General features: G+C 70.1%; 46 protein-coding genes, 1 pseudogene and 1 riboswitch. Of the genes and pseudogenes, 17 read left to right on the forward strand and 30 right to left on the reverse strand.

Going from position 1 to position 45,169, the window contains the following annotated elements:
* Positions 1-30 precede the first annotated feature (30 nt).
* From rdgB to ACFVYR_RS21930, 4 genes are all read right to left on the reverse strand, one after another.
* On the reverse strand, positions 31-636 hold the full coding sequence (gene rdgB, locus ACFVYR_RS21915) for an RdgB/HAM1 family non-canonical purine NTP pyrophosphatase (RefSeq protein WP_384263848.1): 606 nt from the start codon (positions 634-636) through the stop codon (positions 31-33).
* 34 nt (positions 637-670) lie between these two features.
* Positions 671-1,066 carry a hypothetical protein gene (locus tag ACFVYR_RS21920; RefSeq protein ID WP_384263845.1) on the reverse strand — a complete coding sequence of 132 codons (396 nt, stop codon included), beginning with the start codon at positions 1,064-1,066 and terminating at the stop codon, positions 671-673.
* A 126-nt stretch (positions 1,067-1,192) separates the two neighbouring features.
* Complete coding sequence (gene rph / locus ACFVYR_RS21925; protein WP_384263843.1) at positions 1,193-1,933, reverse strand: ribonuclease PH; 741 nt, start codon at positions 1,931-1,933, stop codon at positions 1,193-1,195.
* A gap of 98 nt (positions 1,934-2,031) precedes the next feature.
* Entirely contained in the window at positions 2,032-2,322 is a 291-nt protein-coding gene (locus tag ACFVYR_RS21930) for a glucose PTS transporter subunit EIIB (RefSeq protein ID WP_384263850.1), read from the reverse strand.
* A 208-nt stretch (positions 2,323-2,530) separates the two neighbouring features.
* Here ACFVYR_RS21930 and ACFVYR_RS21935 point away from each other — a divergent pair, with 208 nt between their 5' ends.
* Complete coding sequence (locus ACFVYR_RS21935; RefSeq protein ID WP_384263841.1) at positions 2,531-3,856, forward strand: PTS transporter subunit EIIC; 1,326 nt, start codon at positions 2,531-2,533, stop codon at positions 3,854-3,856.
* A gap of 254 nt (positions 3,857-4,110) precedes the next feature.
* Entirely contained in the window at positions 4,111-5,388 is a 1,278-nt protein-coding gene (locus ACFVYR_RS21940; protein WP_384263839.1) for a PTS transporter subunit EIIC, read from the forward strand.
* Between the two features lie 92 nt (positions 5,389-5,480).
* On the opposite strand, the gene ACFVYR_RS21945 is transcribed toward ACFVYR_RS21940, so the two are convergent.
* Positions 5,481-6,233, reverse strand: a complete 753-nt coding sequence (locus ACFVYR_RS21945) for an MBL fold metallo-hydrolase (protein WP_384263836.1) — start codon at positions 6,231-6,233, stop codon at positions 5,481-5,483.
* Positions 6,234-6,433: 200 nt separating this feature from the next.
* Here ACFVYR_RS21945 and ACFVYR_RS21950 point away from each other — a divergent pair, with 200 nt between their 5' ends.
* Positions 6,434-6,898 (forward strand): type II toxin-antitoxin system PemK/MazF family toxin, encoded by a 465-nt coding sequence (locus ACFVYR_RS21950; protein WP_384263834.1) that lies wholly within the window; start codon positions 6,434-6,436, stop codon positions 6,896-6,898.
* Positions 6,899-7,040: 142 nt separating this feature from the next.
* Here the strand turns inward: ACFVYR_RS21950 and ACFVYR_RS21955 are convergent, their stop codons facing one another.
* The 10 genes from ACFVYR_RS21955 to clpS form a co-directional block, all read right to left on the reverse strand.
* Positions 7,041-7,994, reverse strand: a complete 954-nt coding sequence (locus ACFVYR_RS21955; RefSeq protein ID WP_384263775.1) for a PLP-dependent cysteine synthase family protein — start codon at positions 7,992-7,994, stop codon at positions 7,041-7,043.
* 12 nt (positions 7,995-8,006) lie between these two features.
* A complete protein-coding gene (locus ACFVYR_RS21960) occupies positions 8,007-8,285 on the reverse strand; it encodes a MoaD/ThiS family protein (RefSeq protein WP_384263778.1) in 279 nt (92 codons plus the stop codon).
* Between the two features lie 157 nt (positions 8,286-8,442).
* Positions 8,443-8,544 carry a putative leader peptide gene (locus tag ACFVYR_RS21965; protein WP_384263781.1) on the reverse strand — a complete coding sequence of 34 codons (102 nt, stop codon included), beginning with the start codon at positions 8,542-8,544 and terminating at the stop codon, positions 8,443-8,445.
* Between the two features lie 66 nt (positions 8,545-8,610).
* Positions 8,611-9,438, reverse strand: a complete 828-nt coding sequence (locus ACFVYR_RS21970; protein ID WP_384263784.1) for an ABC transporter ATP-binding protein — start codon at positions 9,436-9,438, stop codon at positions 8,611-8,613.
* Positions 9,435-10,448, reverse strand: coding sequence for a FecCD family ABC transporter permease (locus tag ACFVYR_RS21975; RefSeq protein ID WP_384263806.1), 1,014 nt, complete (start codon positions 10,446-10,448; stop codon positions 9,435-9,437). Before ACFVYR_RS21975 ends, ACFVYR_RS21970 begins: the two co-directional genes overlap by 4 nt.
* A gap of 158 nt (positions 10,449-10,606) precedes the next feature.
* Complete coding sequence (locus ACFVYR_RS21980; RefSeq protein WP_384263787.1) at positions 10,607-11,590, reverse strand: ABC transporter substrate-binding protein; 984 nt, start codon at positions 11,588-11,590, stop codon at positions 10,607-10,609.
* A 44-nt stretch (positions 11,591-11,634) separates the two neighbouring features.
* Positions 11,635-11,787: riboswitch (cobalamin riboswitch) on the reverse strand.
* The gene (locus ACFVYR_RS21985; RefSeq protein ID WP_384263790.1) at positions 11,760-12,182 is read right to left on the reverse strand and encodes a Mov34/MPN/PAD-1 family protein; all 423 of its coding nucleotides are present in this window, start codon (positions 12,180-12,182) and stop codon (positions 11,760-11,762) included. (Overlaps the previous riboswitch by 28 nt.)
* Before the next feature lie 87 nt (positions 12,183-12,269).
* Entirely contained in the window at positions 12,270-13,772 is a 1,503-nt protein-coding gene (locus ACFVYR_RS21990) for an amino acid permease (protein WP_384263793.1), read from the reverse strand.
* Between the two features lie 372 nt (positions 13,773-14,144).
* The gene (locus tag ACFVYR_RS21995) at positions 14,145-14,747 is read right to left on the reverse strand and encodes a DUF2017 domain-containing protein (RefSeq protein WP_384263796.1); all 603 of its coding nucleotides are present in this window, start codon (positions 14,745-14,747) and stop codon (positions 14,145-14,147) included.
* Between the two features lie 43 nt (positions 14,748-14,790).
* Complete coding sequence (gene clpS, locus ACFVYR_RS22000) at positions 14,791-15,105, reverse strand: ATP-dependent Clp protease adapter ClpS (protein ID WP_384263799.1); 315 nt, start codon at positions 15,103-15,105, stop codon at positions 14,791-14,793.
* A 91-nt stretch (positions 15,106-15,196) separates the two neighbouring features.
* On the opposite strand from clpS, the gene ACFVYR_RS22005 reads away from it, so the two are divergent.
* A complete protein-coding gene (locus ACFVYR_RS22005; protein ID WP_384263801.1) occupies positions 15,197-16,525 on the forward strand; it encodes a nicotinate phosphoribosyltransferase in 1,329 nt (442 codons plus the stop codon).
* A gap of 138 nt (positions 16,526-16,663) precedes the next feature.
* Positions 16,664-17,248 (forward strand): isochorismatase family protein, encoded by a 585-nt coding sequence (locus ACFVYR_RS22010; protein ID WP_384263804.1) that lies wholly within the window; start codon positions 16,664-16,666, stop codon positions 17,246-17,248.
* A 270-nt stretch (positions 17,249-17,518) separates the two neighbouring features.
* Here the strand turns inward: ACFVYR_RS22010 and ACFVYR_RS22015 are convergent, their stop codons facing one another.
* Entirely contained in the window at positions 17,519-17,863 is a 345-nt protein-coding gene (locus tag ACFVYR_RS22015) for a hypothetical protein (protein ID WP_384262732.1), read from the reverse strand.
* Positions 17,864-18,010: 147 nt separating this feature from the next.
* The gene (locus tag ACFVYR_RS22020; RefSeq protein WP_384262789.1) at positions 18,011-20,374 is read right to left on the reverse strand and encodes an immune inhibitor A domain-containing protein; all 2,364 of its coding nucleotides are present in this window, start codon (positions 20,372-20,374) and stop codon (positions 18,011-18,013) included.
* Between the two features lie 542 nt (positions 20,375-20,916).
* Here ACFVYR_RS22020 and ACFVYR_RS22025 point away from each other — a divergent pair.
* Entirely contained in the window at positions 20,917-21,201 is a 285-nt protein-coding gene (locus ACFVYR_RS22025) for a hypothetical protein (protein WP_384262734.1), read from the forward strand.
* A gap of 76 nt (positions 21,202-21,277) precedes the next feature.
* On the opposite strand, the gene ACFVYR_RS22030 is transcribed toward ACFVYR_RS22025, so the two are convergent.
* Both ACFVYR_RS22030 and ACFVYR_RS22035 read right to left on the reverse strand, forming a co-directional pair.
* On the reverse strand, positions 21,278-21,982 hold the full coding sequence (locus ACFVYR_RS22030; RefSeq protein WP_384262736.1) for an RDD family protein: 705 nt from the start codon (positions 21,980-21,982) through the stop codon (positions 21,278-21,280).
* Positions 21,983-22,083: 101 nt separating this feature from the next.
* Positions 22,084-23,592, reverse strand: coding sequence for an RDD family protein (locus ACFVYR_RS22035; protein WP_384262739.1), 1,509 nt, complete (start codon positions 23,590-23,592; stop codon positions 22,084-22,086).
* 268 nt (positions 23,593-23,860) lie between these two features.
* Between ACFVYR_RS22035 and ACFVYR_RS22040 the strand changes: the two genes are divergently transcribed.
* A complete protein-coding gene (locus ACFVYR_RS22040; protein ID WP_384262741.1) occupies positions 23,861-24,346 on the forward strand; it encodes an SsgA family sporulation/cell division regulator in 486 nt (161 codons plus the stop codon).
* An 83-nt stretch (positions 24,347-24,429) separates the two neighbouring features.
* On the opposite strand, the gene ACFVYR_RS22045 is transcribed toward ACFVYR_RS22040, so the two are convergent.
* Positions 24,430-25,800 (reverse strand): FAD-binding oxidoreductase, encoded by a 1,371-nt coding sequence (locus ACFVYR_RS22045; RefSeq protein ID WP_384262743.1) that lies wholly within the window; start codon positions 25,798-25,800, stop codon positions 24,430-24,432.
* Between the two features lie 98 nt (positions 25,801-25,898).
* On the opposite strand from ACFVYR_RS22045, the gene ACFVYR_RS22050 reads away from it, so the two are divergent.
* Positions 25,899-27,329, forward strand: coding sequence for a tetratricopeptide repeat protein (locus ACFVYR_RS22050; RefSeq protein ID WP_389612360.1), 1,431 nt, complete (start codon positions 25,899-25,901; stop codon positions 27,327-27,329).
* An 8-nt stretch (positions 27,330-27,337) separates the two neighbouring features.
* Here ACFVYR_RS22050 and nthA read toward each other — a convergent pair whose 3' ends face one another.
* From nthA to hppD, 4 genes are all read right to left on the reverse strand, one after another.
* Positions 27,338-27,925, reverse strand: a complete 588-nt coding sequence (gene nthA, locus ACFVYR_RS22055) for a nitrile hydratase subunit alpha (RefSeq protein ID WP_384262747.1) — start codon at positions 27,923-27,925, stop codon at positions 27,338-27,340.
* On the reverse strand, positions 27,922-28,206 hold the full coding sequence (locus tag ACFVYR_RS22060) for an SH3-like domain-containing protein (RefSeq protein WP_384262750.1): 285 nt from the start codon (positions 28,204-28,206) through the stop codon (positions 27,922-27,924). The genes nthA and ACFVYR_RS22060 overlap by 4 nt, the downstream gene beginning before the upstream one ends.
* Positions 28,199-28,480, reverse strand: a complete 282-nt coding sequence (locus tag ACFVYR_RS22065) for a hypothetical protein (RefSeq protein ID WP_384262752.1) — start codon at positions 28,478-28,480, stop codon at positions 28,199-28,201. The genes ACFVYR_RS22060 and ACFVYR_RS22065 overlap by 8 nt, the downstream gene beginning before the upstream one ends.
* A 74-nt stretch (positions 28,481-28,554) precedes the next feature.
* Positions 28,555-29,703 (reverse strand): 4-hydroxyphenylpyruvate dioxygenase, encoded by a 1,149-nt coding sequence (gene hppD, locus ACFVYR_RS22070; protein WP_384262755.1) that lies wholly within the window; start codon positions 29,701-29,703, stop codon positions 28,555-28,557.
* Between the two features lie 121 nt (positions 29,704-29,824).
* Here hppD and ACFVYR_RS22075 point away from each other — a divergent pair, with 121 nt between their 5' ends.
* The 6 genes from ACFVYR_RS22075 to ACFVYR_RS22100 all read left to right on the forward strand — a co-directional run bounded on the left by ACFVYR_RS22075 (position 29,825) and on the right by ACFVYR_RS22100 (position 34,813).
* Positions 29,825-30,295: an Lrp/AsnC family transcriptional regulator gene (locus tag ACFVYR_RS22075; RefSeq protein WP_384262757.1), complete on the forward strand. Its 471-nt coding sequence runs from the start codon at positions 29,825-29,827 to the stop codon at positions 30,293-30,295.
* 50 nt (positions 30,296-30,345) lie between these two features.
* Positions 30,346-30,993, forward strand: coding sequence for an ABC transporter permease (locus tag ACFVYR_RS22080; RefSeq protein WP_384262792.1), 648 nt, complete (start codon positions 30,346-30,348; stop codon positions 30,991-30,993).
* On the forward strand, positions 30,986-32,251 hold the full coding sequence (locus ACFVYR_RS22085; RefSeq protein WP_384262759.1) for a betaine/proline/choline family ABC transporter ATP-binding protein: 1,266 nt from the start codon (positions 30,986-30,988) through the stop codon (positions 32,249-32,251). Before ACFVYR_RS22080 ends, ACFVYR_RS22085 begins: the two co-directional genes overlap by 8 nt.
* Positions 32,252-32,256: 5 nt before the next feature.
* Positions 32,257-33,153 carry an ABC transporter permease gene (locus ACFVYR_RS22090; RefSeq protein ID WP_384262795.1) on the forward strand — a complete coding sequence of 299 codons (897 nt, stop codon included), beginning with the start codon at positions 32,257-32,259 and terminating at the stop codon, positions 33,151-33,153.
* Complete coding sequence (locus ACFVYR_RS22095; RefSeq protein ID WP_384262762.1) at positions 33,150-34,127, forward strand: glycine betaine ABC transporter substrate-binding protein; 978 nt, start codon at positions 33,150-33,152, stop codon at positions 34,125-34,127. The genes ACFVYR_RS22090 and ACFVYR_RS22095 overlap by 4 nt, the downstream gene beginning before the upstream one ends.
* Before the next feature lie 74 nt (positions 34,128-34,201).
* The gene (locus ACFVYR_RS22100; protein WP_384262764.1) at positions 34,202-34,813 is read left to right on the forward strand and encodes an ArsR/SmtB family transcription factor; all 612 of its coding nucleotides are present in this window, start codon (positions 34,202-34,204) and stop codon (positions 34,811-34,813) included.
* A 149-nt stretch (positions 34,814-34,962) separates the two neighbouring features.
* Here the strand turns inward: ACFVYR_RS22100 and ACFVYR_RS22105 are convergent, their stop codons facing one another.
* The 6 genes from ACFVYR_RS22105 to ACFVYR_RS22130 all read right to left on the reverse strand — a co-directional run bounded on the left by ACFVYR_RS22105 (position 34,963) and on the right by ACFVYR_RS22130 (position 41,589).
* Positions 34,963-35,769, reverse strand: coding sequence for a S16 family serine protease (locus ACFVYR_RS22105; protein ID WP_384262767.1), 807 nt, complete (start codon positions 35,767-35,769; stop codon positions 34,963-34,965).
* A 110-nt stretch (positions 35,770-35,879) separates the two neighbouring features.
* Complete coding sequence (locus tag ACFVYR_RS22110; protein WP_384262769.1) at positions 35,880-36,521, reverse strand: IclR family transcriptional regulator; 642 nt, start codon at positions 36,519-36,521, stop codon at positions 35,880-35,882.
* 308 nt (positions 36,522-36,829) lie between these two features.
* The gene (locus tag ACFVYR_RS22115; protein WP_384262772.1) at positions 36,830-38,629 is read right to left on the reverse strand and encodes a DEAD/DEAH box helicase; all 1,800 of its coding nucleotides are present in this window, start codon (positions 38,627-38,629) and stop codon (positions 36,830-36,832) included.
* Between the two features lie 211 nt (positions 38,630-38,840).
* The gene (locus tag ACFVYR_RS22120; protein ID WP_384262775.1) at positions 38,841-40,391 is read right to left on the reverse strand and encodes an MFS transporter; all 1,551 of its coding nucleotides are present in this window, start codon (positions 40,389-40,391) and stop codon (positions 38,841-38,843) included.
* Positions 40,392-40,462: 71 nt separating this feature from the next.
* Positions 40,463-40,744 carry a DUF397 domain-containing protein gene (locus tag ACFVYR_RS22125; RefSeq protein WP_384262778.1) on the reverse strand — a complete coding sequence of 94 codons (282 nt, stop codon included), beginning with the start codon at positions 40,742-40,744 and terminating at the stop codon, positions 40,463-40,465.
* Entirely contained in the window at positions 40,741-41,589 is an 849-nt protein-coding gene (locus tag ACFVYR_RS22130; RefSeq protein WP_384262781.1) for a helix-turn-helix domain-containing protein, read from the reverse strand. Before ACFVYR_RS22130 ends, ACFVYR_RS22125 begins: the two co-directional genes overlap by 4 nt.
* 158 nt (positions 41,590-41,747) lie before the next feature.
* Here ACFVYR_RS22130 and ACFVYR_RS22135 point away from each other — a divergent pair.
* The 3 genes and pseudogenes from ACFVYR_RS22135 (at position 41,748) to ACFVYR_RS22145 (ending at position 44,253) form a co-directional block, all read left to right on the forward strand.
* A pseudogene (locus tag ACFVYR_RS22135) lies at positions 41,748-42,193 on the forward strand (ATP-binding protein).
* 69 nt (positions 42,194-42,262) lie between these two features.
* Positions 42,263-43,015 carry a VOC family protein gene (locus ACFVYR_RS22140; protein WP_384262784.1) on the forward strand — a complete coding sequence of 251 codons (753 nt, stop codon included), beginning with the start codon at positions 42,263-42,265 and terminating at the stop codon, positions 43,013-43,015.
* A 947-nt stretch (positions 43,016-43,962) separates the two neighbouring features.
* Positions 43,963-44,253 (forward strand): hypothetical protein, encoded by a 291-nt coding sequence (locus ACFVYR_RS22145; RefSeq protein WP_384262787.1) that lies wholly within the window; start codon positions 43,963-43,965, stop codon positions 44,251-44,253.
* The last annotated feature ends 916 nt before the right edge of the window (positions 44,254-45,169 follow it).

Raw genomic sequence — 45,169 nt, forward strand, 5'->3', positions numbered from 1 at the left:
GTCCGAGACCGGCCCCACGGCCCGTTCGCCTCAGCCCAACAACTCCCGCACCACCGGCACCAGCCCCCGGAACGCCTCCCCGCGATGGCTGATCGCGTTCTTCTCCGCGGGGGTCAGCTCCGCGCACGTGCGGCTCTCGCCGTCCGGCTGGAGGATCGGGTCGTAGCCGAAGCCGCCCGTGCCGGAGGGGGTGTGGCGCAGTACGCCTCGCAGGCGGCCTTCGACCACGCGTTCCGTACCGTCGGGGAGGGCCAGTGCCGCCGCGCAGGCGAAGTGGGCGGTGCGGTGTTCGGGCGCCTCGATGTCGCCGAGCTGGGCCAGGAGCAGGTCGAGGTTGGCGCGGTCGTCGCCGTGGCGGCCGGCCCAGCGGGCGGAGAAGATGCCGGGGGCGCCGCCGAGTACGTCGACGCAGAGGCCGGAGTCGTCGGCGACGGCGGGCAGGCCGGTGGCCTGGGCGAGGGCGTGCGCCTTGAGGAGGGCGTTCTCGGCGAAGGTGACGCCGGTTTCCCTGACGTCGGGGATCTGGGGGTAGGCGCCCGCGCCGACGAGTTCGTGGGCGAGGCCCGCGTCGGCGAGGATGGCCTTCAGTTCCGTGATCTTGCCGGTGTTACGGGTGGCGAGGATGAGGCGGGTCATGGCCCCAGTATCCCGGGGGCCCGACCCGCGTCCGTCACGGCGTGCAGACCTTCGTCAGTTCGCCCGCCGCGTCGGTGACCGGGCCGACGTCCGGTGTGGCGTCGCCGTTCCTGATGGACTTGCGGACGTTGTCGACGGCCTCGTCGAGGTGGTCGACGGCCTTGTTCACGTCCGTGTCGTCGGTCTTCTCGCCGATCTTGTCCAGGTTCTTGCCGATGTCGTCGAGGGCGCGGTCGGCCTCGGCGGGGTTGTCGCCCGCGTTCTCGACGGCCTGCTGGAGGTCGGTGACGCTGTCGGCGATGGTGTCCGCGGTCTGGACGCAGTCCAAGGCCTTCGAGACGGCGTCGCAGCCGACGAGGCCGGCGCCGGCCGGGATGACGATCAGTGCCGTGGCGACGGCGGTGGCGATACGACGGTGGCGCGCGGCCATGGTTCGGTCCCTCCCCGGGGTACGACGGGCGCGCGGCTCTGCCCGCGCGCCCGTACTCGTAAGAACGCCCGGAGAGGGGTGGTTGGTTGCCTGGCCGGCCGCCGTTCCTCGCGGAGCGCCGGCGCGTCAGCGCGTCGCTTCCAGTGCCTCGCGCTGGAAGGCGGTGAGGTCCTCGCAGCCGCCGACGGCGAGGTCGAGGAGCGCGTTCAGTTCCTTGCGGGCGAAGGGCTCGGCCTCGGCGGTGCCCTGGACCTCGACGAAGCGGCCGTCGCCGGTGCAGACGACGTTCATGTCGGTGTCGGCCCTGACGTCTTCCTCGTAGCAGAGGTCGAGGAGCGGTACGCCGCCGACGATGCCGACGGAGACGGCGCTGACGGTGTCGGTGAGGGGCTTGCGGCCGGCCTTGATGATCTTCTTGCCCTGGGCCCAGGTGACGGCGTCGGCGAGGGCGACGTAGGCGCCGGTGATGGCGGCGGTGCGGGTGCCGCCGTCGGCCTGGAGGACGTCGCAGTCCAGGACGATGGTGTTCTCGCCGAGCGCCTTGTAGTCGATGACGGCGCGGAGGCTGCGGCCGATGAGGCGGCTGATCTCGTGGGTGCGGCCGCCGATCTTGCCGCGGACGGACTCGCGGTCGCCGCGGGTGTTGGTGGAGCGGGGCAGCATCGAGTACTCGGCGGTGACCCAGCCCTCGCCGCTGCCCTTGCGCCAGCGCGGGACGCCTTCGGTGACGGATGCGGTGCAGAAGACCTTGGTGTCGCCGAAGGAGATGAGGACGGAGCCCTCGGCGTGCTTGCTCCAGCCGCGTTCGATGGTGATCGGGCGGAGTTGTTCGGGGGTGCGGCCGTCGATGCGGGGCGTTGAGGACATGCGTCGAGCCTATCCGGACATGGGTGAGGGGCCCTTCCCGAGCGTGGGAGGGCCCCTCGTCCGTGGGTCCTCGGCGAGTCCCCGGTGAGTTCAGGAACTCACATCATGTCTTCGATGTCCGCGGCGATCGGGTCGGCGTCGGTGCCGATGACGACCTGGATCGCGGTGCCCATCTTCACGACGCCGTGGGCGCCCGCGGCCTTCAGGGCTGCGTCGTCGACCAGGCCGGGGTCCTTGACCTCGGTGCGCAGGCGGGTGATGCAGCCCTCGACCTCTTCGATGTTGTCGATGCCGCCGAGCCCGGCGACGATCTTCTCAGCCTTGCTGGCCATGGTGTTCTCCCTGTTGTTCTCACGGCTGGGGGTCCCGGGCTCGCCCCGGAGGTGCAGCCAAAGGACGCGGCGTTCGACCCGCCGTCGGTCCGCTTTGCCACGGTAACGCACGGTTGGACCATCTTCGCGGGCGGTGACGTCCGTCGTGCCCAATGATGACGATCAAGGTGCCGTCCCGCGTCGGGCGGCACTCCCACCGTTCCGCAACTGGTCTACACCAGTTTTCAACGACCGCCAAACCTGGCTTGTTCCGGGAAGGACGCCGATGAGTTCGCAAGCCGCGGCGGTGCCGCAGAAGAAGCCGCAGAAGAAGTGGTGGAACGGCCTCTTCCAGGGCCTTCAGAAGATGGGCCGCAGCCTCCAGCTGCCCATCGCGGTCCTCCCCGCCGCCGGCATCCTGAACCGCCTCGGCCAGCCCGACGTCTTCGGCGACGACGGCCTCGGCTGGACCAACGTCGCCAAGGTCTTCGCGGCCGCGGGCGGTTCGTTGCTCGACTCCTCGCTCGGCCTTCCGCTGCTGTTCTGCATCGGCGTCGCGATCGGCATGGCGAAGAAGGCGGACGGCTCCACGGCGCTCGCGGCGGTCGCGGGCTTCCTCGTCTACTACGCGGTGCTCCGCGCCTTCCCCGAGGGCTGCCCGCTGGACACCACGTTCGGCGCCGCGGGCATGTGGAGCGGGGTGTGCGTGGCCGAGGACGGGACGGTCGCGCAGGCCGCGTACCAGAATCCGGGGGTGTTCGGCGGCATCGTGATGGGGCTGCTCTCCGCCTGGTTCTGGCAGCGCTACCACCGCGTGAAGCTGGTCGACTGGCTCGGCTTCTTCAACGGCCGCCGCCTGGTGCCGATCATCATGGCCTTCGTCGGGCTGGTCTTCGCGGGCCTGTGCGTATGGATCTGGCCGCCCATCGGCGACGCGCTGACCAGCTTCTCCAAGTGGCTCGTCGACCTCGGCTGGCTGGGCTCGGGCATCTTCGGTGTCGCCAACCGCGCGCTGCTCACGGTCGGCCTGCACCAGTTCTTGAACACGTTCGTCTGGTTCCAGTTCGGCGACTACACGAAGCCGGACGGCACGATGGTGCACGGTGACATCAACCGGTTCCTCGCGGGGGACCCGACGGCGGGCCAGTTCACCTCGGGCTTCTTCCCCATCATGATGTTCGCGCTGCCCGCGGCGGCCCTCGCGATCACGCACTGCGCGCGCCCGGAGCGGCGCAAGGTGGTGGGCGGCCTGATGCTCTCGGTCGGCCTGACGTCGTTCGTCACGGGGATCACCGAGCCGATCGAGTACTCGTTCCTCTTCATCGCGCCGGTGCTGTACGCGATCCACGCGGTGCTCACGGGCGTGTCGATGGCGGTGACGTGGGCGCTGGGCGTGAAGGACGGTTTCAGCTTCTCGGCGGGGCTGATCGACTACGTCATCAACTGGAGTCTCGCGACCAAGCCATGGCTGATCATTCCGATCGGTCTCTGCTTCGCCCTCGTCTACTACGCGCTGTTCCGCTTCGTCATCACGAAGTTCGATCTGCACACTCCGGGACGTGAACCGGAGGAGGAGGCGGAGGCCCTGGACCGGGAGCAGACGAAGGCCTAACTCCCGCCGCCCGGCCGCCTTCTCGCCGTCCAACCAGGCCCTCGGACCTCAGGTCCGAGGGCCTTTGGCCTGTCATATCCAGATATGACCCAGCCAACAGGAATCACGGGTTCCTTACGTCACCTTCACCGTGCTACAACAGGTCTACACCACTATTGGTGTAGACCACGCGGCCTTCTCGCCGCGTCCCCCTGAGACGCCGCCGTCTTCCACTTAACTGTCCCCTGGCGGCGCCTTGCCCACTGGAGGAAGTTGTGCCTACGGCCAGTGCCGCCCCCGCGGCCGACAAGAAAAAGGGCGCCGGCGTGATGGCTGTCATGCAGCGCATCGGCCGCAGCCTGATGCTGCCGGTCGCTGTGCTGCCCGCCGCAGCCCTCCTGGTCCGTTTCGGCCAGGACGACATGCTCGGCAAGGAGTCGTTCCCGACCTTCATCAACAAGCTCGCGAGCTACATGGCGGCGGGCGGTGGCGCGCTGCTCGACAACATGGCGCTGCTGTTCTGCGTCGGCATCGCGATCGGCTTCGCGAAGAAGTCGGACGGCTCCACGGCCCTCGCGGCCGTCACCGGCTACCTGGTCTTCCAGAAGGTGCTCGGCACCTTCACGGACAAGAACCTGCCGAAGGTCGCCTCCGTCGTCGACGGCAAGATCGTCATGAACGAGGCGCCGGTCAACGCCGGTGTGCTCGGCGGCGTGGTCATGGGCATCATCGTCGCCCTGCTGTACCAGAAGTTCTACCGGACCAAGCTGCCCGACTGGGCCGGCTTCTTCGGCGGGCGCCGTCTCGTCCCGATCCTCTCCGCCTTCGCGGGTCTGGTCGCGGGCATCGTCTTCGGTCTGATCTGGCCGGTCCTCGGCACCGCCATCCACAACTTCAGTGAGTGGCTCGTCGGTTCGGGCGCCGTCGGCGCGGGCGTCTTCGGTGTCGCCAACCGTGCGCTGATCCCCGTCGGCATGCACCACCTCCTGAACTCCTTCCCGTGGTTCCAGGCGGGCACGCACACCGACGGCGGCGTGGACTACCACGGCGACATCGCGCGCTTCCTGCACCATGACCCGTCCGCGGGCCAGTTCATGACCGGCTTCTTCCCGATCATGATGTTCGCCCTCCCGGCCGCCTGCCTCGCGATCGTGCACTGCGCCCGTCCCGAGCGCCGCAAGGTCGTCGGCGGCATGATGTTCTCCCTCGCTGCCACCGCGTTCGTGACCGGTGTGACCGAGCCGATCGAGTTCACCTTCATGTTCATCGCGCCGGTCCTGTACGCGATCCACGCGGTGCTCACCGGTGTCTCCATGGCGCTGACCTGGGCGCTCGGCATGAAGGACGGCTTCGGCTTCTCGGCCGGCGCGGTCGACTTCCTGCTGAACCTCGGCATCGCGAAGAACCCGTGGGGCCTGGCCCTGGTCGGCCTCTGCTTCGCGGCGGTCTACTACGTGGTCTTCCGCTTCGCGATCACCAAGTTCAACCTGCCGACGCCGGGCCGCGAGTCCGACGAGGAGCTGGCCGAACTGCAGAAGGCGGAGGGCAAGTAGCCTCCCCGCCAGACCCGTGACAGAGCCCCCGCCGTAGTCAACGGCGGGGGCTCTGTTACGAGTCGGACCGGATCGGGTCGGATCTGATCGGGTCAGATCTCGTACGTCGCGCCGGGCGCCGCGAGGCCGGCCGGACCCTCGTACACGGCGCGTGCGTCCGCGAGGTTCACCTGCGGGTCCGTCCACGGCGGGATGTGCGTGAGCAGCAACCTTCCTGCATCGGCACGCCGCGCGGACTCCCCCGCCTCGCGGCCGTTCAGATGCAGGTCGGGGATGTTCTCCTTGCCGTGGGTGAAGGCGGCCTCGCACAGGAAGAAGTCGGTGCCCTCGGCGAGCTTGTCCAGCGCCTCGCAGGGCCCGGTGTCACCGGAGTACGTGAGGGACTTCCCGGCGTGCTCGACCCGGATGGCGTACGCCTCGACGGGGTGGCACATCTTCTCGGTGCGCACGGCGAACGGGCCGATGTCGAACGAGCCCGGCTTGACCGTGTGGAAGTCGAAGACCTCGCTCATCGAGGAGGCGGAGGGCGTGTCGGCGTACGCGGTGGTCAGGCGCTGCTCGGTGCCTTCGGGGCCGAAGACCGGGATGGGGGCGCAGCGGCCGCCCTCGTGCCGGTAGTAGCGCGCGACGAAGTACGCGCACATGTCGATGCAGTGATCGGCGTGCAGGTGGCTGAGGAAGACCGCGTCCAGGTCGTACAGACCGATGTGGCGCTGCAGCTCGCCGAGGGCGCCGTTGCCCATGTCGAGCAGCAACCGGAAGCCGTCGGCCTCGACGAGGTAGCTCGAGCAGGCCGAGTCCGCGGACGGAAACGACCCCGAGCAGCCGACGACGGTGAGCTTCATGAAGCTGGAACCTCCGCGCTGGCAGGAGAGTCTGGGGGGTGGTGTGCGGTCCGTCGAGCGTAAGGCGCAAAAGGGCTGGTCGTTCCTCCGTCACCGGCTGTTGTGGGGGAACTCACCTGCACTGTCACCGGTTCGGGGGTCTCCTGGGGCGCTCGGGGCGCGGTGGGCGGCGGGGCGCGCGCGCCGGTACCGTCGACCCCATGGACACGTCCTGGTGGCTGGCGCTGGGCGCCGTGGTGGTGCTCGCGCTCGTCGTCACGCTGGTGGACGGCTGGGGGCGCGGCCCCCGTGCGTCCAGCTCCCGGCCGCCCGGCAGGACACGGCCGCCACGAGACCCCCGGCGCCGGTTGCCCGCGCCGCGACCTGCGGAGATCTGGTGGGCGCAGGTGCCGTACGAGGACGGCCCCGGCGGCAAGGACCGCCCGTGCCTGGTCCTGTCGGTGCGGGGCGGGAACGCCCGGGTCGCGAAGATCACCAGCAAGTACCACGACGAGCGAGCGGGCGTGATCACGCTCCCGCCGGGTGCGGTGGGCGACGCTCAGGGCCGCCCGAGCTTCCTGGAGACGGACGAGCTGCGGGACGTACCGCTGGGCGAGTTCCGGCGCAGGGCCGGGGTGGTGGATCCGGTGCTGTGGGATCGGGTGAAGTACTTGGCCGGTGGCTAACCGGAACGCCGCTGCGGGGACTGGATGCCCAGTCCCCGCAGCGGCGTGAGCCCCGTGGATTTCAAGCCCGTCCGGCGCTTGAGGACGAACTCGGCGAAGCCGGTGACTCAACCGAGCCCCGTGCCCCCGCCCTCCGGGGCGGCTAAGCCCACAGCTGGCCCTGCAACGTCTCGATCGCCTCTTCCGTCGTGGCCGCGGTGTAGACGCCCGTCGACAGGTACTTCCACCCGCCGTCGGCGACGACGAAGACGATGTCGGCGGACTCCCCCGCCTTGACCGCCTTCTTGCCGACCCCGATCGCCGCGTGCAGCGCGGCCCCCGTGGAGACGCCCGCGAAGATCCCCTCCTCCTGGAGGAGTTCACGCGTGCGCGTCACCGCGTCGGCGGAGCCCACCGAGAAGCGGGTGGTCAGGACGGAGGCGTCGTACAGCTCGGGGACGAAGCCCTCGTCGAGGTTGCGCAGGCCGTAGACGAGGTCGTCGTAGCGCGGCTCGGCGGCGACGATCTTGATGTCGGGCTTCTGCTCGCGCAGGTAGCGGCCGACGCCCATGAGCGTGCCGGTGGTGCCGAGTCCGGCCACGAAGTGGGTGACGGAGGGCAGGTCGGCGAGGATCTCGGGACCGGTGGTCGCGTAGTGCGCGCCCGCGTTGTCGGGGTTGCCGTACTGGTAGAGCATCACCCAGTCCGGGTGCTCCGCGGACAGCTCCTTGGCGACGCGGACGGCGGTGTTGGAGCCGCCGGCCGCCGGGGAGGAGATGATCTCGGCGCCCCACATGGCGAGCAGGTCGCGCCGCTCCTGGGAGGTGTTCTCCGGCATGACGCACACGATGCGGTAGCCCTTGAGCTTGGCCGCCATGGCGAGCGAGATGCCGGTGTTGCCGGAGGTCGGCTCCAGGATCGTGCAACCGGGCGTCAACCGGCCGTCCTTCTCGGCCTGTTCGACCATGTGGAGGGCGGGCCGGTCCTTGACGGAACCGGTGGGATTGCGGTCCTCCAGCTTGGCCCAGATGCGGACGTCGTCCGCGGGGGAGAGCCGCGGCAGACGGACGAGCGGCGTGTTGCCGACCGCGGCGAGCGGGGAGTCGTAGCGAGGCATCCGGGATCGGGCCTAGACCATGCCGCCGGCGACGGCCGGCAGGATCGTGACGTTGTCGCCGTCGGCGAGCTTCGTGGAGATGCCGTCCAGGAAGCGGACGTCCTCGTCGTTCAGGTACACGTTCACGAAGCGGCGCAGCTTGTCGCCGTCGACGATGCGCTCGGCGATGCCGTTGTGGCGCGAGTCGAGGTCGGTGAGGAGCTCGGCGAGGGTGCCCCCGTTGCCCTCGACGGCCTTGGCTCCGTCGGTGTAGGTGCGGAGGATGGTCGGGATGCGGACCTCGATGGCCATGCTGGGGGCTCCTGTCGGGGATCGGTGAGTGCGTCGGGAAGTCGAGCGGTGCGGGTCGTGGGCGCGCGGCGGGCGTGCTGCCGTGCGGTGGTGCGCGTACGGGGTGCGGCGCCGGGACCCGCGGGCCAGGAGACCCACAGCCGTGCGGCAGCGCGGTTCAGCGGGAACAGATCGCGCTGGCGAGGCGGCACAGGTCGACGTGCAGCCGCGCAACGAGCAGTGCGCCCGGCGTCTTTTCGCTCACGTCGTGGGAAACCATGCGGTCATCGTATCGATTCCCGGTCCGGATCCCGGAATGTGATCTCATCTGCTGGACCCAAAGCGTTCAGGATGCGGGCGGCGGCAGATAGACGACGGTCGGGGCGCCGGTCAGCGGATGGACGCCGACCTCGGCCGTCACGCCGTACACGGTGGCGAGCAGCTCGGCGGTGAGGACCTCCTCGGGCGTCCCGGAGGCGACCACGCGGCCCCCGTCGAGGACGTAGAGGCGGTCGCAGTAGTACGCGGCGAGGTTCAGGTCGTGCAGGGCGAGCAGGTTGGTCGTGCCGAGGCCGCGTACGAAGGAGAGGATGCCGAGCTGGTAGCGGATGTCCAGGTGGTTCGTGGGTTCGTCGAGGACGACGAGGGTGGGCTGTTGCACCAGGGCGCGGGCGACGAGGGCGCGCTGGCGTTCGCCGCCGGAGAGGGAGGGGAAGGCGCGGTCGGCCAGTTCCCCGACGCCGACCCTGGCGAGCGCCGCCGTGACCAGCTCGTCGTCGGCCGCCGTGTCCGCCTCCCAGAACCGTTTGTGCGGGGAGCGGCCCATCGCGACGACCTGCCGGACGCTGAGCTCGAAGGCGGCCTGGCCGTCCTGCGGGACCGTGGCGAGGCGCCGGGCGCGCGCCTTCGCGGTCATGGTGTGCAGGTCGTCGCCGTCGAGGAGGGCGCGGCCCCCGGTGGGACGCAGGGTGCCGTACACGCAGCGCAGCAGTGTCGTCTTGCCGCTGCCGTTGGGGCCGACGACGCCGACGGTCTCGCCGGGGGCGGCGGTGAGGTCGACGGCGTCGACGAGGAGGCGCCCGCCGATCTCGTAGGAGAGGCCTTCCGTGCGCAGCTCGCCGGTGGGGCGGGGGCCACCCGGTTCCACGCTCGTGCCGGGGTTCCGCGCGTTCATGCCGGGACTCCTTCGGTACGTCGCCGCAGCAGCCAGAGGAAGAAGGGGCCGCCGGTCAGCGCGGTGAGCACGCCGACGGGGATGTCCTGCGGCGCGGCGACGGTGCGCGCGGCGAGGTCGGCGGCGACCAGGAAGACCGCGCCCATCAGCGCCACGACCGGCAACAGCGCGCGGTGGGCGGCGCCGACCAGCATGCGGGCGGCGTGCGGCACCATCAGGCCGACGAACCCGATGGCCCCGCTGTAGGCGACCAGGACACCGGTCAGCAGGGAGGCGAGGACGAAGACGGTGACACGGAAGCGGGTCGCGTCCAGGCCGAGGACGGTGGCGCCCTCCTCGCCCGCGAGGAGCAGATCGAGGGGGCGGGCCATGGCGACGAGGAGGGCCGTGCCGAGGATGAGGACGGAGCAGGGCAGGGCGAGCATGTCCCAGCGGGCGCTGCCGAGGCCGCCGAGCGTCCAGTAGAGGACTTCCTTGACGTGGTCCGCGCTGTCGGCGGTGACCAGGATGAGGCTGGTCAGCGCGGTCAGGATGTACGAGACGGCGACGCCCGCGAGGATCAGCCGGCCAGTGGCGAAGCCGCCGCCCCCGCTTCTGGCCAGGGCGTAGACGAGGACGAGCGAGAGCAGGGCACCCGCGAAGGCGGCGGCCGGGATGGTGACGGTGGTCGACAGGGCGGCGCCGAGGCCGAAGACGCCGCCGAGCACGATGGCGCAGACGGCGCCCACCGAGGCGCCGGAGGAGACGCCCAGCAGGAACGGGTCCGCGAGGGGGTTGCGGACGAGGGCCTGGAGGACGGCGCCGATGACTGCGAGGCCGCCTCCGACGGTGGCTCCGAGGATGACTCTCGGGAGTCTTACGTCGAGGACGATGGTTCTGAACGGGGAGGGTTCCGCTCTGCCGGTGAGGATCTCCATGACGTGGGCCGGGGGGATCCGCACGGAGCCGAGTGCGAGACCGGCGAGGGCGGTGGCCGCCAGGGTTGCGGTGAGGACGGTCAGTATCGTCAGGTGCCGCCCCCGTGAGCTCGGCCCATCGCCCTTCGGGCTCGTCCTCAAACGCCGGACGGGCTGGATGATCCGCCCCGCGGGCTGGGTGGTCCGCCCCACGCGCTGGATGATCCGCCCCACGGGCTGGGTGATCCGACCCACGCGCTGAATGGTCCGGCTCACAGCTGCGCCGCCAGCTTCCTCACCGCCTCCGGTGCTCGTACGCCCGTGACCACGTCCGACAGGCGCAGGACCGCGAAGCTCTCGTTCTTGATGGCGGGGACGTCCTGGAGGGCCGGGTCGTCGAGGAGGCGCTTCTTCTTCTGGGTGACGGTCATGGCGCCGTAGTCGAGGGTCAGGATCGTTTCGGGCTTGCGCTCGACGACCTTCTCCCAGGACGCGTCGGTGAAGGACTTGTCGACGTCGGCGAAGACGTTGTGGCCGCCCGCCCGCTCGATGATGTCGTTGCCGATGCCCCGGCCGCCCGCCGTGAACGCGGTCTTGTCGCCGCTGTCGTAGACGAAGACGGAGCGGGGCTTCTCACCCTTGGACCGGGACCGTGACTTCTCCGCGGTGGCGGCCAGTTCACGGCGGGCGGCGCTCACCCATTTCTCGGCCCGCGCCCGCACCCCGAACGTGGCGCCGACCTCGCGGACCTCGCGGTAGACGTCGTCCATGGAGACGGGGTGCCCGGCGCAGCCCTCGATGTTGAGGCGGCTGTCGATGCCGGACTTGGCGAGGGCCGAGCGGCTGCGTCCGTCACCGGCGAGGAAGGCGCTCGCGTAACCGCCGTACACGTAGTCGGGGTTGGCGGAGAGCAGCTTCTCGTAGGAGGGGTACTCCTTGGCGAGCACCGGGATCGACTCGTACGCCTTCTTGTACTTCGGCAGGACCTCGTCGTCGAGGTAGGCGGTACCGGCCAGCCGGTCCTTCAGGCCGAGTTCCAGCATCACTTCGGTGGCGTGCTGGTTCATGGTGACGGCGCGCTTCGGGGGTGCGTCGTACGTCGTCCGCACGCCGCAGTTGGTGACGGTGTACGGGAATCCGGCGGCCTTGGCGGCGGGCCCGGAGTCGTCGTCCGCCGCCGAGGTGGAGCAGGCGGCGAGCGGGGCGAGCAGGGCGGCCGTGACGAGGGCGCGCAGGGGCCGGTGGGACCGGGGCATGACGGGACTGCCTCCTCCAGGGGATTTCCGCGTCCCCTGCGTTGCGTGGGAGGAAGGCGGCAGGTCAGTTCCTGACTCCCCCGCCCCGACTATGGGGTGGGGTCACAGTGGCGGGACCGTGCCGGGTTCGCACCGGCTTCCTGGCTCCTGCCGCCCTCGTTGGTAAAGATCAGTATGCCTGTACGACCTTTACCTCTTCTTCGGTGACCTCGCCGTCCACGATGCGGTACGAGCGGAACTGGAAGGGGCCCGCGCCGTCGGTGTCCGCCGTGGAGACCAGGACGTAGTGGGCGCCGGGCTCGTTGGCGTAGGTGATGTCGGTGCGCGAGGGGTAGGCCTCGGTGGCCGTGTGCGAGTGGTAGACGATCACCGGCTCCTCGTCGCGGTCGTCCATCTCGCGGTAGAGCTTCAGCAGGTCACCCGAGTCGAACTCGTAGAACGTGGGCGAGCGCGCGGCGTTCAGCATGGGGATGAACCGCTCGGGGCGGCCGGTGCCCGCCGGGCCCGCGACGACGCCGCAGGCCTCGTCGGGGTGGTCCTGGCGCGCGTGCGCGACGATCTGGTCGTGGAGGGCCTGGGTGAGGGTCAGCATGGGAGTCAGGATAAGCAGAGGGCCCGCGCCGTACCGAAGTGTGGTACGGGCGGGCCCGAATGCTGGACAACGCTCTGGGAAGCGGTGTCAGTCCTTCCCGACCGGCGTGCTGTCGGCGGTGACCGAGCCGTCGACGGCGGTCTTGCGCTTGTTGAAGGCGGCCGCCTGCGGGTTGCGGCTCTTGAGCACCAGGTACGACACCGTCAGGATCGCGGCCCAGACCGGGGCGGCGTACAGCGAGACACGGTTGTCCTTGTCGATGCCCATCATCACGATGACCATGCCGATGAAGAGCAGCGCGAACCAGCTGGTGTACGGGGCACCGGGCGCCCGGAAGGTGGACTGCGGCAGCTCGCCGCGGTCGGCCTTGCGGCGGTAGCGGATCTGGCAGGCGAGGATCATGATCCAGGCCCACATGCCGGAGATGGTCGCGAAGGAGACGACGTAGGTGAACGCCTTGCCGGGCCACTGGTAGTTGATCCAGACGCCGACCAGCATGCACGCGGCGGAGGCCGTGGTGCCGATCAGCGGCAGGCCGTTCTTCGTGAGCTTGGTGAAGAACTTCGGGCCCTGGCCGTTGAGCGCCAGGTCGCGCAGCATGCGGCCGGTGGAGTACATGCCGGAGTTGCAGGAGGAGAGCGCGGCGGTGAGGACCACGAAGTTCACGATGGCGGCGCCGACGCCGAGGCCCATTTTCTCGAAGGCGGCGACGAACGGCGAGACATCGGGCTTGAACGTCGTCCACGGGACGACCGACAGGATCATGATGAGCGCGCCGACGTAGAAGACGGCGATGCGCCACGGCACGGTGTTGATGGCCTTGGGCAGGACGGTCTTCGGGTCCTTGGACTCGCCCGCGGTGACGCCGACGAGCTCGACGGCGAGGAAGGCGAACATCACGATCTGGAGCGTCATCAGCGTGGAGCCGATGCCGTTGGGGAAGAAGCCGCCCTCGTCCCACAGGTGGGTCACGGAGGCGGTGTCACCGGCGTCGGAGAAGCCGATGGTGAGGATGCCGACGCAGATCAGGATCATGCCGATGATGGCGGTGACCTTGACCATCGAGAACCAGAACTCCAGCTCGCCGAAGAGCTTCACGGAGATGAGGTTCGCGCCGTACAGGATGACGGTGAAGACGAGCGCGTACGCCCATTGCGGGAAGGAGTCGTGGGTCCAGTACTGCATGTACTGGGCGGCCGCGGTGACTTCCGTGATGCCGGTGACGACCCAGAAGAGCCAGTACGTCCAGCCGGTCACGAAGCCGAAGAACGGGCCCATGAACTCGCGTGCGTACTCCGAGAAGGAGCCGGACACGGGCCGGTACATGAGGAGCTCGCCGAGCGCCCGCATGATGAAGAAGATGACGAGGCCCGCGATGGCGTACGCCAGGATGAGGCTGGGCCCCGCCTTGTGAATGGCCTTGCCCGCGCCGAGGAACAGGCCGGTGCCGATGGCACCGCCGATCGCGATCATCTGGATCTGCCGGGCCCCGAGCCCGCGCTGATACCCCTCGCCCTCGCCGGACGAACCCTGCACGACCCCACTGCCGCCGTGCTCGTCGTGGTGCTCTTCGACCTGCACTGAGGTCATGGTGACGCCTTTCTCCATGCTGATCCGCGCCCGCTCATCTGCGTTGTGGCTGCGGATCAGGTCCTGATCCCCCCGGATATGGATGGAGTGCTACCGGCGGTCTGCCGGCTCGAGCGCCCTCGGCGACATGGGTGGCGTCACCGAGTGGTCGTGAAGATTTATCACGGGGGCAACAGTGAGGGAATGAGCCACCTGTGGCGTACACCACAAGAAGAAGCGGACAAACCGCCCTTGGCACCCTAAATGCGGGCACCGACTTGACGCGATCGTTATGCGGATTTGAGCGTCCGCTGAGCGAACGGTCCGTCCGGTGAACGGAACCTGTCCTCTACAACAAATTTCGCTGCCGTATGCACCGAATTCTGCCCGGAATCAGTCCAGCAACGTCCCGACCAGCGTTTCCTGCAGTCCGCCCAGCCAGAGGTAGGCCATCACCATCGGCTTGCGGGGGTCGGTGTCCGGGAGGCTGTAGAGCAGATCGGCGTCGTCCTCGTCGGTGACCTCCAGGCGGGTGCCGATCGCGAGCCGGAGGTCGTTGAGGGCGCCCAGCCACTGCCGGGACTCCTCGACCGACAGTTTCAGGACAGCTCCGCCGTCGCCGGAGGCGTTCACCGAGTCCAGCGAACGGATCACGGCCAGGGCGTCGTCGCGCTTCCTGGCACGCAGGTCGTTCTCCGTGAAACGGCGGAACTCCGCCGAGTACGCCCGCGTCTCCTCGGCGTCACCCGGACCGCCCTCGCTCGCCGGACCGCCATACGCGTCGGGCAGCAGGCGCCGCATCACCGGATCGGCGGGCGGCTCGCTCGGCCCCTCGGCGAAGAGCTCCGCGAGCGGGTCGTCGGAGACCTCGCCACCCGGACCGGGACCGATCAGCTCCAGGAGCTGCACGGCGAGGGAACGGATGATCGAGATCTCGACCTCGTCGAGCGCGACGGCGGCGCCGCCGCCCGGAGTCGGTTCGAATTGTCCTGGCATCAGATGCGTCGCTGCTTCCGGTCCGTACGCTGCTGGCGGGCCACTACTTGCGGTCCTGCTGAAGGGTGGCCCACAGGCCGTAGCCGTGCATGGCCTGCACGTCGCGCTCCATCTCCTCACGGGTGCCGCTGGAGACGACCGCACGCCCCTTCTGGTGCACGTCCATCATCAGCTTCGTGGCCTTGTCCTTCGAGTAGCCGAAGTACGTCTGGAACACGTACGTCACGTAACTCATCAGATTGACCGGGTCGTTGTGCACGAGCGTGATCCAGGGCACGTCCGGTTCGGGGACGGCGAGCGCCTCTTCGTCCGAATCCGGGCGGGTGATTTCTGCGGGAGCCGTACTCACCCGACCCATGCTGCCACCCCGCGGGGCGCCTCGCACAAATGGCCTGCCGCGCGCCTCGTGAAATCGTCAGAGTGACGAGATTGGGGGTAGCATCCTTCGTATGAACACAGCGGACCTGGGCCTGCCGGTGGATGTTCCCTCGACAGCGCTCTTCACGGACCAGTACGAGCTGACGATGGTGCAGGCCGCACTGAAAGCGGGCACCGGCGACCGGCGTTCGGTCTTCGAGGTCTTCACCCGCAGACTGCCCGAGGGCCGACGCTACGGCGTGGTGGCCGGAACGGGCCGGGTCCTGGACGCCGTGGAGAACTTCCGCTTCGACGCCGGTGTCCTCGGCTTCCTGCGCGAGCGCGACATCGTCGACGAGGCCACGCTCGCCTGGCTCGCCGACTACCGCTTCAGCGGCGACATCTGGGGCTACCCCGAGGGCGAGGTGTACTTCCCGGGCTCCCCGATCCTGCGGGTCGAGGGTTCCTTCGCCGAGTGCGTGCTCCTGGAGACCGTGATCCTCTCCATCCTCAACCACGACTCGGCCATCGCCGCCGCCGCCTCCCGGATGTCCTCGGCCGCTGGGGACCGCCCGCTGATCGAGATGGGCGCCCGCCGCACCCACGAGCTGGGCGCCGTCGCCGCCTCCCGCGCCGCCTACGTCGGCGGCTTCGCCACCACCTCGGACCTGGCCGCCGGGTTCCGCTACGGCATCCCGACCGTCGGCACCAGCGCCCACGCCTTCACCCTCCTGCACGACAACGAACGCGACGCGTTCCGCGCCCAGGTCGACTCGCTCGGCCGCGGCACGACGCTGCTCGTCGACACGTACGACGTGACGGAGGCGGTCCGGATGGCCGTCGAGGTCGCCGGGCCCGAGCTGGGCGCCGTCCGCATCGACTCCGGTGACCTGCTGCTCGTCGCCCACCGGGTGCGGCAGCAGCTGGACGAGCTCGGCGCCACGGAGACGAAGATCGTCGTGACCTCCGACCTCGACGAGTACGCCATCGCCTCGCTCGCCGCGGCGCCCGTCGACGCGTACGGCGTGGGCACGCAGCTCGTCACCGGCTCCGGGCACCCCACCGCCTCCATGGTCTACAAGCTGGTGGCCCGCGCGCACTCGGCGGACCCCAAGGCCCCCCTGGAGCCGGTGGCAAAGAAGTCGCTCGGCGCCAAATCCTCGATGGGCGGCCGCAAGTGGGCGGCGCGCAGGACCGACGCGTACGGGGTCGCCGAGGCCGAGGTCATCGGCACCGGGCCCGTGCCGACGGCGCTGGCCGACCGGCAGCTCCTGGTCGAGCTGGTCAAGGGCGGCGAGGTGGTGGCCCGCGAGCCGCTGGACGCGGTCCGCGACCGGCACGCCGCCGCGCGCGGCGGGCTGCCGCTCTCTGCGACGCAGCTGTCGCGGGGCGAGGCGGTCATTCCGACGGAGTACGTCTGACGTCCGCGTCCGTGTGGCCGTGGGCCTCGGGGGCGCCGCGCAGGCGCCCCCTCCCGCAACGCACGTGAAGTCTCTACGCTCGGTTCATCCGGCCGAGTCCCCCACCGATCCCGCCCTGCCGAGCGAAGGACACGCCTCATGCGCCGCGCACTGATCGTCGTAGACGTGCAGAACGACTTCTGCGAAGGCGGCAGCCTCGCGGTCGCCGGTGGCGCGGACGTGGCCGCCGCCATCACCGAGCTGATCGGCCAGGCCCCCGCGGGCTACCGCCACGTCGTGGCCACCCGCGATCACCACATCGACCCCGGCGACCACTTCTCCGACCACCCCGACTACGTCGACTCCTGGCCGCCGCACTGTGTGGCCGGCACGGAGGGCATCGGCTTCCACCCGAACTTCGCCCCCGCGGTCGCCTCGGGCGCGATCGACGGAGTCTTCTCGAAGGGGGCCTACTCGGCGGCGTACAGCGGCTTCGAGGGCGTCGACGAGAACGGGGTCTCCTTGGCGGAGTGGCTGCGGAGCCGGGAGATCACGGAGGTGGACGTGGTCGGCATCGCCACGGATCACTGCGTGCGGGCCACGGCGGTGGACGCGGCGCGGGAGGGGTTCAGGACGACGGTCCTTCTCGACCTGACGGCCGGGGTCTCCGCGGCGACCACGGAGGCGGCGATGGCCGAGCTCCGCTCGGCCGGGGTGGAACTGACGGGAAAGCCTGTCGTCTGACGACTGCCCGGCGGGGGCTGGGCGCGCAGTTCCCCGCGCCCCTTGACGGCACCTCCGGCCCGGCGGCGAGGAGACCCACCCCAGGACCACCTGCCGTCTGCCGGCAACGAGGCCCACCCAGGGGCGCGGGGAACTGCGCGCCCAGCCACGGCACGCCCGCACCCGCAGAACCCGCCAAGCAAACCCGTCTTTCGGCCGACCCCCCCGGCGGGGGCCGCTCGCGCAGTTCCCCGCGCCCCTTGACGGCACCTCCGGCTGGGCGGCGACCCCTTAGAACGCGACCCCCGAACCGCTGGCGCGAGACACGCCGCGAGGCTGTCTGCGCAAGGCTCTGATCGGGTGCCACAGCTCGTTCAGGGCATCCGGCGCCCCGCGCCATATGAGGCCGTCCGGATGGTGCAGGACCGCCGTGACCTCGTCCGGCGTCGGCGGCTCCGCGTTGCCCCGCAGGTACACCGCCCGCAGGCCCAGATTCCGCAGCCGGGTCAGCGCCCTCGCGCGGTTCACGGCGTGCACGATCATCCTGACCGTGCCGTCGCCCGGCGACGGGCTCGGCAGGGTCAGCGCCACCACCACACTGCCGTTCGGCAGCTTGCAGAAACCTCCTGCGGACATGCTGGGTCACACCCCCGTTGAGGATCGGACGAGGCCCCGGTCCGGGCCCCGCGTCAATAAGAAATCCACAGGACGCACCTAAACACGATCGGCCGCCGCCCGCTAGAGGGCGACGGCCGATCATGGTTTGACCTGCGAAAACGCTAACTACTTCGTGGAGGGGCCGACCTGGACCGTGATCGTCGAGCCATCCTTCGGCTGCTTTACGATCTTGATCCGAGTGTTGGTGTCAGTGACCTTCACACTTCCCGTGGGGTTCTCCTTGGACCAGTAGACGCCCTTGTGGTCGTCGAAGACCGGGACGCCCTTCTGGGACTTGATCTTCAGCGCGACGTCCGCGTTGTGGAGCGTGAACGCGTCGGTCGCGTACTTGCTGAAGGGCGCGTCGAACGGCTGGATCTTGTTGCGCAGAACCGTGCCGTCCTTCCACTTCAGCGGCGTGGCGTGGGCGTCGACCGGAAGGATCAGGCCCTGGCCGGGGTGCGCGCTGGTGTTGTTGTCCTTCTGCGAGGTGTCCCACTGCCAGACCATGAGGCCGGTCTGGTACGGGTAGTGCTCGACCCAGTCGGGACGCGCCTTGGAACCGAAGTTGTACGGGCCGACCTCAAGGGTCTTGTCGTACGACACGTACTGACGGTTCTCGGCGAGGTAGTACTGGTCGTACTTCTTGGTGAAGGACTGGCCGATGCGCGAGAAGCCCTTCGCCGTCCAGCCGTTGTCGCCGCCCTCGGCGCCGTCCTCGAACAGCTTGGCGCCGTCCGCGGTGACCGCGAGCGTGTCGGCGGCGAAGCCCTTGCCGCCCGCGCCGCCGTCCGTGGCGTAGCGGAAGCGGACGTCGACCTTCTTGCCCGCGTAGGCGTCGAGCGGGAAGAGCAGCTTCTTGTACGCGCCCGACGCACCGGTCAGCGCGGGCTTGTCACCGGCGTCGCGGGTGATCGGCTTGCCGTCCGCGGTGCCGTCCACCGGCGTCCAGTTGGCACCGTTGTCCGTCGAGACCTCGGTGTAGAGGTAGTCGTAGTTGGCCTCGATGTCCCACCAGCCCTGGAGCGAGAGCTCCGCCTTGGACTTGCCGGTGAGGTCGACGGAGCGCGTCAGGGTGTTCTTGAGGTTGTCGCCCTGGTCGCTCCACCACTGCTTGGAGCCCTCGGCGGGCTTCACGACGTCGGTGGTGACGGCCTTCTTCGGCAGGTCGACGACGAGCGCCTGGCGGTGGCGGGTGTTGTACTCCGAGACGCCCAGCTTGTGCTCGGACGTCGTCGCCGCCCTGGCCTTGGCGTAGTCGAGCCAGCCCAGCTGGAACTTGTCCCAGGCGGTCATGTCGCCCGGCAGGTCACCGATGGCGTTCTTGCCGGTGCCGAGCCAGGACCCCGCCGACATCAGCGACCAGAAGCCGACCGAGTTCTCGCCCTTGCCCGAGGTGTCGTACAGGTCGGGCAGACCGAGGTCGTGGCCGTACTCGTGGGCGAAGACGCCGAGGCCGCCGTTCTCCGGCTGCATCGTGTAGTCGCCGACCCAGATGCCCGTGTCGCCGATCTGGGTGCCGCCGGCCTTGTTGTCCGAGGGGCCCGTCTTGCCCGCGTCGTTGCCGTACGCGTACCAGCGGTGCGCCCATAGGGCGTTGGTGCCCTCGGCGCCGCCGCCGGCCGACTCGTCCTCGCCCGCGTGCACGAGCTGGAAGTGGTCGATGTAGCCGTCCGGCTCGTTGAAGTCGCCGTCGCCGTCGAAGTCGTAGCGGTCCCACAGGTCGTACTTGGCGAGGTCCGCCTTGACCTGCTCGTCCGTGCGGCCCTTGGCCTTCTGGTCCTTGGCCCAGGCGGTCACGCCGTCCTTGACCGCGTCCCAGACGTTCGGGCAGTTGGTGTCGCCGCAGTAGTTCGAGCCGTAGCGGCCCTCGTTGTAGTCGACCTTGACCCAGTCGGAGACCTCGCCGTCGACCGAGTACCGGCCCGATGAGGTCTTCTCGTAGTAGGTCTTCAGCGAGTGCTTCGCCTTGCCCTTGCTGTCCTTGCCCTTGCCGAAGTACAGGTCCTGGAAGTGCTTCTGGTTGTAGTCAGCCTGCCAGGCCGTGCTGTTGTCCTTCTTCGGGTCGGGCTTGGCTATCTTGTTGTGCAGCGGGCCGGGCTTGCCGCCGTACTTCTTGACCGGCGGCTGGGGGCCCTCGGGGCCGTCCGGGTCGTACATGGTCGTGTCGTCGACCTTGTTCCCGAACTCCACCAGGATCGTGAAGATCTTGTCGGTCTTCTCCCGGCCGAGCTCGACGTACTTCTTGTCGTCGAGCTTGACGACCTGGGAGCCGCCCTTCCGCTGGACCTTGGCGTCGCCCGCGACGACCTGCTGCAGGGCCGCCTTGCGCTGCTGCGCCTGCTGCTTGCTGAAGGGGCCGTCCAGGTCGTGGTCGACCTGCGCCTTGGCCCGCGACGGGTCCTGCCGGTCGATGGCCTGCGCCCCGCCCGAGGCACCGTCCTCGGCCGAAGCCGTCGCCGCCGCGAAGGTCGCGGTGGCCGCGGCCATCGCCACGGCCACCGCGGTGGCTCTGAACGTCCGTGTTCTGACTGTCACTTGATGCTGTCCTCCCCCGCGCCCGCGCGAGAATGTGGCGGACCGATATCCCGGTCGGAGGAGGTCCGCGCGCGATGTACGCGTCACAAGTGACGACATTCGACCGGAAGCGCGGAAGAAAAGACAGACCTTGACTTGCACAGGCCAAGTGCACTATGCAGACGCCGGGCACCGTTATCCGGACACGGAGCACTCCCCCACGGGGCACGGCAACGGGCGCGCCGCGCCGTCCACTTGGTGGACGCCATGAACCCGTGCGCCCCCTGTGCTGCCGCACCGTGGGTTAGGTCACGCTTACTACCCGTTCCCGTCGGGCATGCAGCGGAATAGAGTCAATCGACGGTGCGCTACAGCGCGAGGCGGCACATCCCAAGTCGCCGCCGTCGAGCACCCTTTGATTCGCATACTGCCGTTCCCCCATCCGCATCCGCCCCCATGGTCCACGAGACGTGGGGGGATCACTGCCGAGGACGGATCACGTCATGCCTCGTCCCATGCCACGTCCGACCACCGCACAGATCACCTACGGTTCGGTGACCGTCATCTTCTCGACCCTCGCGATGCTGCTGCTCTCCCGGACCGGTTCGGGAGTCGGTATCGCGGTGATAGCTCTGGCCGCGCTCGGCCTCGGCTTACTGGTCGCCGTGACGGTGCCGTCGCCCAAACAGCCCGCGGCGCCCGCCGCACGCGTCCTGCCGGTGGCCACCACCACCGACGAGCGCGTCCCGGGCCGGCGCGCCGTGCTCGCCGACTCCGTACGCGAACCGGCGGGCCCGTGACCCGAAGCCACGAACCCGCCGGATGAGTGTGTCGCCGCCGCCACCTGGCACATGACCCGGTCGCTCCGGACGCGCTCTATACGCTGACCACCACCGTTTTGGCGGCCTTGTCGTGCAGGCCCTGTTTGTAGGGCTTGTCGAAGAAGCTCCAGCCGCCGCAGATCGCTGTCCAGACGCAGGCGCAGCAGAAGGCGAACGGCAGCCAGAGCACGGCCGCGCGGGCGAGCGCGGTCTGCATGCTCGGCGTGGCCCCGTCGTTGAGGTTCGCGACCCGCATCCCCAGCCACTTCTTGCCGAGCGTCTGCCCGGTCCTGGAAATCATGAAGGTGTCGTACGCGATGTAGAGCACGGCGGCCAGCAGGGACTGGCCGAACGACTTGCCCGTGTTCACGTCGTCCGGGTCGAAGTCGTACTCCGAGGTGCCGAAGGCCCACGTCAGCAGGGCGACGACGATGCCCACCAGAATCATGTCGACGATGCGGGCGAGCACCCGCTTGCCGCTGTCGGCGAGGGGAGGCATTCCGGCGAGGGGATCCTGCCCGCCGTGGCCACCGGGCCCACCCCCGTACGGGTCACCCCCGTAGGGCGGGGGCGGGGTGCCGTACGGGGAGCCGCCGCCCGGGGGCGGAGTGTCGTAGGGCGAGCCGCCGCCCGGAGGAGGGCCGCCACCCGGGGGCGGGGTGCCGTACGGGGAGCCGCCGCTCTCCGGGGGCTGGTGCGGCGGCTGCTTCTTGAACGGGTCGTCGTCCGGGGGCGGGTACTGCGGCGGTTCGGTGCTCATGGCCCGAGTCGACCGCGACGGCCCCCGCTCCGCATCCGGCGAGCGGCTGACCGGGTTAGGGCCCTTCTCTGTACCCCGTCAGGGCCCGTCTCTGTACCCCGTCACCCCGCGACGAAGGTGTTCGCCGCCTTGTCGTGCCAGCACTGCCGCCACGGCCGGTCGAAGACGCACCACACCACGCCCACCACCCCGATCACGAGCACGCCCGGCACGCTGTACACCAGCCAGCGCCGCAGCGCCGCCCCGAAGGACGGCGCCTCGTGCTCCTCGATGTCCCGCACCTCGATGCCGCACACCCTCTTGCCGAGGGTGCGGCCCCATTTGGCGGTGGGCAGCGCCTCGTAGACGACGCCGAAGAGCAGCAGGACGGCGAGGACGATGCCGAGGTAGCCCGCGGTGGTGCCGTCGAGCAGCCAGACCGTGGTCTTCTCCCCGGAGAGCTTCGCCGCGTCGATCTTGCTGTCGATGTGGTCGGCGGCCTTGGTGCCGAGCGGCAGCGCGACGGCGCCGGTGACGGCGGCGAGGACGACCGTGTCGATCAGCCGTGCCGCCAGGCGTCTGCCGAGTCCGGCCGGGCGGGCGGCGGCCTGGGTACGGGCGAGCGCGGCGAACGGGTCCTCCGTCACCGGCTTCCACGGCAGGACGGGCTGCCCCTCGCCCTGCTGCGGGGCGGCCGGACCCGCCGGGGGCTGCGCCAGCTGGTGCACCTGCTGGGCCCAGGAGGGCGAGCCGCCACCGGGTCCTGAGGTGACGGGGGCGGGCGCGGGGGCGGGGGCGCCGCTCTGCTGCGGCACGGCGTTCTGCTGGGGTTGCTGCGGGGGCTGAGGTTGCGGCTGGGCCTGCGGCGGCGTGGTCCCCTGCTGCGGTACGGGCGGCTGCTGCTGCGGCGTGGACGGCTGCGCCGACTTGGGGCGGATCGCGCGGATCGACATCGTGCCGTCGGTGCCCGCCGACGCCGCAGGCAGGACCGGTCCCGTCGGCCGGCGGAACGTCACTGTGCCTTCGGCGGCCGGCGGCTTCGCGGAGCCCGGCTTCGCCGAACCCGGCTTCGTGGCGCGGATCGTGACCGTGCCGGGGTCGCTCTCGTCGTGCGGCGGCCCAGCCGGTCCTGACGACGGACCGGCGGAGCCCGGAGACTTCGCCGTCTTCGCCGACGCGGAGCCGGTGGAAGCGTCCGCCCGGGGCGCCGCGTCGCTCGGCACGCGCGGGTCGGGCTGCGCCGGGTCGCCCCAGGCCACCCTGCGCTCCTGCTCACCGCCGAGACCGGCCTGCCGGCCCGCGTCGGCGGCCCAGGCGGAGGCGGGCTCGGGCCTGGCACCGTGCCGGCCCGCCTCGTCGGCCCGGCCGTCCTGCGGCTCCTCGTCGAAGAAGTGGGGGCCCGTCTCCTCCACCGCGGGCGGCACGGCGGCACCCGCGCCGACGCCGGAACTCCCGCCGGAACCCGCGCCGGGCGGCGCCGGGAGCGGTTCGCCGTCGGACGGCGCGGGGCGGCTCGTACCGGGAACCCAGGCGGCACCGTTCCAGTACCGGACATATCCGGGAATGGACGGGTCGGGGTAGTAGCCTTCGCGCGGCCGGTCGTCGCCTGGGGCCGGAGTTGGGGCGCTCATGTCCGTCGTCCCGTATCTGCTCGGGGGTCTTCTGGGGGGTCCACATCTATCAGACCTCCGTGTCCCGTCGGGCGGCTCCCGCCCTTCGGACCACTTTCCGGGCACGGTCCCCACACATCCCCCGCGTACGAACACACCCCTTCGAGGGCGCCGCACAGCCGCCGTCCGAAGAACTTCCCCGAACCCGCGTAATGCTCCGGCGATCCCGCGCTCTCCACTCGTACGGGTCCGCTCCCAGGGCCCCTACAGGGAAAGGCAGGGCATCGACATGCACTCCGTGGTGGAACGCGAACTGGAGCTCAACCTCGTCCTCTCGCCGGAGCGGGCCGTGCCCGTCCCGGCCCGTCTCACCTACCGCACCGACGACCCCTACGCCGTCCACATCGCCTTCCACATCGGTTCCGAGCACCCGGTGAACTGGACATTCGCCCGCGAACTCCTGGTGGAGGGGGTGTTCAGGCCGTGCGGCCACGGCGACGTGCGGGTCTGGCCGACGAAGGTGGACGGGCGCGGCGTCGTCCTGATGGCTCTCAGCTCGCCGGACGGCGACGCGCTCCTCGAAGCCCCGGCCGCCGCCGTGTCCGCGTGGCTCGAGCGGACGCTGCGGGTGGTCCCGCCGGGTTCCGAGGCCGAGCAGCTCGGCCTCGACGACGGCCTCGCCGAGTTGCTGGCACCCGCCTCGGGCCGCGGCCACGCGGACGACCTGTGGCTGCGCGACCCGTGGCCCTCGGACGAGTCCAAGGACGGTGAGTGAGCTCCGCCGCCACGGGGGTGTACGCGGAACGTGACCGGACCGGCTTGCCCGGGCCGCCTCAGAGCCTGTGCCAGAGCCTGTCCTCAGAACAACTTGCCCGGGTTGAGGAGTCCGTGCGGGTCGAAGGCGGCCTTGATGGCCTGCTGCATCTCGACCCCCACGGGACCGATCTCGCGCGCCAGCCACTCCTTCTTGAGGACCCCGACGCCGTGCTCGCCGGTGATCGTGCCGCCGAGCTCCAGACCGAGGGCCATGATCTCGTCGAAGGACTCGCGGGCGCGCCTGCTCTCGTCGGGGTCCGCCGCGTCGAAGCAGACGGTGGGGTGGGTGTTGCCGTCGCCCGCGTGCGCGCAGACCCCGATGGTCAGACCGTACTTCTCGCCGATGCGCTCGACGCCGCCGAGCATGTCGGCGAGGCGCGAGCGCGGCACGCACACGTCGTCGATCATCGTGCTGCCCTTGACGGCTTCGAGCGCGGTGAGGGACAACCGGCGGGCCTGGAGCAGGAGTTCGGACTCGGCGGTGTCCTCGGCCGGGACGACCTGGGTGGCGCCCGCGGCCTCGCAGAGCGCGCCGACGGCGGCGAGGTCGGCGACGGGGTCCGCGGTGTCGAAGGCGGCGAGCAGCAGTGCCTCGGTGGTCTCGGGCAGGCCCATGTGGGCCAGGTCGTTGACGGCCTTCACCGTCGTACGGTCCATGAGTTCGAGGAGCGAGGGGACGTGGCCGCCCTCCATGACGGCGCAGACGGCGTCGCACGCGGCCTGCACCGAGCCGAACTCGGCGGCCAGGACGAGCTGCCGGGGTGGCTCCGGCTTGAGCGCGAGGACGGCGCGGACGACGATGCCGAGGCTGCCCTCGGAGCCGACGAAGAGCCGGGTCAGGTCGTACCCCGCGACGCCCTTGGCGGTGCGGCGTCCGGTGCTCATGAGCCGTCCGTCGGCGAGGACGACGTCGAGGCCGAGTACGTACTCCGCGGTCACGCCGTACTTCACGCAGCACAGGCCGCCCGCGGCGGTCCCGATGTTCCCGCCGATGGTGCACATCTCCCAACTGGAGGGATCCGGCGGGTAGTACAGGCCGTGCTCGCCGACCGCGCGGGAGAGCGTGGCGTTGACGACGCCCGGCTCGACGACCGCGATGCGGTCGACGGGGCTGATCTCCAGGATGCGGTCCATCTTGACGAGGGAGAGCACGATGCACCCCTCGCTCGCGTTCGCGGCGCCGGACAGGCCGGTGCGGGCGCCCTGCGGCACCACGGGGACGCGCAGCTCGGTGGCTGTGCGCATGACGTGCTGGACCTGCTCGACGGTGCGCGGCAGGACCACCACGGCCGGGGCGCCCGCGGCGCAGAAGCTCGCCATGTCGTGCGCGTACGAGGACGTGACGTCCGGGTCCGTGAGGAGCGCCTCGGCGGGGAGGCCCTCCTGAAGGAGGTCGATCAGCGTGCGGCTCATGATCACAGCCTCGCACTCGGGGCCATCGGTGTGAACCCGCGTGCGATGCCGTTCCGCATGCCGGGATGTGCTCTTCGTATTGACGCACAGTGAACGCCATGAAGCCTTCGGTGAAGCGTGTTCTGATCGCCTCCGCAGCGGGGAGCGCGGTGCTCGGCGGTGTGCTCGTGCTGCTGCCCCCGGACACCGAGGAGGCGGCGCCGCCCGCGCTGGGGCCCGCCGGACGGGCGATGGCGGCCGTGGGGGCGGGCGTGCCCGCCGCGCTGCCCGATCTGGCGGCGCTCATCGGCGAGCGCGAGGCCCATCTGCGGGCCCATCCCGGTGACGACCACTCCTGGGCGGTGCTCGGCTCGGCGTTGGTGGCGCGGGGGGTGCGGACCTCCGATGTGACGGATTTCCCGAGGGCCGAGAACGCACTGAACACGTCGCTGCGGACGCGGCCCGCGGGGAATCCGGAGGCCCTGACGGGGCTCGCCGCGCTCGCCGACGCCCGGCACGACTACCGCGCCGCCAGGAAGTGGGGCGAGCTCGCGGCCGGGCAGGCACCGAAGCGGTGGACGTCCTACCCGGCGCTGATCGAGGCGTACAGCGGCCTCGGCGACGCGAAGGCCGTCGACAAGGCCCTGGAGAGCATGCGGGAGCTGAATGCGGGCGCCACCGCCAGGGCCATCGCCGGGCAGGTCTACCGCGACCGCGGCTGGCGCGAGAACGCCGACGCCGCGCTGTCCGACGCGGCGGCGCTCGCCGAGACTCCGACGGAGCGGGCGGCCTGCCTGCACCGGGTCGGGGAGCTCGCCTGGGAGCGGGGCGAGCCCGCGCAGGCGCTGCGCCGCTACGACGCGGCGCTCGCCGCCGACCCCGGGCACCATCCGGCGCTGGCGGGCCGGGCCCGCGCCCTGGCCTCGCTCGGCCGCAACGCGGAGGCGCTGCAGGCCTACCGTTCGGCGTTCGCCAGGCAGCCGCTTCCCGAGTACGCGCTCGAACTGGGCGAGCTGTACGAGGCGTTGAAGCTGAAACCGGCGGCGAAGGCGCAGTACGACACGGTGCGGGCGCGCGTGAAGCAAGAGAGCGCGGCCGGCGTGAACGACGAACGGCTCCTCGGCCTCCTCGACGCGGACCACGGTGACGCGGACGCGGCGGTGCGGCGGCTCACCGCGGAGTACAAGCGGCACCGCAGTCCGCAGGTGGCGGACGCGCTGGGCTGGGCGCTGCACAGGGCAGGGGAGAGCGCGGCGGGCCTGAAGCTGGTCACGAAGGCGATGGACAAGGGGCCGCGCAGCGCCCTGTTCGCCTTCCACCGGGGGCAGATCGAGCGGGACCTCGAGTACGAGGGCGCCGCGCGCCGCCACCTCGGGGAGGCGCTGCGCATCAACCCCTACTTCTCGCCGCTGCGGGTGCCCGTGGCGAAGAAGGCGCTGGCCGCGCTGGGTGAGCCGGAGGAGGGCGGGCCCGAGCAGGTCTACGCCCCGCCCGGCGAAAAGCCCGCCCCCATGCCGAAGCCGCGACCGCCGAAGCGCCGGGCCCCTTGAGGCCTGCCTCAGAGCGCGGCGGTGCCGATCAGAGCGTTGCGGGTCACCCGCGCCGCCAGCTCCTCCTCGGTCAGGGAGGCCGTGGACGAGGGGCGGCGCGGCAGGACCAGGTAGCGGGTCTCGGCGCTGGAGTCCCAGACGGTGATGCGGGTGGTGGACGGCAGCCGGAGGCCGAACTCGGCGAGCACGGCGCGGGGTTCGCGCACCACGCGTGAGCGGTAGGCCTCGCTCTTGTACCAGCTGGGTGAGGGTCCCAGCAGCCGGACGGGGTAGCAGGAGCAGAGGGTGCAGACGACGACGTTGTGGGTGTCCTCGGTGTTCTCGACGACGCGCAGCCGCTGCGGCTGCACTCCCCCTGCGGAGAGGCCGAGTTCGGTGACGGCGGCCGTGCCGTCGGCGAGGAGCCGCTCCCTGTACGCCGGGTCGGTCCAGGCGCGCGCGACGACGCGGGCCCCGTTCAGCGGGGTCGCGCCGCTGAGGAACGCGTCGAGCATCTCGTCGAGCACGGCGCCGACGACGATGCCGCGCTCCTCCAACAGGGTTTCGAGGCGCCGTACTTGGCGCGAGATCCGCGCGTCCGTGTGCGTACCGCTCATGGGGTGTCGTCCTCCGGCTCCAGATAGCTTTCCCACAGGTCGAGCACGACGTGGTGATCGCCCTCGCCCCACAGGTCCCGGGCGGTGAAGCGCACGGCGTAGACCTGCTCGACGGGGGCGTCGTCCCGGCCCTGCGCGCGGATGTCGGCCAGCGCGTGCGCGCCCTCGGGTTCGACGACCACGCCTCGCTTGCCGCGGGCGTAGCGCGGCAGGCGGGTGTGGTGGGGCGGGTCGTGGGCCAGGGTGCGGACACGGGCGCCGGGCCCGAAGCGGTCACTCATCGAGCGCGCCGGGTTCGAGCACGCCCTTGCGTTCCAGGAGCGTACGGATGGCGTGGAACCAGCGCTCGTAGTACGAGGCCGCCAGGTACGCGGCGGGCTCCATCGTCTCGACGGCGTCCCTGAACTCGTCCAGGTTGTAGACGCCTTCGCGCACGAGTGCGCTGTTCAGCGCGAAGACGCGGGCTTCCCAGTCGGCGTGGAAGGGCTCGGTGTCGTCACGTGTGTCGAGCGCCCCGAACCCCTGCATCCCGCCGACGTCATTGATCCTGGCCATGACGGCACACTAGCCCGCCCCCGACGCGAAATCGCCGGACAGGCAGAGCCTGTCCGGCGATGGGTCACAGGCTCTTAGAGATTCCCTCGCTTCTCCTGCTCCCGCTCGATCGCCTCGAACAGCGCCTTGAAGTTCCCCTTGCCGAAGCCCATCGACCCGTGCCGCTCGATCATCTCGAAGAAGACCGTCGGCCGGTCCTGCACCGGCTTGGTGAAGATCTGCAGCAGGTAGCCGTCCTCGTCGCGGTCGACGAGGATCTTCAGCTCGCGCAGGATGTCGACGGGCACGCGGGTCTCACCGGCCCACTCGCCGAGGGTGTCGTAGTACGAGTCGGGCGTGTCGAGGAACTGGACGCCGGCCGCGCGCATCGTGCGTACCGTCGCGACGATGTCGTTCGTGGCGAGCGCGATGTGCTGGACGCCCGCGCCGCCGTAGAACTCCAGGTACTCGTCGATCTGCGACTTCTTCTTGGCGATGGCGGGCTCGTTGATCGGGAACTTGACCTTGAGCGTGCCGTCCGCGACCACCTTCGACATCAGCGCGCTGTACTCCGTCGCGATGTCGTCGCCCACGAACTCCTTCATGTTCGTGAAGCCCATGACCTTGTTGTAGAAGCCGACCCACTCGTTCATCTTGCCGAGCTCGACGTTGCCGACGCAGTGGTCGATCGCCTGGAAGGTGCGCTTGGCCGGCGGCTCGACGATCGGGTTCGCGGCCACGAAACCGGGCAGGTACGGGCCGTCGTACCCGGAGCGCTCCACCAGGGTGTGGCGGGTCTTGCCGTACGTGGCGATGGCCGCGAGCACGACCGTGCCGTTCTCGTCCTTGACCTCGTACGGCTCCGTGATCCCGCGCGCACCGTTCTCGACGGCGTAGGCGTACGCGGCGCGCGCGTCCGGGACCTCGATGGCGAGGTCGACGACGCCGTCACCGTGCTCGGCCACGTGGGAGGTGAGGAAGTGTCCCCAGTCGGTGGAGGCCTTGATGACGGAGGTGAAGACGAAGCGCGCACCGCCGTTCGTGAGCACGTAACTCGCGGTCTCGCGGCTGCCGTTCTCCGGTCCGGAGTAGGCGACCAGCTTCATGCCGAACGCCGTGGAGTAGTAGTGCGCGGCCTGCTTGGCGTTGCCCACGGCGAAGACGACCGCGTCCATTCCCTTGACCGGGAAGGGGTCGGCCTCGCGCGCGGTGTCCGGGGTGGTGTGGGTGGTGGTCTCAGTCATGACCCGAGGCTCCCCCCGATTGACAAGGTGCGCAATAGTTCGCGTTTTCAGTGGTCAATCCGACCAGTCCCTGGCCAGGATGGGCGGGCTATCTGTACATCATGACCATCACGGAGGCGGCATGGCGATCGATCATCTGGACGGCAGGCTCATCGTGCTCCTGGCGCGTGAGCCGCGTATCGGGGTTCTTGAGGCGTCCCGCAGGCTCGGGGTGGCGCGCGGCACGGTGCAGGCGCGGATGGACCGGCTTCAGTCCAATGGAGTCATCCGCGGCTTCGGCCCCGAGGTCGATCCGGCGGCGCTCGGCTACCCCGTCACGGCCTTCGCGACCCTGGAGATCAAACAGGGCCAGGGCGCGGACGTACGGGCCCATTTGGCGACCGTGGCCGAGGTGCTGGAACTGCATACGATTACCGGCCACGGCGATATGCTCTGCCGCCTCGTGGCCCGCTCGAACGCGGATCTCCAACGTGTGATCGACCGGGTCGTGGGCTTTGATGGCATCGTCCGAGCTTCCACGGCGATCGTCATGGAAAATCCCGTTCCGCTGCGGATCATCCCGCTGGTGGAGCAGGCGTCCAAAGATTCCTGAGTCACCGAATTTCGTGAGTACCTTCCGGAAAAGGCGAGGTGAGCACTTCAGTGAATTTCTGGGACTACCTCGGCAACCGCCACCAGCAACTCCTGACGGACGCGTATCAGCACGCCAGCGCCGTCTTCCAGTGCATGGTCGTCGCCACCGTCATCGGTGTACTGATCGGCGTTCTCACCTACCGCAGCGAGTGGGCGGGCAATCTCGCCACGACCGTCACCTCCACCATCCTCACCATCCCGTCCCTGGCCATGATCGGCCTGCTGATCCCGGTCGTGGGCCTCGGCGTCGCACCGACCGTCGTCGCGCTGACCCTGTACGGGCTGCTCCCGATCGTGCGCAACGCCATCGTCGGCCTGCGCGGCGTCGACCCGTCGCTGGTCGACGCGGCGAAGGGCATCGGGATGTCCCGCATCGCCCGGCTCTTCAGGGTGGAGCTGCCGATCGCCTGGCCGCCCATCCTGACCGGCATCCGGGTCTCCACGCAGATGCTGATGGGCATCGCGGCCATCGCCGCGTACGCGTCGGGTCCCGGGCTCGGCAACGAGATCTTCCGCGGCATCGGCTCGCTCGGCTCCAAGAACGCGCTCAACCAGGTGCTCGCGGGCACGCTCGGGATCATCATCCTGGCGCTGCTCTTCGACGCCGCGTACGTCCTGATCGGCCGGCTGACCATTTCGAGGGGGATCCGTGTCTGAGACGACCACCGGCGAGGCGCCCGCGTCCGCCGCCACCTCCGGCGCCACGATCGAGCTGGAGAACCTCACCAAGCGCTACGCGGGCAGCGGTGAGGCCGCCGTGGACAGCGTCAACATGGAGATCAAGGCCGGCGAGATCGTGATCCTCGTGGGCCCCTCCGGCTGCGGCAAGTCGACCACCCTGAAGATGATCAACCGGCTCATCGAGCCGACCGGCGGCCGCATCCGCATCGGCGGCGAGGACGTCACCGACATGGACCCGGTGAAGCTGCGCCGCAAGATCGGGTACGCGATCCAGTCGTCCGGCCTCTTCCCGCACATGACCGTCGCCCAGAACATCGCGCTCGTCCCGAGGATGACCGGCTGGGGCAAGTCGAGGATCACGTCACGGGTCGAGGAGATGCTGGACCTGGTCGGGCTCGATCCGGGCGAGTTCCGCCACCGCTACCCCCGTCAGCTCTCCGGTGGTCAGCAGCAACGCGTCGGCGTGGCAAGGGCGTTGGCGGCCGACCCGCCCGTACTGCTCATGGACGAGCCCTTCGGCGCCGTCGACCCGATCACCCGCGACCACCTCCAGGACGAGCTGATCCGGCTCCAGCACGAGCTGCACAAGACCATCGTCTTCGTCACGCACGACTTCGACGAGGCCATCAAGCTGGGCGACCGCATCGCCGTGCTGCGGGAGCGCTCGCACATCGCGCAGTTCGACACCCCGGAGGCCATCCTCACCAACCCGGCCGACGACTTCGTCTCCGGTTTCGTCGGCGCGGGCGCGGCCCTCAAGCGCCTCAATCTCACCCGCGTACGCGACGTGGAGATCGCCGACATCCCCACGGTGACCGTCGACGACCCCCTCCAGGACATCTTCGACAAGCTCCGCGCCAGTGCCACCAACGAACTGCTCCTCCTCGACAAGCGCCGCCGCCCCTACAAGTGGCTGCGCCGCGGCGACCTGACGCGCGCCAAGGGCTCGCTGGCCCGCGCGGGCACCCTCGTCCACGACACCGTGACGCGCGACGCCACCCTGCGCGACGCCCTCGAAGCGGTCCTCACCGACAACGCGGGCCGGGTCGCGGTGACCGGGCGGCGCGGCGAGTACACGGGCGTCGTCGACATGGAGACGCTGATGAACTCCGTCCACGAGATGCTGGAGGCGGACCGGCTCGAAGCCATCGAGCACCAGCAGCAACTCCTGGAGCAGCGGGCCGGGTTGACCCACCAGGAGCAGGAGGGCTACGGCGGGGAGGCGAAGGCGTGAGCGGCATCTCCGGGGGCTCACCGCGGATCCCGGACCGCAGGCCGTCCCCGCGTGAGGCGTCCCGCCCCGAGGGCGAGCACGAGGTCAAGGGCCTCGCCTTCCGTGACGAGGGCGAGGCCGAGCAGGAGGCCCCGCCGCCGCCCCTGCCGGTCCGGCGGCAGCCGCGCAAGGTCGTCTGGCAGAAGCTGGTCTTCCTGCCCGCCGTCCTCGCGGTGGTCCTGCTGATCACCTGGTGGTGGTTCCGGCAGGCCGACCTCGACTCGATCTCCGAGAACGCGCTGGCCGACGGCAACGTATGGCTCCGCCTGCGCCAGCACATCCAACTGACAGCGATCTCCACCTTCTTCGTCCTCATCATCGCCATCCCGCTCGGCATCCTGCTGACCCGCAAGAAGCTGCGCAAAGGTGCCCCGGTCGCGATGGCCCTGGCCAACATCGGTCAGGCGACCCCCGCGATCGGTCTCCTCGCGCTCCTGGTGATCTGGCTCGGCATCGGCGAGAAGGCCGCCCTGATCGGCATCATCATCTACGCCGTCCTGCCGGTCCTCTCCAACACGATCGCGGGCCTGAAGGCGAACGACCCGACGCTCCTGGAGGCGGCGCGCGGCATCGGCATGTCGCCGCTCGGCGTCCTCGCCAAGGTCGAACTCCCGCTGGCCGTCCCGCTGATCCTCGCGGGCGTGCGCACGGCGCTCGTCCTCAACGTCGGCACGGCGACGCTCGCCACGTTCGGCGGCGGCGGGGGCCTCGGCGACCTCATCACGACGGGCATGACCAACCAGCGGATGCCGGTCCTGATGCTCGGCTCGATCCTGACGATCGCGCTCGCGCTCCTGGTCGACTGGCTGGCCTCGCTGGCCGAACTGCTGCTGCGTCCGAGGGGCCTGGAGGTGGACACATGAGGAACCTCAAGGTCACCGCGCGTACGACCGTCATCGCCGTCCTGGGCGGCGCGCTGGTCGCCGGGTGCGGGCTCACCAGCGGCAGTCCGATGGTGGACGACGTCAAGCCCGGCTCCATCGGCAAGGGCCTGCCCCTGAAGGGCGCCGACCTCACCGTCACGTCCAAGGAGTTCACCGAGCAGCTGGTCCTCGGCGCGATCATGGGCATCGCGTTCCAGGCGGCCGGCGCGGATGTGCTCGACCGCACGGGCATCCAGGGCTCGATCGGCGCGCGCGAGGCGGTCAAGGGCGGCGACGCGGACGCCATGTACGAGTACACGGGCACCGCCTGGATCACGTACCAGGGCAACACCAAGCCGATCACGGACCCGCGGAAGCAGTGGCAGGCGGTGCGCGACGCCGACCTGAAGAACGGTGTCACCTGGCTGACCCCGGCCGCGCTCAACAATACGTACGCGCTGGCGATGAACGAGAGGAACGCGGCGAAGTACCGGACGAAGACGCTCTCGGACGTGGCGGCCCTGTCCAAGTCCGACCCGAAGGCCGCCTCCCTCTGTGTGGAGAGCGAGTTCTCCTCGCGGAACGACGGCCTGCCCGGCATGCAGAAGGCGTACGGGATGAGGATCCCGTCCTCCAGCATCACCAAGATGGACACCGGGATCATCTACACGCAGGCGGCCAAGGGCTCCTGCACGTACGGCGAGGTCTTCACCACCGACGGCCGCATCAAGGCGATGAACCTGACGACGATGGAGGACGACAAGCACTTCTTCCCCAACTACAACGCGGCGCCGGAGATCAACAGCAAGTCCCTGAAGAAGCATCCGGAGATCGCGGAGGTCCTGGCCCCCATCACGAAGAGGCTCAACAACAAGGTGGCGCGGGACCTCAACTCCAAGGTGGATGTGGACGGTCAGGATCCGCATGAGGTGGCGAAGGACTGGTTGGTCGAGGAGGGGTTCGTCAAGGAGTAGACCGGCTTCAGTTACAAAGACTCCGTTGCAAAGAAACCGTTGCAACGGAGTCTTTGCATGTCTACGCTGAGTCCATGACGGAGCAGCCGAAGCCCCACAAAGTCCGTGAACTCGACGCGCGCACCCTGCGCGGGCTCGCGCACCCGCTGCGGATGCGGCTGCTCACGTCGCTGGGCGTCGAAGGACCGGCGACCGCCTCTCAACTCGCCGCGCGCCTGGGCGAGTCGAGCGGCGCGACCAGCTATCACCTGCGTCAGCTCGCGGAGTACGGGTTCGTGGAGGACGACCCCGATCGCGGCAAGGGGCGGGAGCGGTGGTGGCGCCCGGCCCAGCAGGGCATTCGCACCGACGCCGAGCTCATGCTCGACGAGAACCCCGAGGTCCGCGGCGCCCTCAGCACCGTGCTGCACGAGTACGCGTCGCTGCGCGCCCAAGAGGTGTCCACCTGGATCGCGACGCGGCACGAGTGGCCACAGGAGTGGGGGGCGGCCTCGGACATCAGCGACTTCACCCTGGACCTGACCCCGGAACTCGCGTCCGAGCTGAGCCACAAGGTCCACGAACTCATGGAGGAGTACCGGATGTTGGCGCCGCCGAAGGGCACCCCGGACGCGGCCAGGGTTCGGGTCCACTCCCACCTGTTCCCGACCCGACCGGCCGACAACAGCGACGACGACGGCGACTGAGAGGAACGAAGCCATGCACTCCGACATCCACCTGATCCTGCACGACGCCCGCGCGCGGGAATTGCGGCGAGCGGCACCCAGCAGAGGAACCCACCACCATCTCCGCACGCAACTCGGATGGACCCTGGTGGAGTTGGGGCTCCGGCTCGTCAGCAGCTCGGGACCTTCCCGCCCTTCCCGAGGGCCCGCAGTGAGTCGACCGTTCCCTTCAGTGTCTTGATCGGCACCAGGCGCAGGCCCTTCGGCAGCTCCGACTGAGCGTCCGAGCACTCGTCCTCGGGGACCAGGAAGACCGTCGCACCGTCACGCCGCGCGGCCTGCGTCTTCAGGGCCACGCCGCCGACCGGGCCGACCTCGCCGTCCGCCGAGATCGTGCCGGTACCCGCGATCCTGCGGCCACCCGTGAGGTCACCGCCGCTGCCGTCGCCGTCCAGCTTGTCGATGATGCCGAGCGCGAGGAACAGTCCGGCGCTCGGGCCGCCGATCTTGCCGAGGTCGGCCTTGACCTTCACCTTGTCCGTGTCGTCGACGCCGTTCGCCTTCAGATACGCGAGCGCCGCCTGCGTGGCCTCGTCCTGCGACTCCTTCATGTCGCCGAGGTTGTGCTTCTCGACTTCCTTGACGTTGTCGCCGACGGGGTAGACGGAGTCCTTGGGCATCACCGCACGGTCCGTACGGAACCAGCCGTCGACGACGTCGCCCAGACGGATGTCCATCTGCGGCCCCGTCGCGACGATCGTCGTCATGCGCAGCTCGCCGCTCGTCCTGCGCGTAGGGACGCCGGAGACCGTGAGGACCGGCTTGCCCTCGTGCTCCCCGAGTACGTTCGCCGTGCCACCGGGCTGCGCCACGGCGAACGGCAACGGCGCGAACGCCGCGACGGCGAGCAGGGCCGCGACGGGCAGGGCGCAGACGGCGAGGGTCTGGGGGCGCGTGAGGCGAGAGAACGAGAACACGGGATCAATCTAACGTGAGGGAGGATGATCAAGCCCGTCCGGCGTTTGAGGACGAGCTCGGCGCAGCCGGCGATCGACCGAGCCCCGTGGAACAGATCCTCCGCGCGGCCTCAGCGCAACGCGTCTGCGACTTCCCGGGCCGCGTCGACCACCCGTGGCCCCACTCTCTCCGGCACCGAGTCCGACAGCATGACCACGCCCACGCTGCCCTCAAGGCCCGTCACTCCGACCAGGGGAGCCGCCGCGCCGCTCGCGCCGGCCTCCAGCTCGCCGTGGGTGAGCGCGTAGCCGGGGTCGGTGACCAGGCTCTGGCGGGCGGCGAGTATCGCGCGGCCCGCGGCGCCCCGGTCCAGCGGATGGCGGAAGCCGGTGCGGTAGGCGACGTGGTAGTCCGTCCAGGTCGGCTCGACCACCGCGACCGCGAGGGCCTCCGAGCCGTCGACGAGGGTGAGGTGTGCCGTCGCCCCGATGTCCTCGGCGAGCGAGCGCAGCGCGGGCAGCGCGGCCTCCCGCACCAGCGGGTGCACCTGGCGGCCGAGCCGCAGCACGCCGAGGCCGACCCGGGCGCGACCGCCGAGGTCCCGCCGCACGAGGGCGTGCTGTTCGAGCGTGGCGAGCAGGCGGTACACCACGGTGCGGTTCACACCGAGCTTGTTGGACAGCTCGGTGACCGTGAGCCCATGGTCGGTGTCGGCCAGCAGCTTGAGGACGCGCAGTCCTCGGTCGAGCGTCTGGGAAGTCTCCGCGGTCACGACGCCCACTCCTTAGGTGAGGGTCGGCGGCCCCCCTACGCGGCGGTTGCGTCGCCGGTCCCGTGGGCGACGCGCGTCAGAGGCCGCCGGTCGGAACACCGGCTGCGCTCCGCGGCGGCGCTGCCACGGGGCGTGTGCTGTGCGGGGACATTAGCGAGGCCGTCCCGCTCAGCGGAAGACTTCGTCCAGAATCCGGGCACCGGGGCGCCCCTAGCGCCCCCCATTGCCCCGTTACGCGGTGGGCGCCAGCGAGGGGCGCGCACGGCATTCGCACACCACCTCCCCACTCGGAACCAGCGGCTCAGCCCTCACTTCATCCGGGTGGCCCACTCCTGGACCTTCTCGATGCGCTGGCGCAGCTGGCCTGCCGTGGCCTCCGCGCTCGGCGGCCCCCCGCAGGTGCGCCGCAGCTCGGTGTGGATCACCCCGTGCGGCTTCCCGCTCTGGTGGACGTACGCGCCGACCATCGTGTTCAGCTGCTTCCTGAGCCCGAGGAGTTCCTTGTGGGAGACGACGGGGCGCCGTTCGGCGGGGATTTCCAGGAGGTCGGCCTCGTCGTCCGGCTTCTTCCTGCTGTGGGCGATCTGGCGGGCCTGCCGCTTCTGGAGCAGCATCTGCACCTGGTCGGGTTCGAGGAGCCCGGGGATGCCGAGGTAGTCCTGCTCCTCCTCGCTGCCCGGGTGCGCCTGCATGCCGAACTCGGCGCCGTCGAAGAGCACCCGGTCGAAGACGGCCTCGGACTCCAGGGCCTCGAAGGAGAACTGCTCCTGCTCCCCGGTGTCCTCGTCCTGCTCCTTGTTGGCCTCGTCCATCTCCTTCTCGGACTCGGCGTAGGGGTCCTCCTCCCCTTCCTTCTTCGGCTTGTCGAGGACGTGGTCGCGTTCGACCTCCATCTCGTTGGCGAAGCCGAGCAGGTCGGGGACGGTGGGCAGGAAGACGGACGCGGTCTCGCCGCGCCGCCTGGACCGTACGAAACGGCCGACGGCCTGCGCGAAGAAGAGCGGCGTGGAGATCGTCGTCGCGTACACGCCCACCGCGAGGCGCGGTACGTCGACGCCTTCGGAGACCATGCGGACGGCGACCATCCACCGGTCGGTGCTCGCGGCGAAGTCGTCGATCCGCTTGGACGCGCCGGTGTCGTCGGAGAGGACGACGGTGGCCTTGGACCCGGTGATCTCGCGGATCAGCTTGGCGTAGGCGCGCGCGGAGTCCTGGTCGGAGGCGATGACGAGGCCGCCCGCGTCGGGAATGGCCTTCCTGACCTCGGTGAGCCGCTTGTCGGCGGCCTTCAGGACGTTCGGCATCCACTCGCCCCGGGGGTCGAGCGCGGTGCGCCACGCCTGCGACACGGCGTCCTTGGTCATGGGCTCGCCGAGCCGCGCGGCGATCTCGTCACCGGCCTTCGTGCGCCACCGCATGTTGCCGGAGTACGAGAGGAAGATCACGGGCCGCACGACGCCGTCGCCGAGCGCGCTGCCGTAGCCGTAGGTGTAGTCGGCGGAGGAGCGCCGGATGCCGTCGTTCCCCTCCTCGTACGTGACGAAGGGGATCGGATTCGTGTCGGACCGGAACGGCGTACCGGTGAGCGCGAGCCGCCGCGTCGCCGGCTCGAACGCCTCCAGGCACGCCTCGCCCCACGACTTGCTGTCGCCCGCGTGGTGGATCTCGTCGAGGATGACGAGGGTCTTGCGCTGCTCGGAGCGGTTGCGGTGCAGCATCGGGCGTACGCCGACGCCCGCGTACGTCACGGCGACCCCGTGGTACTCCTTGCTGACGGGCCCCGCGCTGTACTCGGGGTCCAGCTTGATGCCGATACGGGCGGCGGCCTCGGCCCACTGCTTCTTCAGATGCTCGGTGGGCGCGACCACGGTGACCTGCTGGACGACGTGGTGGTGCAGCAGCCAGGACGCGAGCGTGAGCGCGAACGTCGTCTTGCCGGCGCCGGGGGTGGCGACGGCGAGGAAGTCTCGCGGCTGCTCCTGGATGTACTTCTCCATCGCGCCCTCCTGCCAGGCGCGCAGCTTGTTGGCGGTGCCCCAGGGGGCCCGCCCGGGGAACGCGGGCGACAGGTGGTGCGAGGAGGTGGCGGCGGCGCTGGTGGTAGTCACGGTCTCCGGGTTCGCGGTCGGCGGCACGTATGACAACCGGGCCACCTTACCGGTGATGCGTGGGCGCGAGCCCGAGGCCGGGGCGGCGACCGGGGCGGGTGCGACGGGTCTCACACGGAGGCGCGGGGTGTGTGGGGGTGCCGGTACGCATGTCCCCCTGCACGTCCGCCCGCAGCCCCCCGTCGCCGCGCCCCGCCGGGACCGCACCCGCCTACTTCTCCGTCCGCACCTCCGTCCGTACGTCCGACACCGCATCCGGCCCGCTGTCCGACAGGACGTCCATTCGTACGTCTGTCACCACGTCGGTCACCACGACTCCCGTCCCGTCCGCCGCCGGGACCGCCGCCGCGTCCGGCACGGTCCCGCTCGGGCCCTGGAGCCGCGTCCCCACCCACGCCCCGACGAGGGCGACCGCGGCCATCGGCAGGAAGACGGCAACGAAGGCCGCCGGATGCGAGCCCGCGCTCTCCCCCGCCCCGTGGCCGACACCCACCGAACCCCCGCCGAGTGCGGCGAACGCGGCGCCGCCCGCGGCGAGCAGGACGACGTTCGAGAGTCCGTCGGAGATCTGTAGCGCGGCCGAGTTCGACCCGGCGTCGGCGGGCGCGGAGAGCCGCAGCAGCAGCACGCTGGTCGAGGCGATGACCAGGCCCATCCCGAAGCACCCGAAGCCCCACGCGACACCCACGACCCACACGGGCACGGCCTCGACGAGGACGGTCGGCACGGCGAGTATCGCGCCCGCGACGAGCACCATCCCGGAGGTCACGAGCCGCGACCGGTAGGGCTCCATGCGGGGCCGCGACTGGACGTACGACCCGAGCGCCCAGGCCGCCCCGCCCACCGCCAGCGAAAGCCCGGCCATGGTGGGGCTCAGCCCGCGCTGGGTGACGAGCATCAGCGGCACGAAGGACTCGGCCGCGACGAACGACCCCGCCGCGATACCGCGCAGCAGTACCACGGACGGCAGTCCGCGCGCGGCCCGGTACGTCCCCTTGGGCAGCAGCCCCAGCACGGCGGGCACGAGGACGGCGGCGCCTGCCGCGGCGGGCAGCAGCGAGAGCCAGCGCAGGTCCTGCCCGGCGTACTGGAGGAGCCCCGCCCCCAGCGAGATCCCCAGCGCGAGCCGGATGCGCCGCCGGTCGAACGCGGCCACCGGCGCGTCCGGGTCGGCGGGCCCGGACGCCGTCCGCCGTATCGCGGGCAGCGCGAGGGCGAGCGGCGCGGTCACGAGGACCGGGATGCCGACGAAGACCCAGCGCCAGCCGAGGTGTTCGGTGACCGTCCCCGCGATCAGCGGCCCCACCACGGACGGCACGACCCAGCCCGCCGCGAACGCCGCCATGATCGACGCCCGCAGGTGCTCGGGGTAGGCACGGCTGACGATCACGTACAGCCCGACGATGACCAGTCCGCCGCCGAGCCCCTGCACGGCCCGCCCCGCGATGAACAGCCACATCGACCCGGCGGTCCCACTGAGCAGCAGCCCCGCCGCGAACAGCGAGATCCCGATGGCGACCGGCCCCAGCGGTCCTCGCCGGTCGGCCCACTGCCCGCTGAGCACCATGCCGAAGAGGCTGGTCGTGAAGTACCCCGAGAACGCGAAGGCGTACAGGGACACGCCGTCCAGCTCCCGTGCGGCCACGGGCATCGCCGTCCCCACGGCGGTGGCCTCGAACGCGATCAGCAGCACGACGGAGACGATGCCAATGCTCAGGGCGCGGTAGGGCTTGCGCAGGACGCCGTCGGTGTCATCAGTCATGCACGCCAGGGTAAGAGGCGTGGGCCCGTTTTACCCCTGTCCAGGGGCGGGGGCATGCTCGTCCCTTGGTCTTACGCCTCTGCGGCCTGGGAGGCGTGCGTGATGAAGGCGGACCAGGTGGAGGGGGTGAGGGTGAGGTGGGGGGCGCGGGGGGTTTTGGAGTCGCGGATGTGGATGGTGTGGGGGGTGGTGGCTACCTCGACGCAGTCGCCGGACTCGTTGCTGCTGCTGTAGCTGCTCTTCTGCCACTCCAGGGCGACCTCGACACAGCTGTCACCTTCACTGCCACTGCTGTAGCTGCTCTTGAACCACTCACGTCCGGAGGCGTCCCCGGCAGAAGCCTTGCGGATCATGTCTCTCCCGGCAATTGCTCGATGAAGGCCAGTGACGCCCGTGGCGTGAGAGCTTGAGCCCGGATTATCCCATAGCGCAACTCAAGGATCCTGAGCTGCTTGGGATCGGAGACTGGGCGACTGCTGAACGCCCCCTCGGAGCGCCCAACCGCCGTACCGTCACGGAACTTCAGCACTTCGATCAAGCCTCCCATTCCGGCATGGCTCTCACAGTCGAGTGGCATCACTTGGAAAGTCACGTTTCGCAACCCGGCCACTGTAGTGAGGTGTTCGAGCTGCCGACGTAGCATCATTGTCCCTCCGATGGTGCGCCGCAGCGTCGCCTCCTCCTGCACGAAGCTCAGAGTCGGTGCAGGCGAGCGCTCGAAAATCGCCCGCCGGGCCATACGCGCAGCCACATCTCGCTCCACCTGATCCTGCGAGTACGACGGCTGCCGCATCTCGAACAGTGCCCGCATATGCTCTTCCGTCTGTAGCAAGCCGTGGATGTTGTGGTTGCTGTACAGCCCGATCTCGACCGCCTGCGCCTCCAGCTTCGCCAAGTCACGCGCCTTCTTCGGATACCTCGCCTCCCGCATCTCCTTCATCGCGGAGACGAGCCCGTCCGCGCCCGTGACCTCGTCCACCCTGTCCAGGTACTCGGGACGAGGAATACGCGCCCCGCGCTCGACTTTCCGGACCAAGTCCTCCCCGTAACCGATCGCCACCGCGAACTCGGCGACGCGCATGCCCGCCGCCTCCCGCCGCAACTTCAACTGCTGGCCGACCATCTCCACGACCGCACTGATCTCGTCCTCGGGGTCGACGTCCCACCCCGGTTCATCCACCGCGTCGTTACACTCCACCGCGCCCGCCTCCGTCGTACCGTCCAAAGCCCAACGCGCACACGTACCCGAACAGCAACCGAGACAGCCAGGACAGGCCGGGACACGCACCGGACAATTGCGGTACGCACACCACGCACCGCTATGCACCGTACGTACGGGGGGCCACGCTGAGTGACGTGAACCAAGAAAACACCCGGGCGGGAACCCCCACACCCGTACACCAGTTCAAGATCCTGCTCTCCGCGACGCGAAGAGGCGCACGGCTGGCCCGGCTCCTTACGCGGGAACAACTGCACAGCTGGGCGCACCCGTTCGAGGCGGCGGAACAGATCGTCGCCGAGTTGGCGAACAATGCCGTGCTGCACGGCCACGCGCCCGGCAGGAGCTTCCGCCTGGTGCTCGCGCTCAGCGGGACGGACACGCTCCGTATCGAAGTGACGGACGCGCGCCCGGAGCACACCCCGCCGCAGCGGCCCGAACCCCCCTGTGTCGACGCCGAGTCGGGGCGGGGTCTGCTCCTGGTGGAGGCGCTCGCCGACCGCTGGGGACGGACCTTGGCGCCGTCATCTTCAGCCCCTGCAAAACGGTCTGGGCGGAACTTGATCTGGCCCCCCTGTCGTAGGACGGCCCGCGGTGCGGGCGCCGCCTATTCGATGGCTCGGCGCAAGATCGCCGCTTTAGGATCTGCGGCATGACGACGCGACTTGTCCAGATCCATCTGAAGGCCCGGGACGACGCGGCGCTGGGCCGCTTCTGGGCGGCGGCGCTCGGCTGGGGCGTCGACAGCGAGGGCCCCGGCGTGACCAACCTCGAACCCGAGGGCTTCGCCTACCCCGACCCCACCGCCGTCGTCATCGACGTCGTCGCCGACCCGCAGCCCAAGACGGCGAAGAACTCCCTGCACATCGACCTGGCCACGACCTCCGCCGCCCATCAGGCAGAGCTGGTCGCACGTCTCAGGGAACTCGGCGCGACCCCCGTCGACGTGGGCCAGGGTGACGTCCCGTGGCAGGTCATGGCCGACCCTGAAGGCAACGAGTTCTGCGTGCTGGAGCCGCGGGAGATCTACCGGGACACCGGTCCGATGGCCGCGGTGGTGGTCGAGTGTGCCGATCCGCGTGCCATGGCCCGGTTCTGGGACGAGGCGATGGACTGGACCCCGCACGAGGTGACTGACGACCTCGCCCGCCTGCGCTCTGCCAAGGGTGTCGGGCCGTACCTGGAGTTCCTCCGCACGCCGGGTGTGAGGACCGGCTGGGACCGGTCGGCCCGGCCGCGCATCCATCTCGACCTCCGGCCTTATCGCGGGGGCGATCACGAGGTGGAGGGGGCGCGGTTGCGGGGGCTTGGTGCGACCGGCATCGACTTCGGTCAGGGTGACGCGCCGTGGACGTGCCTCGCCGACCCGGAGGGCAACGAGTTCTGCGTTCTCGCTCCGGCGTGACTTCGGCTCGGTCTTCTCGGCGTCTTTGGTGGGCCGGTGCCTTTGGGGGTGGGCGGGGGCGTCCGGGGTTTTGCGGAGTGTGGCGGTTCCGGGCCGGCAGTAAAGGGCGCTCCGCTGCGCTACGCGTCGGCTGCGCCGATTCCGCTGCGCTCCACCCTTGACTCCCGTCCCTCCACCGCACGTTGACTGTGACCCGGACGCCCAGGGGTGGGGCCGCCGGGGGGCGTGGGATGGGTCATTCCCTTTGCCTGCCGGGTGCGGCCCGGCTCAACGCGAGTCGAGGCTACGGTCGGGGCTCGGCTGCCCCTGCGGCCCAGCCGCTCGGGCCATCAGCCATCGCTGCCGGGTGCGGCCCGGTCCAACGCGAGCCGACGTCACGGTCGGGGCTCGGCTGCCCCTGCGGCATCGCCGCTCGGGCCATCCCCTCGCGCTGCCGGGTGCGGACCGGCCCATCGTGGGCGGGCGCCAGGGTCGCGCTCGGTCAGGCCATTCATCGGTCGGTCGTCGTCTGCTGCTGCTGCTCCGGGGCACCTACTTTGGGAAAGTTGCGAATGGAGTCGCCGCGCGCCCCCCTCTTCACTCCCAATGCGCCGCCCCGGATAGATGGGTCCCGCTCCGGGGCATCTACTTTCGCTAAGTTGCGAATGGAATCGTCGCGCGCCCCCCTGCCACGCCCCGCGCGCCCCTGGACATCCGCGCAAGCCGAGACGCCCACTGCGGGCCCGGTGTCCGCGTCGCCCTCGTCACCCGATGTGGCGGCACTCATGGCACAGCTGCGTGAGCAGGGTGTGGCCCAGGGCGGCGGCTCTCTCGCTGACCTGCAATAGCTGGCGGCGTCCGGGCCGCGTGCCGGCCTCGCCGCGGCCAAGGCCAGGCTGCCGAAGTGCCGGGGAACATTCAGGAACCGCGCTGCCAAGGTCGTCCTTCAGGAATCCAAGAAGCACGGGGTGCCGTGGGTCGTGAAGCTCTCCCGGGGCAACGCCCCGATGGGCCGCGTGAACTTCAACGCGAAGATCTTCGCCAACGGGCGCGAGGCCAACGTCTATCAGGAGCACCAGAACAAGGTGTGGTACTACCAGTTCCACGGTCCACTGCCGCGTAAGTTCGCCGTAAAGGGCAGCAGCAGGAAGTACACGATGAAGCGCGGAGACGACGTGTCGTTCCTGTGGACCTGGAGGTCCGTGCGTGACCCGCGCAGCGGCGGCATGCGTTTCGTGAACTGCGAGTTCAAGCCGTAGGGGAGTAAGCGCCATGTCACTGCCAGAGCCCGCAGAGGTCTTCGCGCCCGTTGATCGCGATCTACGGGCTTGCGGCCTCAGTCCCGATGTCGTCTACGCGCACCTGGGGGCCCTGGAGCTTGACTCAAGGCTCGTCGCGGAACCGCAGCTGGGTGCGGCGGTGGAGTCGCTTGCCTTTCACATCCAGGCGGCCGTCCTCGAAAACCTTCAGGAGATCAGAGGTGGCCGCCCGTGGCCTCTGTGTCAGGGGCGGCATCTGCATCCGATGAGTCTCGACTCGGACGGACAAGGGGGCTGGCCGTATTGGTACTGCCCCAAGAACCCCTCTTACCGCTTCACGGTGGGCGAGCACCTGGCGGCTGAGACAGGTCTATCGGGGACTGGCGATGGAGTGCCCCTCCAGGCCAGTCCCCGTCCCAGATCACCGTGCGTGCATCACGGCTCCGTCCATGGCGCCACAGCATCTTCTCGATATGCAGCCAGCAACCTGTTCTCCACGACGTGGCGGCTCATCCGGTACATGGCGAGCAGCCCCCCCCATCCGCGACGGCGCATTGAGAGTGAAGAAGGGGCGCGCGGCGAATCCATTCGCAACTTTCCCAAAGTAGGTGCCCCGGCGGAGCGGCAGACGACGACCGACCGATGAATGGCCCGACCGAGCGCGACCCTGGCGCCCGCCCACGATGGGCCGATCCGCACCCGGCAGCGAAGGCTGATGGCCCGAGCGGCGATGCCGCCTGGTCGACCCAGCTGGGGCCGTAGCGTGCGCTCGCGTTGGGCCGGGCCGCACCCGGCAGGCAAAGGGAATGACCCATCCCACACCCCCCCGGCGGCCCCACCCCTGGGCGTCCGGGTCACAGTCAACGTGCGGTGGAGGGACGGGAGTCAAGGGTGGAGCGCAGCGGAATCGGCGAAG

The sequence above is a fragment of the Streptomyces sp. NPDC058284 genome (assembly GCF_042881135.1).
Lineage (GTDB): Bacteria > Actinomycetota > Actinomycetes > Streptomycetales > Streptomycetaceae > Streptomyces.

What these genes read in the sequence shown, in the direction of transcription:
- rdgB (WP_384263848.1), bottom strand. Translation starts at nt 636, where the DNA reads ATGACCCGCCTCATCCTCGCCACCCGTAACACCGGCAAGATCACGGAA.
- ACFVYR_RS21920 (WP_384263845.1), bottom strand. Translation starts at nt 1,066, where the DNA reads ATGGCCGCGCGCCACCGTCGTATCGCCACCGCCGTCGCCACGGCACTG.
- rph (WP_384263843.1), bottom strand. Translation starts at nt 1,933, where the DNA reads ATGTCCTCAACGCCCCGCATCGACGGCCGCACCCCCGAACAACTCCGC.
- ACFVYR_RS21935 (WP_384263841.1), top strand. Translation starts at nt 2,531, where the DNA reads ATGAGTTCGCAAGCCGCGGCGGTGCCGCAGAAGAAGCCGCAGAAGAAG.
- ACFVYR_RS21945 (WP_384263836.1), bottom strand. Translation starts at nt 6,233, where the DNA reads ATGAAGCTCACCGTCGTCGGCTGCTCGGGGTCGTTTCCGTCCGCGGAC.
- ACFVYR_RS21950 (WP_384263834.1), top strand. Translation starts at nt 6,434, where the DNA reads ATGGACACGTCCTGGTGGCTGGCGCTGGGCGCCGTGGTGGTGCTCGCG.
- ACFVYR_RS21955 (WP_384263775.1), bottom strand. Translation starts at nt 7,994, where the DNA reads ATGCCTCGCTACGACTCCCCGCTCGCCGCGGTCGGCAACACGCCGCTC.
- ACFVYR_RS21960 (WP_384263778.1), bottom strand. Translation starts at nt 8,285, where the DNA reads ATGGCCATCGAGGTCCGCATCCCGACCATCCTCCGCACCTACACCGAC.
- ACFVYR_RS21965 (WP_384263781.1), bottom strand. Translation starts at nt 8,544, where the DNA reads ATGGTTTCCCACGACGTGAGCGAAAAGACGCCGGGCGCACTGCTCGTT.
- ACFVYR_RS21970 (WP_384263784.1), bottom strand. Translation starts at nt 9,438, where the DNA reads ATGAACGCGCGGAACCCCGGCACGAGCGTGGAACCGGGTGGCCCCCGC.
- ACFVYR_RS21980 (WP_384263787.1), bottom strand. Translation starts at nt 11,590, where the DNA reads ATGCCCCGGTCCCACCGGCCCCTGCGCGCCCTCGTCACGGCCGCCCTG.
- ACFVYR_RS21985 (WP_384263790.1), bottom strand. Translation starts at nt 12,182, where the DNA reads ATGCTGACCCTCACCCAGGCCCTCCACGACCAGATCGTCGCGCACGCG.
- ACFVYR_RS21990 (WP_384263793.1), bottom strand. Translation starts at nt 13,772, where the DNA reads ATGACCTCAGTGCAGGTCGAAGAGCACCACGACGAGCACGGCGGCAGT.
- ACFVYR_RS21995 (WP_384263796.1), bottom strand. Translation starts at nt 14,747, where the DNA reads ATGCCAGGACAATTCGAACCGACTCCGGGCGGCGGCGCCGCCGTCGCG.
- clpS (WP_384263799.1), bottom strand. Translation starts at nt 15,105, where the DNA reads ATGGGTCGGGTGAGTACGGCTCCCGCAGAAATCACCCGCCCGGATTCG.
- ACFVYR_RS22005 (WP_384263801.1), top strand. Translation starts at nt 15,197, where the DNA reads ATGAACACAGCGGACCTGGGCCTGCCGGTGGATGTTCCCTCGACAGCG.
- ACFVYR_RS22010 (WP_384263804.1), top strand. Translation starts at nt 16,664, where the DNA reads ATGCGCCGCGCACTGATCGTCGTAGACGTGCAGAACGACTTCTGCGAA.
- ACFVYR_RS22015 (WP_384262732.1), bottom strand. Translation starts at nt 17,863, where the DNA reads ATGTCCGCAGGAGGTTTCTGCAAGCTGCCGAACGGCAGTGTGGTGGTG.
- ACFVYR_RS22020 (WP_384262789.1), bottom strand. Translation starts at nt 20,374, where the DNA reads ATGGCCGCGGCCACCGCGACCTTCGCGGCGGCGACGGCTTCGGCCGAG.
- ACFVYR_RS22025 (WP_384262734.1), top strand. Translation starts at nt 20,917, where the DNA reads ATGCCACGTCCGACCACCGCACAGATCACCTACGGTTCGGTGACCGTC.
- ACFVYR_RS22030 (WP_384262736.1), bottom strand. Translation starts at nt 21,982, where the DNA reads ATGAGCACCGAACCGCCGCAGTACCCGCCCCCGGACGACGACCCGTTC.
- ACFVYR_RS22035 (WP_384262739.1), bottom strand. Translation starts at nt 23,592, where the DNA reads ATGAGCGCCCCAACTCCGGCCCCAGGCGACGACCGGCCGCGCGAAGGC.
- ACFVYR_RS22040 (WP_384262741.1), top strand. Translation starts at nt 23,861, where the DNA reads ATGCACTCCGTGGTGGAACGCGAACTGGAGCTCAACCTCGTCCTCTCG.
- ACFVYR_RS22045 (WP_384262743.1), bottom strand. Translation starts at nt 25,800, where the DNA reads ATGAGCCGCACGCTGATCGACCTCCTTCAGGAGGGCCTCCCCGCCGAG.
- ACFVYR_RS22050 (WP_389612360.1), top strand. Translation starts at nt 25,899, where the DNA reads ATGAAGCCTTCGGTGAAGCGTGTTCTGATCGCCTCCGCAGCGGGGAGC.
- nthA (WP_384262747.1), bottom strand. Translation starts at nt 27,925, where the DNA reads ATGAGCGGTACGCACACGGACGCGCGGATCTCGCGCCAAGTACGGCGC.
- ACFVYR_RS22060 (WP_384262750.1), bottom strand. Translation starts at nt 28,206, where the DNA reads ATGAGTGACCGCTTCGGGCCCGGCGCCCGTGTCCGCACCCTGGCCCAC.
- ACFVYR_RS22065 (WP_384262752.1), bottom strand. Translation starts at nt 28,480, where the DNA reads ATGGCCAGGATCAATGACGTCGGCGGGATGCAGGGGTTCGGGGCGCTC.
- hppD (WP_384262755.1), bottom strand. Translation starts at nt 29,703, where the DNA reads ATGACTGAGACCACCACCCACACCACCCCGGACACCGCGCGCGAGGCC.
- ACFVYR_RS22075 (WP_384262757.1), top strand. Translation starts at nt 29,825, where the DNA reads ATGGCGATCGATCATCTGGACGGCAGGCTCATCGTGCTCCTGGCGCGT.
- ACFVYR_RS22095 (WP_384262762.1), top strand. Translation starts at nt 33,150, where the DNA reads ATGAGGAACCTCAAGGTCACCGCGCGTACGACCGTCATCGCCGTCCTG.
- ACFVYR_RS22100 (WP_384262764.1), top strand. Translation starts at nt 34,202, where the DNA reads ATGACGGAGCAGCCGAAGCCCCACAAAGTCCGTGAACTCGACGCGCGC.
- ACFVYR_RS22120 (WP_384262775.1), bottom strand. Translation starts at nt 40,391, where the DNA reads ATGACTGATGACACCGACGGCGTCCTGCGCAAGCCCTACCGCGCCCTG.
- ACFVYR_RS22125 (WP_384262778.1), bottom strand. Translation starts at nt 40,744, where the DNA reads ATGATCCGCAAGGCTTCTGCCGGGGACGCCTCCGGACGTGAGTGGTTC.
- ACFVYR_RS22140 (WP_384262784.1), top strand. Translation starts at nt 42,263, where the DNA reads ATGACGACGCGACTTGTCCAGATCCATCTGAAGGCCCGGGACGACGCG.